Raw genomic sequence first — 54,568 nt, 5'->3', positions numbered from 1 at the left:
ATAGAGCGCCCCGCCGGTGATGCGGTGGACGATCGACATCGTCATGGTGATCGGCGGCCGATAGACGGTCAGGTGCGGCGAAAGCGGCCGTTCACGTCTGGCAAATTCGCGGGTGGCTGGTGACTTGCTCATGGCTCCCCCAGTTCGGCGTCTCTGGAGCCTCAGGTGGGAATGCGGCATTGCCGCTTCCGGTTGCGACTTCGGACAGCCGGTTTCTAATGCTCTTTTTGCACCGCGTCAAAGCCGGAAAACCGTTTCGAAAACGTAATTTAGTCTGATGAAAGCGGCGTTTTCAGCTTCAATCGATTAGGACTGTCGCCTTGAGCCGGCACAATGTCGCTGCACTGCAAAATATGGCTGCCACAAAGGGGCGGATCAGCGCTTGCAGGCCAGCGGTGAGGCACCGCCCTTCATCACCAGCGCGTCACGCCCGTCGATCACGATTGCGTCATGCGCCTCGCCGTAACGGCTGGTCTGATTGGCCGGTGAAGCCGGCAGCTCGGCACTGGTGCCGTCCTGGCCGAGCACGCGCACCGACGTGCCCAGGTTCTCGATGGTCATCACGCTACCGTCGGCGCAGTTGTAAGTAGCAATGCGCGGCTGCGGTGCCGTCGGTTCGCTGGCGGCGGGAGCAAGCGACACGGAAGCGGCGGCCGTATTGCCAAGCTTGGGCGCGCTGGTCTGCGGCGCGCAGGCGGCGGCCGCCAGTAGCGGCGGAATGGCCAGCGCCACCCGAAACCTGCGGTGTAATCTCATGCTGCTTTCCCCCGCGCATCGAGCCCCCGGATTTTCATGCTTTTTGAGTCGCGCCCGATGCCGGCGATCGTGGGAACAAGGCATGGCCGAATGATGGCCGGTGGGCGATCGGGTATTAACCATATTTTCCAGGACCTCGCCCCGGCTGCGGTTGCCCTCTTAACAAAGGTTAATAAAAGGTTAATTTCTGATTCGAGGAGGCTTGCCTCTCAGCAATGGAGCAGCACGCCATGCATTCGAATTCAGCAGGACCGCGCCTTCCCTGGTTCCTATTGGCGGCGCTCGCCGTCGGCGTCGTCGCACCGGCATTCGCCGGGACGCGCCATCATGACCGCGTCTATGCCGATTCCTTCGGCAATCTCGTCATCGACAGCGCCGCCGGCTACAAGCGTATCCTCGTTGGCGAGGGCAAGCTGGCCAAGGAGTTGTCCGACTACACCGGCGCCGGCCAGCCCGACGTGATCTACGAAAACGAATCGGACGATGTCCGCGGCGGCGACTGCTACAGGCCACCGGTTTTCGTCAAGGGCCGCAGCTATATGTATGGTCTCTCCGACGGCGAGATGCCGGAGCTCAGCCCCTGCCGCTGACGGCCACGCCGCCCTTGGTTGACGGCGCCGGCAGGGCAACAGCCGGCCCCACCGAGACACGCACGCAATCGCGGCCGCTGCCCTTCGCCTGATAAAGCGCTTTGTCGGCGCGCCGCAGCAGGTCGGAAAAGCTTTCGCCCGGACCAAGCTCTGCAACGCCGAAGCTGGCGCTGCAGCGGTGATTTGCGGGCAGGCAGTCGATCGGCGTGGAACCGAAGGCGCTGCGCGTGCCCTCGGCAAAGAGCCGGGCGGCGGCTAGATTGGTCCCCGGCAGGAAAATAGCGAATTCCTCGCCGCCGATGCGTCCGGCGACATGATGGTCGGCCGCGGCATCGCGGAGGAAACCGGCAAAGGCCTCGATGACCCGATCGCCCGACGCGTGGCCGTAAGTATCGTTGATGCGCTTGAAATGGTCGAGATCGGCAATGACCAGTGCCGCTGGAACGGCGCGCCGCATGGCGTCGCGCAGTGCGATCTCGGCATGGCGCTCGAAGCCGCCACGGTTGAGCAGCCGCGAAAGCGTGTCGGTTTCCGATTTCGACGTCACCTCGGCGAGCACGTCGCGGACCAGGATAGCCAATGTCACCAGCGCAAGCGCCAGGCCGAACACGGTGCCGACAGACTGCGACACCAACGCATAGCTGGTCTGCGCATAAGATTGCGGGTTGGCGCCCCAGCCCCCAAGCGCATGGGCGATGAAGGGTTTGCTGGCGAATTGCAAGGTGCTGGCCGCCAGGACAGCCATCAGCATATAGTCGAGCCGCTCGCGTCTTTGCCTGGACGACAAGACGATCGCCAGCCCGGTGAATTGCATGGCCGCATAGGGAAGCTGGTAGGCCGCCATTCGCACAAAGGATTGGCGTGGCAGATCCTGGACGAAGTAGACCGCGAGGGTGGCGAAGACCAGGAAGAGCAGCATCGGCGGCCAAGGCGGCGAAACGCGGTATTTATGGGCAAGCCCGCCATTGAAGGCGATGGTAGCAGCAAGGAAAGCGGCAAAGGCGGCGACAACTACGGGGCGCGCATTGTCGAAGGCAGGAATGCTGAACTCGATCGCGAAATAAGCCATGCCGAGCACATAGCCGAACGCCAGCCAGCGCGCCGACACCCGGCCGGCGTCATAGACCGCGATCGTCATGAAGGCCGCCGCCAGCAGCCCGGCAACGAACAGGTTGATCAGCAGGATGAAATTAGCGCTGCCCATGGCGTTTTGGCACTCCCCCCGAACAGCAGATCACCAACGGGCGAAAAAGACGTTAATTCGAAGCCGCCGCTGACGCTCAGCCAGCACTGGTCCGATTGGGAAGGACGACCGTTTCAGGCCGCTGATGGGACAGGCACACGCTGTCGCGGCCATTCCTTTTGGCTTTGTAGAGCGCTTCGTCGGCGCGGCGCATCAGCGGGTCCAGCCCTTCGTGGCTGGTGCGGGCGGCCACGCCGAAGCTCGCGGTCACTCTTGTCTCGGGCGGAAGCCCGTCGATTCGGCCCGCCGAATAGAGCGTGCGAATGGTTTCGGCATACAGTCTTGCCGCGCCAAGGTCGCTGAGCGGCAACAGCACGGCGAACTCTTCGCCGCCGACGCGGCCGGCAACGCCGCGCGCACCTGCAGCCGACAGAAGCTTGGCGGCGAAATCGACGATGACGCGATCGCCGGCCGCGTGGCCATGCTGATCGTTGAGTGCCTTGAAATGATCGAGATCGGCCAGCACCAGCGTAACCGGCAATCGCGCCGTGGCACAGTGCTGCAGCACCAGCGTGGCGCGCTCCTCGAAGCCGCGGCGGTTGAGCAGGCCCGACAGCGGGTCTGTCAGGGTTTCGGTCTTCAGGGCCTTCGTCACATCGAGCGCGGCGGCGCCAAACAGGCAAAGTGCAATAAGCAGCGACAGCAATGCATGCGACAGCAGCGCCGTCGTCCAATAGGAGGAGGTGTAAAGCCCTTCATAGCTGGTGAACGGCCCATGCGCGATGACGACGGCAAGGGTCCGCGCCAGGAAGTTCATGCCGGAAAGCAGCGACAGTACGAACAGGACCATTTCTGTCGGGCCGTTGTTGCGCACTGCGCGCAACTCGGCGGCAACAACCAGGCTGATGCCGCCGAAGCTGAAATTGATGGCAAGGATGCGCCAGGTGAGATCCGGCCGGGCAAAAAGAAACCACGAGAACGCGGCCAGTCCGCCGCAGGCCAGAATGCCGACCGCCGTGTAAGGCACGCGCCGCCCATAGCGCGCAATGACCGCGCCGGCGAGACAGCAAGTGGCAAAGGTGAAGCACAGGATCGAGATGAGCTTGGTGGGCGCCATACCGACAGGCAGCGTGAAATACTGGAGCAGGAAGCCTGCGGCCGAGGCCGAGTAGCCCGCCGCCAGCACGGCCAGATAGGGACGGTGACGCTGATAGAACCACAGCACGAGAAATGCAGTGCCGAGTGTGAGGGCGATGCCTGGATTGAGCAGCGCTATGAGCAGGCCGGTGTCCAAGCGCTGAAATTTCCCCTCGCTTCCCTCAGGAGACGTTAGAGCGGAAGCCCAAACAAGCGGTTAAGCGAAAGCGAATATACGACAGGTGCGTCGACGCAGCCGCTGGGCGGAACCGCGAACGGCGAGCGGCGTTTCACGACGGCAACCAGGAGACGCTCCGATGGCCGACACGATCATGCTGACCGATCACGATGCAATTCGCTCTTGGGCGGCGGCGCGCGCCGGCTTTCCGGCGATCGTCGACGTGTCGCCCGAAGCCGGAACGCAGCCCATGCTGAGGCTGGTCTTCGGCCAGCATGCCTATCAGGACCAGGATGAGCCCGAACGTCCGGTCAATGCCGGCGGCTATGAACTGGTCGAATGGGATGAATGGTTCAAACTCTTCGACGAGCGCCAACTGGCGCTGGTCGTTGCAAAGGACCAACCCGGCCGACGTGAGGGATTTCACGAATTCGTCAGGCGGCCCGGCTGAAGAATGCCCGAACCGCATTGCGGCTCGGGCACTCTCATATCCGACTGGGCGCGCCCTGCGCTATTTCCACTCGCGGATGTCGACGAAATGGCCGGCAATTGCCGCCGCCGCCGCCATTGCCGGCGACACCAGATGGGTGCGGCCCTTGAAGCCCTGGCGCCCTTCGAAATTGCGGTTCGAGGTCGAGGCGCAGCGCTCATGCGGCTTCAGCCGGTCGTCGTTCATGGCAAGGCACATCGAGCAGCCCGGCTCGCGCCAGTCGAAGCCGGCCGCGACAAAGATCTTGTCGAGGCCTTCGGCCTCGGCCTGTTCCTTGACCAGGCCGGAGCCCGGCACGATCATCGCGCTGACCCGCGGATTGACCTTCTTGCCTTCGATCACCTTGGCGGCGGCGCGCAGATCCTCGATGCGGCCATTGGTGCAGGAGCCGATGAAGACGCGGTCAAGTTCGATATCGGTGATCTTGGTGCCCGGTATCAGGCCCATATAGTCGAGTGCACGCTGCTTGGACGTGCGCTTGTTCTCATCAGTGATGTCGTCTGGGTTCGGCACGATGCCTTGAACCGAGACAACGTCTTCGGGCGAGGAGCCCCAGGAGACGATCGGCGGCAGCTTTGCCGCGTCGAGCACGACGACCTTGTCGAAATGCGCGCCTTCGTCGGACTGCAGCGTCTTCCAATAGGCGAGCGCGGCATCCCAGGCTTCGCCCTTGGGGGCGCGCGGCTTGTCCTTGACATAGGCGAAGGTGGTCTCGTCCGGCGCGATCAGGCCGGCGCGCGCGCCGGCTTCGATCGACATGTTGCAGATCGTCATCCGACCTTCCATCGACAGCGCACGGATTGCCTCGCCGGCATATTCGATGACATAGCCGGTGCCCCCGGCTGTGCCGATCTCGCCGATGATGGCGAGGATGATGTCCTTGGCGGTGACGCCTTCCGGCAGTGCGCCGTCGACGCGCACCAGCATGTTCTTGGCCTTGCGCTGGATCAGCGTCTGCGTCGCCAGCACATGCTCGACTTCCGAGGTGCCGATGCCGTGCGCCAGCGCCCCGAACGCGCCATGCGTCGAGGTGTGGCTGTCGCCGCAGACGATGGTCATGCCGGGCAGCGTGAAGCCCTGCTCGGGACCGATGATGTGGACGATGCCCTGGCGGATATCCTTCTCGGAATAATATTCGATACCGAAATCCTTGGCGTTTTTGGCCAGCGCCTCGACCTGGATGCGGCTTTCCTCGTTCTTGATGCCGAACTTTCGCTCGGGCGAAGTCGACACGTTGTGGTCGACGACAGCCAGCGTCTTTTCCGGATGCCGAACCTTGCGGCCGGTAATGCGCAGGCCTTCGAAAGCCTGCGGGCTGGTGACTTCGTGGACGAGGTGGCGGTCGATATAGAGCAGGCAGGTGCCGTCGTCCTGGCGGTCGACGACATGGTCGTCGAAAATCTTGTCGTAGAGGGTGCGCGGTGCGCTCATGTGCGTAAATCCGTCGATTTAAAAAGGGAAAGGGACGCCGGTCGGCCGGCGAAACAGCCTGGCGAGTCCGCCCTAGCGAAGTCGGCTGGTCAGCGCCCCGCAGACGCGCGCGGAAAATCGCGACGGCAGGCGTTTCCTGTCCTGCAGCACGAAACCTTTATAGGCCGGATCGCCAAAAAGCTCTTCCATGGCGCTGCTCATATCAATGTTTTGGCTTTTCAGCAATCGCGTCTGCCTTCGCAGGCGCTTCACAGCACCTCGAACACGAAGGTTTTCACCAGCGCGTCGGGCTCGGCGATCGCGTAGCAGCGGAACCATGGGCTCTCCTCGACCGGCCGCCATTTTTTCGCCTGCTCCAGTTCGCCAAACACGGCCTTGAACCCGCTGCTTTCAAACACCTGGTCACGGACCGTAAAGATGGCGTGGCCGCCCTTCCGGGTGATGCGCACCAGCTCATGCAGGCCCGACGCCGGCGCGTGGCTGATGGTGAACACGCCGGTCGAGAAAAAGGCCCGGAAATAGCCGTCCGGCCAGGGCAATGGCCCGCCGAGTATCGCCTGTTTCAGCTCGCTGTAGGCCTGCCGGCCGCCGGCGATTTTCAGCATGTCCTGCGACAGGTCGAGGCCGGCAACGTCGTGGTAGCCTAGCGCCTTGAGCGACGGCCCCGACAGGCCGGTGCCGCAGCCGGCGTCGAGCAGCGGTCCTTCGCCCGGCGGCACGTAGCGCGCCACCCAGGCGGTGATCAGGAACGGCAGGAGATAGCCGAGCGCCGCGGTTTCGCCGTCATAGGTCGCGGCCCATTGCGCATAGGCCTTGGCGAGCGCCTCAGGCGTGTCGGCCGTGTAGACCGCTTCAAGCGCCGCATTGGCCTTGTCGATGATCATGGGTCCTCCCCGGTCGCGTCCGCTCGATGGTAGCGCCGTTTTCGCCTGCCTTCTATTCCCCATGCTGGTGGCGCAGCCGCTTCTCCAGCGCCCGCATGGCCAGCGACAGGCCGACGGTCAGGATGAGATAGATATAGGCGACGATCGAATAGGTTTCGAAGAAGCGGAACGAGCCGGCGGCGTAGATCTTGCCCATCTGGGTGATGTCGGCGACGCCGAGCACCGAGACCAGCGAGGAATCCTTGACCATGGCGACGAAATCATTGCCGAGCGGCGGCAGGATGGTGCGGATCGCCTGCGGAAAGACGACCAGCCGGAAGCGCTGCGTGCGCGTCAGCCCGAGCGCCTTCGCCGCCTCGATCTGGCCCTTCTCGACCGCCTGGATGCCGGCGCGGAACACCTCCGAGATGAAGGCGGAATAGCCGATGGTCAGCGCCATGACGGCGCGCCATAAAAGCGAGACGTCGCGTACCAGCAGCTCACCGAAGAGGCCGGCGCTTTGCAGCGGCGCCGTCAGCGCGTTCCACGCTGCGACGAAGGCCGGCGCGCCGGCAAAGGCGATCCAGAACAACAGCACCAGCATCGGTACGCCGCGGATGATCTCGACGTAGAAGCGGGCGATCTGGCTGAGCCAGCGTGAGCCCGACAGGCCCATCAGAGCGACGCCGAGCCCGATCGCGCAAGCCAGCGCGAAGGCGACCACGGTGACGAAGATGGTGACGCCGATGCCCTTGGCGACGGTTGCGAAGACCTGGGCATAGAGGTCGCTGGCAACGATGAAGACGGCGGCGGCCAAGGCGATCGCCACGGCCACGGCAAGCCACCACGGGAAGTCGGATTTGGCCGAGGCGAGAGGCGGCGACGGCATCAAGCGGTACCGGTGACAGAGTCACGAAGGCAGCGTTCTGTCACACCCCCCTCTGGCCTGCCGGCCATCTCCCTCTCAAGGGGGGAGATCGGCAGCTTTGACCTCGCCGTCCGTTCTGCAACACTGAAAATTAGCGAAAACCGATGCGAAATCCGATCTCCCCCCTTGCGGGGGAGATGGCCGGTAGGCCAGAGGGGGGTGTACGAGCGCAGAGTCAGCGCGAGTTCCCGCGCACAATCGTCATGAAATGCGCGCAACAAGCGGGCCTACTGCCCCATCTTGTAGTCGAGGAACCACTTCTTGTTGAGCGCGTCGAGCGTGCCGTCGGCCTTGAGCGCGGCGATCGCCGCGTTGACCGGCTTCACCAGGTCGGAGCCCTTGGGGAAGATGAAGCCGAAATCCTCGGTGCCGAGCGGCCCGCCGATCAGCTTCAGCCCGCCATTGGACGCATCGACATAGCCCTTGCCGGCAGTGCCGTCGGTGAGCACGACATCGACGTCGCCGGCCTTCAGCGCCTGCACCGTCGCGCCGAATGTCTCGAACAGCTTTATGCGCGGGTTCTGCTCATTGCCGTCGAGCACGCTGTAGACGGCGGTGTAGAACGGCGTGGTGCCGGCCTGCGCACCGATCAGCCCGTCCTTGAAGGCAGCGAACGTCTTGGCATCGGTGAAGCGTTTCTCGTCGCCGCGCACCAGCATGAACTGTTCCGAGCGCATATAGGGATCGGAGAAATCGACCTTCTGCTTGCGGTCGTCCTTGATGGTGATGCCGGTCATGCCGATGTTGTATTGGTTGTCGGAAACCGCCTGGATCATCGCGTCCCACGAGGTGTTCTGGTACTCGACCTTGAAGTTCAGCCGTTTGGCGATCTCGTTCATCGCGTCATATTCCCAACCGATCTGCTTACCGGTCTTGGCATCGATAAACTGCAGCGGCGGATAGGCGTTTTCGGTCACCACCACCACTTTCCTGCCGCCAAGATCCGGCAGCGCCTGCGCCAGGGCCGCGATGGGCACGAGAAGGCAAGCCAGCAGGCCGGCCAGCAGCAGTTTCGATTTGGTCATGACACGCTCCCCAAGAACTGAACCGCCTCGATCGACCGAGGCATGCAGGAAATCCGGCGCCGACTTTAGCTTTCCGCAGGCGCCTTGCAAGCCGCTCCGATGCGCCGCTCGGCACGAAAATGAGTTCCAATGCTTTCAATGGCGGCATTACGGAACGATCCGTATCGATTGCGGACCGGCAAAATCGAATCCACCTCGCGAAACAAAAAGGCGGCCGAAGCCGCCTTTCCGAAACCATGGGTTTTGACGACGCCTTATTCGGCGGCAGCTGCTTCCGCGGCCTTGGCGGCCTCGTCGGCGGCCTTCTTCTCGGCGGCGTCCTGCGCGGCCTTCTCGGCGGCCAGCGCCTGGGCGGCGGCCACTTTCTCGGCCTCGATACGCGCCTTCTCGGCGTTCAGCGCATCGCGCTCTTCATCGTTGAGCTTGCGGGCGCGCACGCCGGTGTTTTCCGAAATACGGGCCGACTTGCCGCGACGGTCACGCAGATAGTACAGCTTGGCGCGACGCACCTTGCCACGACGCACGATCTCGACGCCCTCGACCATCGGCGAATAGACCGGGAACACCCGCTCCACGCCTTCGCCGTAGGAGATCTTGCGGACGGTGAAATTTTCCTGGAAGCCGGCGCCGGCGCGGGCGATGACGACGCCCTCATAGGCCTGGACGCGGGTGCGGGTGCCTTCGGTCACGCGGACCTGAACGCGCACGGTATCGCCGGGCTGGAATTCGGGAAGCTTGCGCTTGGCTTCGATCTTGGCGGCCTGCTCGGCCTCAAGCTGACGGAGGATGTCCATCTCAATAATCCACTTCTTGTTCTTCCGACAGTCAGAGCGTCCGACACTCGCCTTGCAGTCGCATCGACCGCTCGGCTATGCCCTTCGTTCGAGAACTTCTGTTCGAGAACATCGGGCAGGGGCGACTACACCGTCACTGTTGACGGGTCCGGGAGAATTTTCTTCCGGTTCGGCGCGCACATACAGCTATTTCGGCGCTTTGTCACGCCTTCGCTGGCTCTTTTTTGGCGCTGCTTCTTTTTGGCTGGCGCCGCTGTGGCAATCCCGTGATCGCTTGTGGTCCAGGGGGTTGCGCCCGCGCGTCAAGCTTTCTAAGCCGGAAGATAAGCATTTTTCCTCCAGCGACGACACCCCTCATGCCAATCTTGGACGCGGTCCTGCTCTTTCTCGCCGGCTTTCTATCAGGCGCGGTCAACGCCGTTGCCGGCGGCGGCACGTTCATAACCTTTGGCGCCATGACCCTGGCCGGCCTGCCGCCGATCGTCGCCAACGCGACATCGTCGGTGACGCAATTTCCTGGCTATATCACCTCGACGCTGGCCTATTGGCACGACATCAAGCATTTCTGGCGCGGCGCACTGCTGCTCAGCCTCATTTCGGCTCTCGGTGCGCTGTCTGGCGCGCTCATCCTTCTAGGCCTCGACAACCCGTCGTTCCGCGCCTTGGTGCCGTGGCTGCTGCTGGCGGCAACAGCGTTGTTCGCTGCCGGGCCTTGGCTGAAGCCGGCGCCCAAGCCGGAGCATGAAGCCGCCGTGGGTTCGCTGGTCGGGTCGCTGGCGCAGTTCGCCACCGCCGTCTATGGCGGCTTCTTCGGCGCCGGCATGGGCGTCATGATGCTGGCGACGCTCGGTCTCACCCAGTCCGGCGATTATCATCGGCTGAACGCATTGAAGAACATGCTGGCCGTGGTCATCGCTGCGGTTGCCATCCTGGTCTTCGTCTCTGGCGGCGTCATCGCCTGGCTGCAGGCGATCATCATGATCCCGGGTGGCGCGCTCGGCGGCTATGCCGGCGTCTGGATCGCCAGGCGCGTGCCGCAGAACGCGGTGCGCGGCTTCGTCATTGCCGTCGGCCTGTTCCTGGCCTTCTACTATTTCGATAAGGGCTGAGCGGCTAAAAGATCCGGCCGTCGCTCCTTCGTCAGCCTCTCCGCTTCGGCCCGCCGCCACGCCGCGATCTTGCTGTGATTGCCCGAAATCAACACTTCCGGAATCGGCCGGCCCTCGAATTCCTGCGGCCGCGTATAATGCGGATGTTCGAGCAGGCCGTTTTCAAAGCTCTCTTCCTCGCCCGATACCGCATTGCCCATCACGCCGGGCAGCAGGCGCACCACGGCGTCGAGCAGCACGAGTGCCGCCGGCTCGCCGCCGGACAGGATGAAATCGCCGATCGAGACTTCCTCGAGGCCTCGCGATTCGATAACCCGCTGGTCGACGCCTTCGAAGCGGCCGCAGACGATCACCGCACCCGGCCCGGCGGCGAGCTCACGCACACGCCGCTGTGTCAGCGGCTTGCCGCGAGGGCTCATCAGCAGGCGCGGACGTGGATCGCCTGCCGGCGAGGCATGGTCGATAGCGCTGGCCAGCACGTCTGCCCGCATCACCATGCCGGCGCCGCCGCCGGCCGGCGTGTCGTCCACGGTCCGGTGACGATCGCGGGCAAAGTCGCGGATCTGGATCGTTTCGAGCGACCAAATGCCGGTCTCGAGCGCGCGGCCGGCCAGCGACAGGCCAAGCGCGCCGGGAAACATCTCGGGATAGAGCGTCAGCACCGAAGCCGAAAAACTCATCGATTGCCTCCGGCGTCCCTCGGCCCGCGCGGCCGGCCCTTGGGGTCGAAGCTGTCGCGCTCGGCAGATTCTCCGTCCTCGTCCTCGACCAACCCTGCCGCAGCCGGATCGATGCGGACAAAGCCGCCGGCGATCGACACTTCCGGAACAGCGGCCTGCGTGAACGGGATAAGCACGCCTTTGCGCCCCGCCAGCGTCACGTCGAGAATGTCGCCGCCGCCAAAATTATGCACGGCGACGACCTTGCCGATAATGGCACCGGTGTCGTCCTTGACCTCCAGCCCGACGAGATCGGCGTGGTAGAATTCGTCCTCTTCGCCCTCATCAGGCAACACCGAACGGTCGACGAACAATTCGGTGCCGGCAAGCGCCTCGGCGGCATGGCGATCGTTGACGCCTTTGAAGCGCACCACCACGACGGTGTTGGCAGGCCTGATGTCGACGATCTGGAAGGCGCGGCCATCCCTGGCGTAGAGCGGACCGTAATCGGCCAGCGCCAGCGGGTCGCCGGTAAAGCTCTTGACCCGCAATTCGCCCTTGATGCCGTGCGCGGCACCGATCACGGCCATCTGGACGGGGTTTTGCGGTTTGCTCATCTGCGGAAAATCCTTTGCCTTGCTCTAACCCCAGCCCATCGTCATTTCAATGATGCCGCTCTTCACCGCTTCCTAACCCGCATGCCGGAAGATGGCCGGGAACTGGAAGAGCGCAATGCAGGAATTCCTCATACCGGCAAAGCCCGATCTTCAGGCGGCGCGCGAGGCCTGGCTGAAGATGCTGGCGCGCGAACGCCGGCTGTCGCCCGAAACCGTCGAGGCCTATGAGCGCGACACGCGCCAGTTCCTGCATTTCCTGACCAGCCATTGCGGCGGCTCGCCCGGTATTTCCGACATCGCCGATCTGCGCCCGGCCGATCTGCGCGGCTTTCTCGCTGCCCGCCGTGCCGAGGGCGCCGGCGCCCGCACGCTCGGGCGCGGGCTGGCCGGCATCCGCTCGCTGCTGCGTTTCCTGGAACGGCGCGGCCTCGCCAATGCGGCAGGTGCGGCAGCCTTGCGCGCGCCGCGGCAGCCGAAATCGCTGCCCAAGCCGCTGACCGCAAGCGATGCAAAACACGTCGTCTCGGTGGAAGGCCAACTGGCGGAGGAGCCGTGGATTGCCGCGCGCAACGCCGCCGTGCTGACTCTGCTTTATGGGTCCGGCTTGCGGATCTCCGAGGCGCTCGGCCTGTCGGGCGCCGATCTGTCCTCACCTGGTGATACTGTGCTGCGCGTCACCGGCAAGGGCGGCAAGACGCGGCTGGTGCCGGTGCTGCCGGTAGCGCTGCGGGCGATTGCCGAATACCGCCGCCTCTGCCCCTGGCATCTCGATCCCAAGGGCTTGCTGTTTCGCGGTGCCCGCGGCGGCCCGCTCAACCCGGCGATCGTCCAGCGCGACATGGCCAAGCTGCGCTCGGCGCTCAACCTGCCCGACACGGCGACGCCGCATGCGCTGCGCCATTCTTTCGCCACGCATCTGCTTGGGCGCGGCGGCGACCTGCGCACCATCCAGGAGTTGCTCGGCCACGCCAGCCTGTCGACAACCCAGATATACACCGGCGTCGACACCGCGAGGCTGCTCGAGATTTACGAAGCAGCTCATCCTCGTGCGTGATGGACGCTTGAATAGGTGACGATCTCGTAACAATTTTGATGCGCTGATTAACCGTTTTGCCGCTTTTTGCGCCTACGAGTGCAGCATGAAACGCCTCATCGCCATCGCCGACCGCGCGACCCAAGTGTCGCTGAAGCTGCTCGTCGCGCTCAACGCCCTGTTTTTCCTCTCCTTCCTCATCATCGCGCTGCTCGCCGCGGGCAAGGCGCGCGCCGAGACCCCGGTCTGCGCCGGTACCGATATGCTGAGTGCGCTGCAAAAGAACGACCCGGCTGGCTACCGTAAGATCGAGGCGGACGCGGCAGCAACACCGAACGGCAAAGGCTTGCTGTGGAAGCTCGAAAAATCAGGCGAAAAACCGTCCTTCCTGTTCGGCACCATGCACCTTACCGACCCGCGCGTCACCACGCTGCCACCCGCCGCGCAGAAGGCATTCGATGCAGCTGGCACCGTCGTCATTGAGACCACCGAAGTGCTCGACAAGCAGAAGATGATGGCAGCATTGCTGAAAGAGCCGGATCTGATGATGTTCACCGACAAGACGACGCTTTCATCGCTGCTGTCGCCGGAGGACGCGGCGGTGGTCGACAAGGCGCTCGACGCGCGTGGCATCCCGCCGGCGACCGTCGCCAAGATGAAACCTTGGTTGCTGTCGGCGATGGTGGCGCTACCAGCATGCGAAGTCGCCCGCCAGGCTGGCGGCGCGCCGGTGCTCGACGTCAAGCTTGCCAAGGACGCCGAGGCTGCGGGCAAATCAGTCGAGGGGCTGGAGACAATCGCCGACCAGCTGCGCGCCATGGCTTCGCTGCCGATCGCCTTTCACCTGAAGGGGCTGGTCGATACGCTGAAGCTTGGCGACAAGGTGAACGACGTCAACGAAACCATGATCGTGCTTTACCGCCGTGGCGACACTGGCATGTACGTACCGCTGTTTCGGGCTGTCGTCCCCGAACAGGTCGACGACCAATCGGGTTACGCCGAATTCGAGCAGACCATGATCACCAGCCGCAACAGGGTGATGGTTGATCGTGCAGCGCCGATCCTCGCCCACGGCAATGTCTTCATGGCGGTCGGCGCCATGCACCTTCCCGGAGCGCAAGGCTTGGTCGAGGGTTTCCGCAAGACCGGCTATACTGTGACTGCCGTCAACTGAACAACACGGCGGAGTTGCACACCGAATCATCGCCACGCCTGGGTCAACCCCTGCTCGCGGCGCGACGGCGGACCAGCCGCGCTTCGTGTCAAGAAACTGAAAAAGGTTCGCTTTGGCTCGACCGAACCCATTTTGCGGTGGAAATGCATGCCTGCAGGCGATTCCGGATCAGAATTGCCCTGTTTTCGGCGTTTTCAACGCCTAATGTGAAACTGATTCAACGATTGTACGTTGATGGCTATTACTTGATGTTTTTCATCCACGGAGGACACTTTTATGGCGAACACACCCAATCCGAACGACCCATTCACCTCGCCGGGCACCGCACGGCCAAGCGGCGGCGGCAGCGGCTGGCTGATTGCCCTGGTCGTCGTTATCCTGGCAATTGTCGCCTATTATGTTTTTGGAAGACGTAGCGAGGCACCTGCGCCTGCCGAACCGCCCGCAGCCAGCACACCAGCTCCGGCCCCAGCGCCTGCCGAGCCGATGAAACCAGCCGAACCGGCTCCTGCGCCAGCTCCGGCAACACCCGCTCCGGCTCCCGCTCCGGCAGAGCCTGCACCCGCGCCGGCTCCGGCTCCGGCTCCGGCACCCGCGCCGGCACCGGCTCAGTGATCAGACTGCCGACTTAATATATGAACGGCCCGCTGAAAGGCGGGCCGTTTTGTTTTTGGGAGCAGCCGTCGATGGCTTCATCCCTGGGATGACGAGGCGCGGATGTTTCAGCCAATATCTAAGGTTTGCGATTCACCGCTCAGATATGGATCGGCTTGAAGAACGTCGCCAGTGCCGCCTCCTTTACCGCTTCCGACATTGTCGGATGGGCGTGACAGGTGCGGGCCAGGTCTTCCGACGAGCCGCCAAATTCCATCAGCACGGCCGCCTCGTGGATCATCTCGCCGGCGCCGAAGCCGACGATGTGGACGCCGAGCACACGGTCGCTGGCCTTGTCGGCCAGGATTTTCACAAAGCCGTCGGTGTGCAGCATGGCGCGCGCGCGGCCATTGGCGCTGAACGGGAATTTTCCGGCTTTGTAGTCGACGCCGGCCTTTTTCAATTCTTCTTCGGTCTTGCCGATCGAGGCGATTTCCGGCGTGGTGTAGACGACGCTCGGAATCACGTCATAGTTCACATGCCCGGCCTGGCCGGCGATGGTTTCGGCCACCGCCACGCCCTCGTCCTCAGCCTTGTGTGCAAGCATCGGTCCGGCGATGACATCGCCGATGGCATAGATGCCAGGCACGTTGGTCCTGAGATGGCCGTCGGTCTTGACCCGGCCGCGCTCATCGACGTCGACGCCGGTCTCCTTCAGCCCGAGAGCGTCCGAATAGGCCCGTCGTCCCGTCGCAATCAGCACCGCGTCCGCCTCGATCGTCTCGGCTGCTCCGCCCTTGACCGGCTCGAAGGTGACAATCGCTCCCTTCTTGGCCTTGGCGACGCCGGTCACCTTGGCGCCCAGCCTGAACTCAAATCCCTGCTTCGACAGCAGGCGCTGGAACTGCTTGGAGACCTCGCCATCCATGCCGCCCAGGATGGTGTCGAGGAACTCGACCACGGTGACCTTGGCGCCAAGCCGCGCCCAGACCGAGCCGAGCTCCAGACCGATGACACCGCCGCCGACCACCACCAGATGGCCCGGCACCTTGTCCAGCGACAGCGCGCCGGTCGACGAGATGATCACCTTCTCATCGAAATCGACCTTGACGCCGGGAATGCCGGCGACGTCGGAGCCGGTGGCGATGACGATGTTCTTGGTCTCGATCTCCTCGACCTTGCCGTCATCGGAGGTCACCGACACCTTGCCGGCCGCAACTACCTTGCCGGTGCCACGAAAACTGTCGATCTTATTCTTCTTGAACAGGAAGGCGACGCCATTGACGTTGGCCGTTACCGTCGCATCCTTGTGTGCCATCATCTTCCCAAGGTTGAGCTTGGGCGCGCCGATCTCGACGCCGAGCGCCTCGAAGGAATGGCCGGCCTCGGCAAACATCTCGGACGCATGCAGCAGCGCCTTCGACGGGATGCAGCCGATGTTGAGGCAGGTACCGCCGAAGGTCGGGTCCTTTTCGACCACCGCCGTCTTCAGACCGAGCTGCGCCGCCTTGATGGCGCAGACATAGCCGCCTGGTCCCGATCCGATGATAACGACATCATAGGCCATGATACTGTCCCTTTTGCTTTAGCGGCCGCCGCCGATTTCCAGATTGGCGCCTGTTGTGTAGGACGCCTCGTCCGACAGCAGCCACAGAATTGCGGCTGCGACTTCCTCGGCGGTGCCGACGCGCTGCATGGGCACCACCTTGCGCATTCTCTCGGCGCGATCCGGCTGACCGCCGGAGGCATGAATTTCGGTGTCGATGATGCCCGGGCTGACCGCGTTGACACGAATGCCTTCGCCGGCCACTTCGCGGGCAAGCCCGATGGTGAAGGAATCGAGCGCGCCCTTCGAGGCGGCGTAGTCGACATATTGACCCGGCCCGCCAAGCCTTGCCGCGATCGAAGAAACATTGGCGATGGCGCCACCCTTGCCGCCATGCCTGGTCGACATCCGCTTCACCGCCTCGCGGGCGCAAAGCATCGGCGCGATTACATTGATGCGCATCATGCGCTCCAGCCGTGCAGCGCTAAACTCGTCGACGCGCGCGCTCTGGTCGACCACGCCGGCATTGTTGACGAGCGCGTCGAGCCGACCGAAACGGCCATCGACAGCCTCGAACATAGCCAATACGTCCGTCTCGCTGCCGACATCGGCCTTGACTGTGAAGGCTTCTCCGCCAGCAGCCTCGATGTCGGCGACCACCGTTTCGGCGGCTTTTGCATTCGACGCGTAATTGACCGCAATGCGATAGCCGGCCTTGGCGGCAAGCCTGCATGTAGCGGCGCCAATGCCGCGGCTGCCGCCGGTCACCAGCAGGATCTTTCCGCTCGCGCTCATTCCTGACATCCCTTCAGGGCAAAGACGTCCCAGGGCACCCTGGAAAAGCCGTTGGCGCCATAGGCCGCCGACATCTGCAACGACGCTCCCAAGTCAGGCAGGATCAGCTTCTTCGGCGCATCCTTTCCTTCGCCCGGCAGCAACGCGATATTGCCCTGGTCGTCGGCAGTGTAGATGACGCCCTCCCACACGGTGCAGGCGGCGAGCTCGTCGCCGGTGACGTCGCCGGCCGGGCATTTGTACATCAGCGAGCCGTGCGGCCGCGCCACGCCCTCCGTCCACATGACGATGCCGTCGAGCACGACGCCGTTGTCGAGCACCATCTTGAAGGTATTGGTGACGGTAGCCGACTCCATGGTCGGCCTGAAATCGATCTCGGCGGCGTTCTCAGGATCGCCATAGACGGCCAGTTCGAGCGGGCAGGCGGCGAGGGCCGCGGAGACCGTCTGCACGCCGAGTGCGCAGATTGTGACAAACAAACCGGACCGGAAACGGCACGAACTCATCCGGCGGCGCAGATCCATGCTCCGGCCCACGTCGGCCGCCCCCTAGAGGTCGAGCACCAGCCGCTCAGGATCCTCCAGGCTTTCCTTGACCCGCACCAGGAAGGTCACCGCTTCCTTGCCGTCGACGATGCGGTGGTCGTAGGACAGCGCCAGATACATCATCGGCCGGATGACGATCTGGCCGCCGACCACCACCGGCCGCTCCTGGATCTTGTGCATACCCAGAATGCCGGACTGCGGCGCATTGAGGATCGGCGTCGACATCAGCGACCCGTAAACGCCACCGTTGGAAATCGTGAACGTGCCGCCTTGCATATCGGCGACGGAGAGCTTGCCGTCGCGCGCCGCAAGCCCCAGCCTGCCGATGTCCTTCTCGATTTCGGCGATGGACATCTGGTCGGCATTGCGCACAACCGGCACGACAAGGCCTTTCTCTGTACCGACGGCAACGCCGATATGAGCGTAGTTCTTGAAGATGATGTCGGTGCCGTCGATCTCGGCATTGACCGACGGGATCTCCTTCAGCGCATGGGTGACGGCCTTGGTGAAGAAGCCCATGAAGCCGAGCTTCACGCCGTGCTTCTTCTCGAACACGTCCTTGTATTTGCTCCTCAGCGCCATCACCGCGCTCATGTCGACCTCGTTGAAGGTGGTCAGCATGGCGGCGGTCGATTGCGCTTCTTTAAGGCGGCGCGCAATGGTCTGGCGCAGCTTGGTCATGCGCACCCGCTCCTCGCGCGACGCATCGTCGGCAGCGGACGGCGCGCGCGCGGCAACGGGTGCCGGTACAGGCGCGGCCTTGGGCATTTCTGCCGGCTGCGACGGCGCGCCCCTGGCGATAAGGTCGAGCACGTCGCCTTTCAGCACCTGGCCGCGCTTGCCCGAGCCCGACACCTGGTCGACCGCGAGATTGTGCTCGGCCAGCAGCTTTGCCGCCGACGGCGCCGGCGGCATGGTGCGTGTCTCGATCGCGCCGGCGTCACCGGCAATCTTGGCGGTCTCGGCCGCAGCCTGCTTGACGCTCGAGGCTGCAGTCGGAGCCGAGGCCTGCGACACCGCCTCCTGCTTCGTTGCCGGAGCGGCGGCGGCATTGGCTGCCGCGCCGGCGCCTGCCGAAATCGTGCCGAGCAGCGCGCCGACGCCGACCGTCTCGCCTTCCTTGACGGCGATCTCGGCGAGCGTGCCCGCGGCGGCGGCCGGCACTTCCACCGTCACCTTGTCGGTTTCGAGCTCGACCAGCGGCTCATCGGCGGCGATCGCGTCGCCGACCTTCTTGAACCACTTGCCGATGGTCGCCTCGGTGACGGATTCACCAAGTGTCGGGACGCGGATTTCGGTTGCCATTGTGCCTGTCCGTTTCTTTCGGTTCTGTTCTATTCACCAAGCGCGTCGTCGAGCAAGGCGGCAAGCTGGGCGAGATGCTTCGACATCAATCCGGTCGCCGGCGAGGCGGCGGCCGGCCGGCCGGTATAGCGCCCCCGCTGATGGTTGGCGGCGATATTCGCCAGCACCCATTAGAGATACGGGTCGATGAACGACCAGGCGCCCATGTTCTTGGGCTCCTCCTGGCACCACACCATCTCGGCATTACGGAAGCGCGACAGTTCGGTGATCAGCGCCTTGGCCGGGAACGGATAGAGCTGCTCGACGCGCAACAAATAGATGTCGTTGATGCCGCGCTTCTCGCGCTCTTCGTAGAGGTCGTAATAGACCTTGCCCGAACAGAGCACGACACGGCGGATTTTCGAATCCTTGGTGAGCTTGATGGCCTGGCCTGACAGCAGCTGCGCGTCGTCCCACAACAGCCGGTGAAAGGCGCTTTCGCCCGACATTTCCGGGAGGGTCGACACAGCCCGCTTGTGGCGCAGCAGCGACTTCGGCGTCATCAGGATCAGCGGCTTGCGGAAGTCCCGCTTCAATTGCCGGCGCAAGATGTGGAAGTAATTGGCCGGCGTCGTGACATTGGCGACCTGCATGTTGTCTTCGGCGCAAAGCTGCAGGAAGCGCTCGAGCCGGGCCGACGAATGCTCGGGCCCCTGGCCTTCATAGCCATGCGGCAGCAGGCAGACGAGGCCCGACATTCTGAGCCATTTGCGCTCGCCCGACGAGATGAACTGGTCGAACACCACCTGGGCGCCGTTGGCGAAGTCGCCGAACTGCGCTTCCCACAGCGTCAGCGCCTTCGGCTCGGCCAGCGAGTAGCCATATTCGAAGCCGAGCACGGCCTCTTCCGAAAGCATCGAGTTGATGACCTCGAAGCCGGCCTGCGCCGCCGACAGATTGTTGAGCGGGATATAGCGTGTCTCGTCGCGCTGGTCGTAGAGCACGGAATGCCGCTGCGAGAAGGTGCCGCGCTCAGAATCCTGTCCGGACAGCCGGATCGGATTGCCGTCGAGCAGGATGGCGCCGAAGGCCAGCGCCTCGGCCGTCGACCAGTCGATGCCTTCGCCGGACTCGATCGCCTGGCGGCGATTGTCGAGGAAGCGGATGATCGTCTTGTGCGCCTCGAAATCCTTCGGCACCTCGGTCAGTTTCTTGCCGATCTCCTTCAGCGTCTTGACTGGCACGGCGGTCTTGCCGCGCCGCTGTTCGTCCTGGTTGTCGGCCGAGCGCAAGCCGGACCACGCGCCGTCCAGCCAGTCGGCCTTGTTCGGCTTGTAATGCTGGCCGACCTCGAATTCCTGCTCGAGATGCGCCCGCCAATCGGCCTTCATCTTTTCGAACTCGGCCTGCGTGATGTGGCCTTCGGAAATCAGCCGGTCGGCATAGATCTGCACCGTCGTCTTCTGGTTGCGGATCTTGCGATACATGATCGGCTGGGTGAAGGCGGGCTCGTCGCCCTCATTGTGGCCGAAGCGGCGGTAGCAGAACATGTCCACCACGACAGGCTTGTGGAACTTCATGCGGAATTCGATCGCCACCTTGGTCGCATGGACCACGGCTTCCGGATCGTCGCCGTTGACGTGGAAGATCGGCGCCTCGATCATCTTGGCTACGTCGGACGGATAGGGAGACGAACGCGAAAAGCGCGGGTTGGTGGTGAAGCCGATCTGGTTGTTGATGATGAAATGCAGCGTGCCGGCGACGCGGTGGCCGCGCAGGCCGGACAGGCCAAGGATTTCGGCAATCACGCCCTGGCCGGCAAAGGCGGCGTCGCCGTGCAGCAGCAAGGGCAGCACCTTGGCACGCTCCTCCAACGGCACGATCTCCTCGCGGCTGCGGCCGAACATATAGTCCTGTTTGGCGCGCGCCTTGCCCATCACCACCGGATCGACGATTTCCAGATGCGAAGGATTGGCGGTCAGCGACAGATGCACCTTGTTGCCGTCGAACTCGCGATCCGACGAAGCCCCGAGATGGTACTTCACGTCGCCCGAGCCTTCGACCTCGTCGGGCGCGGCCGAGCCGCCCTTGAACTCGTGGAAAATGGCGCGGTGCGGCTTGGCCATCACCTGTGACAGCACGTTCAGCCGGCCGCGATGCGCCATGCCGAGCACGATCTCCTTCATGCCGAGCTGGCCGCCGCGCTTGATGATCTGCTCCAGCGCCGGGATCAGCGACTCACCGCCATCAAGGCCGAAGCGCTTGGTGCCCTTGTACTTGACGTCGATGAACTGCTCGAAGCCTTCCGCCTCGACAAGCTTCTGCAGGATCGCCTTCTTGCCGGCTGCGGTGAAGGAGATCTCCTTGTCGGTGCCCTCGATGCGTGCCTGGATCCAGGCCTTCTCCTCGGGATCGGAAATATGCATGAATTCGACGCCGAGCGTCGAGCAATAGGTCCGGGTCAGGATATCGAGCATCTGCCGGATGGTGCCGAATTCCAGCCCGAGCACATTGTCGAGGAAGATCGGCCGGTCGTAGTCGGCTTCGGTGAAGCCGTAATTCTCCGGCGACAGCTCGTTATAATCCTCCAGCGGCTTGGCAATGCCAAGCGGATCGAGATTGGCGTGCAGGTGGCCGCGCATGCGGAAGGCGCGGATCATCATGATGGCGCGGACGGAATCGCGCGTCGCCTGATGCACGTCGGCGTCGGAAAGCGCTGCGCCGTTGCCGGCTGCCCTGTCCTTGACCTTCTTTTCGATGTGCTTTTCGACCAGGCCCCAATTGCCGTCCAGGGCCGAGACCAGCTCGCCATTGGCCTGCATCGGCCAGGAGGGCTTGGCCCAAGAGGCGCCCTTGGCGTTCCTGCGCACGTCGCCGGCGTCATCCTTCAGCGCCGCGAAGAAGTCCTGCCATTCGGGATCGACCGAAGCGGGATCGTCCTCGTAGGCGGCATAGAGCGCGTCGATATAATCGGCATTGCCGCCATAGAGGAAAGAGGTAAGCGAAAACTGGTCGTTGGCCTGATCTTGTCTTGCCATTTTTGTCCGCGGAGCCGCGCTCCGTCTCCTTTTCAGAGCGAATAGAGAGTAGCGAATAGCGAGTAGGGATTTTCCCTGGTTCGCGCCGTTACTCTGTTCTTACCTATTCGCTATTCACTACTCGCTACTCACTAACCTTTGATCGCCTCGACCAGCGTCGTGCCGAGCCGGGCCGGCGATGGCGAAACCTTGATGCCGGCCGATTCCATCGCCGCGATCTTGTCTTCCGCACCGCCCTTGCCACCGGAGATGACCGCGCCGGCATGACCCATGGTGCGGCCGGCCGGCGCGGTGCGCCCGGCGATGAAGCCGGCCATCGGCTTGCTGCGGCCGCGCTTTGCCTCGTCCTTGAGGAACTGCGCGGCGTCTTCCTCGGCCGAACCGCCGATCTCACCGATCATGATGATCGACTTGGTCTCGTCGTCGGCGAGGAACATCTCCAGCACGTCTATGAACTCCGTGCCTTTGACCGGGTCGCCGCCGATGCCGACGGCGGTGGTCTGGCCGAGACCGACATTGGTGGTCTGGAACACCGCCTCATAGGTAAGCGTTCCCGAGCGCGAAACAACGCCGACGGAGCCCTTGCGGAAGATGTTGCCGGGCATGATGCCGATCTTGCATTCGTCGGGGGTCAGCACGCCGGGGCAGTTCGGCCCGATCAGCCGCGATGTCGAGCGGTCGAGCCTTGCCTTGACCTTGATCATGTCCATCACCGGTATACCCTCGGTGATGCAGACGATCAGCGGGATCTCGGCCTCGATCGCTTCCAGGATCGCTTCGGCCGCTCCCGCCGGCGGTACGTAGACGACCGAAGCGTTGGCGCCGGTCCTGGCCTTGCCTTCGGCAACGGTGGAAAAGATCGGCAGCGTCTCGCCCTTGGCGCCGGTCCAGGTCTCGCCGCCCTTCTTGGGGTGGATGCCGCCGACCATCTTTGTGCCGTGATAGGCGAGCGCCTGTTCGGTGTGGAACGTGCCGGTCTTGCCGGTCAGGCCCTGCACCAGCACCTTGGTGTTCTTGTCGACGAGAATGGACATGGTGGTCCTTTTTAAAAACCGTTGATCGGGGAAGGCCGCGCGCTCATGGTCACAACCGCTTCAGGTCGGCGACGGTGAGGTCGCTTTTGGCGTTGCCGGTGTTGAGCGTCGTCGCCGGCTCGAACATCAGCACGACAGGTTCCTCGCTCAGCGAGCGCGGCCGGTGCTCGACGGCGCGCGGCACGACGATGAACTCGCCGCTGCCAAGTTCCACCGTGCCGTCGCGGAAATCGATGGCGATGCGGCCCCGCAGCACCAGGAACGCTTCGTCCTCATTGTCGTGGGCGTGCCAGTCGAAGACGTCGCCGAACTTGGCGATCTTGACCTGGCTGTCATTCACGTCGCCGGCAATATGCGGATCGAAGACCTTCTTGATCTTCGCATCCGCCGCCTCGATGAGGTTTATCTTGTGCGGAGGCACAGACTCAGCCCTTCACCGCCGCGACAATCTTCTTGGCTGCGTCATCGAGGTCATCGGCCGAAACCACGTTCAGTCCGCTGTCGTTGATGATCTTCTTGCCGAGCTCGGCATTGGTGCCTTCCAGCCGCACCACCAGCGGCACTTGCAGGCCGACCTCCTTGACTGCGGCGATGACGCCCTCGGCGATAATGTCGCACTTCATGATGCCGCCGAAGATGTTGATCAGGATGCCTTTGACCGCCGGATCCTTGGTGATGATCTTGAACGCCGCCGTCACCTTTTCTTTCGACGCGCCGCCGCCGACATCGAGGAAGTTGGCGGGCTCGGCGCCGTAGAGCTTGATGATGTCCATCGTCGCCATGGCAAGGCCGGCGCCGTTGACCATGCAGCCGATATTGCCGTCGAGCGCGACATAGGCGAGGTCGTATTTCGACGCCTCGATCTCCTTCTCGTCCTCTTCGGTGGTGTCGCGCAATTCGAGCACGTCCGGGTGACGGAACAGCGCATTGTTGTCGAACGACACTTTTGCGTCGAGCACGCGCAGCCGGCCGCTCTTCATGACGATCAGCGGGTTGACCTCGAGCAGGCTCATGTCCTTCTCGACAAACGCCTTGTAGAGGATCGGAAACAGCGTGGAGCCGTCCTTGGCGGCGTCGCCGTCGAGCCTCAGTGCGGCGTTGAGCTTCTTCATATCGTCGGCCGTCACGCCCTTTTCCGGGTCGATGGCGACGGTAATGATCTTTTCCGGCGTGTCGTGGGCGACCGCCTCGATGTCCATGCCGCCCTCGGTCGAGACGACGAAGGCGACGCGCCCGACCGAGCGGTCGACCAGGATCGACAGATAGAGTTCGCGCTCGATGTCGGCGCCGTCCTCGATATAGAGCCGGTTGACCTGCTTGCCGGCCGGGCCGGTCTGCTTGGTGACCAGCGTATGGCCGAGCATCTCCTTGGCGTTGGCGACGACCTCGGCCACCGACTTCGCCAGCCTGACGCCGCCCTTGGCATCGGGCCCGAGCTCCTTGAACTTGCCCTTGCCGCGGCCGCCGGCATGGATCTGGCTCTTGACCACATAGAGTGGGCCGGGCAGCGCCGTGGCGGCAGCTTCCGCCTCGCTCGCCTTGAACACCGGCACGCCCTCGGCCACCGGTGCGCCAAAGCCCTTCAGCAGCGCCTTGCCCTGATATTCATGGATGTTCATGCGCTATGTCTCCAGCTTGCTTGGCGGCTTGGTTACCGGCTTACTTGGCCGCGAGATGTGGAGCGATCTTGACGCAGGCGTCGCACAGGCCCTGCACCGCCGCGACCGAATTGTCGAACATCTTCTGCTCGTTCTTTGTGAGCTCGATCTCGATGATCCGCTCGACGCCGCCGGCGCCGATCACCACGGGAACGCCGACATAGGTGTTCTTGACGCCATATTGGCCGGAGAGGTACGCCGCACAGGGCAGCACCCGCTTCTTGTCCTTGAGATAGGCTTCGGCCATGGCGATGGCCGAGGCGGCCGGCGCATAAAAGGCAGAGCCGGTCTTGAGCAGGCCGACGATCTCGGCGCCACCGTCGCGGGTGCGCTGCACGATCTGGTCGAGCCGCTCCTTCGAGGTCCAGCCCATCTTGATGAGGTCGGGCAACGGGATGCCGGCAACCGTCGAATAGCGGATCATCGGCACCATGGAATCGCCATGGCCGCCGAGCACGAAGGCGGTGACGTCCTCGACGGAAACCTTGAATTCCTCGGCCAGGAAATAACGGAAGCGCGAACTGTCGAGCACGCCGGCCATGCCGACGACATGGCTCTTGGGCAGGCCGGAAAACTTCTGCAGCGCCCAGACCATGGCGTCGAGCGGGTTGGTGATGCAGATGACGAAGGCTTTCGGCGCGTATTTCTTGAGGCCGGCGCCGACCTGCTCCATCACCTTCAGATTGATGCCCAGAAGATCGTCGCGGCTCATGCCGGGCTTGCGCGGCACGCCGGCGGTGACGATGCAGACGTCGGCGCCCTCGATACCGGCATAGTCGTTGACGCCGGTCAGCCTGGAGTCGAACCCATCGACCGGCGACGACTGCGCGATGTCCAGCCCCTTGCCTTGCGGGATGCCTTCGGCGATATCGAACAGCACGACGTCGCCGAGATCCTTGAGGCCGACCATGTGGGCGAGGGTGCCGCCGATCATGCCCGAGCCGATGAGCGCTATCTTGTTGCGTGCCATGTCAGGATGTTTTCCCTTTGACTATGACGGCGCCCAAATCCTTGACGATTTGATGACGGCGTCGGAGGAAGAGGCCGGAATGCTGCGGAACCGCGAAATTCGCCGCACGCAATAGCCCCGGCCGCACAAAAATTCAAACGATTATTTTGCAGTGAATAATTTCAATCGGTTAGAAACAATGGGACTTACGTAAGCGTCAAAATTCTGAAGCCGGCTAGAGGAATTCTACACAATGGCATTGGAAATCAGAAGGCTGTTTCCTGGCGATGACGCCCTTGTGATGCGGGTTGCCGACGAAGTCTTCGACGAGCCGGTCAGGCCGGATCGGCTCTCCGCCTATCTCGCGGAGCCCGGTCATTTCATGGTCGTGGCCCTCGCCGACGGCATCGTCGTTGGCCAATGCGCAGCTGTCATCCACCGCCACCCGGACAAGGTGAGCGAGCTCTACATAGACGAGGTCGGCGTGGCGCCGGCCTTTCAACGCCAGGGCATTGCGACGAGGATGCTCGACGCCATGTTCGCACTCGGCTGCGAGCATGGCTGTGAGGAGGCGTGGGTCGGCACCGAGCCGGACAATGTTGCTGCTCGCGCACTTTACGAGTCGCGAAAAGAGCCGCGTGGGCCGGCGGAGGGGTTCGTCATGTATATTTATCGGTTATAGGCGCCGGCAGCAGCGGCCTCTTCTGTACTACCCCTCACGCCTGGCCTGCCGTGCCTCGGTCGATGATCCCTGCGCCCTCTGCCTCTCCGCCCAGTTCTCCAGCCAGTCGTGGCTCTGCATCTCGATCAGCCGCGATGCGGTGCGCTCGAACTCGAAGACTTCGTTGCCGCGCTTGGCCGTATAGAGCTGCGCCGGCGGTGCCGCGGCGCTCATCACCAGCCGTACATGATGATCGTAGAGCGTATCGACCAGCAGGATGAAGCGCTTGGCTTCGTTGCGCTTGCCTTCGCCGAGCACCGGCACCCGGTCGACGACGATGGTCGAGAAACGACGGGCAATGGCAAGATAGTCGCGGGCCCCGAGCGGCCTCTCGCAGAGATCGGTGAAGGAAAACCGCGCCGCCTCGCCGGCAGTACGCGGCACCACGACGTGTCGGCCCTTAACCGTCAGCATCGTCTCGGCCGTCGGCCTGCCATGCGTCATCACCGCCCACAGCTCGTCGAGCGCATGGTCGGCGGCGGCATCGGCCGGGGTGATATAGACCGGCATGCGGCTGAGCTTGTCTAGGCGGTAATCCTTGTCGGCATCCAGCGCCAGCACGTGCGCGTGGCGCTCCAGGATAGCGACAAACGGCAAAAACAACTGACGGTTCAGGCCGTCGCGGTAGAGATCCTGCGGCGCGACATTGGAGGTGGCGACCAGCACCACGCCATTGGCAAACAACGCCGAAAACAACCTGGACAGGATCATCGCATCGGCGATGTCGGTGACCGAAAATTCGTCGAAGCACAGCACCCAGGCTTCCTCGGCAAGCGCGCGCGCCACCGGCGGGATCGGGTCGTCCTCCTTGACCGTACCCTCTTTACGCGCCTGCCGGTGCTTGTGGATGCGGTCCTGCACGTCGGCCATGAAATCGTTGAAATGCACGCGGCGCTTGCGCCGCACCGGCAACAGCTCGAAGAACATGTCCATCAGCATGGTCTTGCCGCGGCCGACGCCGCCATGGACATAGAGGCCCTTGACCGCCTCGTGCCCCTCGCGCTTGCGGGCGAACAACCACCCCAGCGCGCTTGATTTATGCGCCAGCCGCTTTGCCGATATCTCGTCGATCAGCCGGTCGAGCGCAGCGGCGATCCGCTCCTGCGCCGGATCGCGCCCGATGGCGCCCGTCTCGACCAGATGGTCATAGCGCTGCTTGACGGTCGCATGGGTCTGGAGGCCGTCACGCAGATGCATCGGTCACGTCGTTCCGGAGCAATTCCAAGAAAAGTGTGTAGCGGTTTTCTGTCCGGAATTGCGTAAAAAACAAAAGAGAGCAATTCCAGGAAAAGTATGTAGCGGTTTTCCGTCCGGAATTGCGTACCAATGGGGGCCGTTCTCTTACCTTGTAAGCGAGATCGGCAGGCCGTTGGAAGTCTGGCCGTCGAATTTCTCGCCGCCCGAGGAATAAAGCCGTGCCAGCGTGCCGCCATTCTCGTCATAGAGCGTCAGTTGCTTGCCGGCGACGTTCCAGGATTTGATGCCGTCGATCGGCGCCGGGCAATGCAGCGGTCCGGCGCGGTAGCCCGACCCGAATTTGGTCTGCGGCGTCGCCACCTGACAGCTCTGGCCGGACACGCTTGCTTTCCACACACCAGCGACGCTAGAGGCGGTCAGGTCGGCCGCACCGGCCGGCGCCGTCCCGTCGGGCGGCAGCGAGGCGACCTGCGTGTTCTGCGGCGCAGTCGGAAATTTCGACGGGTCGGCGGCGCCGGGTGTCGCCGGTGGCGGCAACTGGTTTGCAGTCACCTTGCCGGCAGGCGCAGCTTCCAGCGGCGCCGGCTGCTGCTCGTCCATCGATGAGAACCGCGAGGTCGAACAGCCGCTCGCAACGAGCGCGGCCAGCGATACGGCCAGCAGGCCGGTTTTCGAAAATTTCATTCTTCAACCTCCGTCGGATCGAGCTGGGGAAGCCGTCCGCGCAATGTCCCCCTCACCAAGATGGAGAAGGTGGCGAAATTTCAACCCGATATGGTTAAAATACGGTTTGCGCCGCTAATGTTGCAAATTTGTCGCAAAATGCACATTGCCTGAATTGCGTCGCGCCTTGGCCTTTGGCCGGCCTCTCCGGTTGATGCGATACGGCGCGCTGGCGTCAAATCCTTGGCGTTTCCTTGGCGTTCACCTCAATGCTTGTGCGGGCCGGCTCCGGCATTATCTCTTGGCGATCAGCAAACTGCAGGAAGCCGATTTCTTGGCCGCGAGAAAGAGAGCCGCCAACCGCTATTACAGCGGGCCGCCCAGCGATCATTTCGACGGCACCTTGTTCTTCAATCCCGGCGGACGGCCGCCGGGTCGCTTTGCCGATCTGTTGAAGTGGCAACTGAGCCGCGAGCGCTCGAAATGGCCGACGGCGGATCCGAGCCCGTTTCCGCCGGCAAGACCGGTCGAGCGCATCGATGGTTCTGCGCTGCGCCTCACCATGGTCGGTCATTCCTCGCTGCTCGTCCAGACAGCAGGCCTGAACATCCTGACCGATCCGGTCTGGTCGCGGCGTGTCTCGCCGCTCTCCTTCGCCGGGCCGAAACGCGTCAATCCGCCGGGCATCGCCTTTTCGCATTTGCCGCCGATCGACCTCGTGCTGGTCAGCCACAACCATTACGACCATCTCGACCTCGCCACGCTGAAGCGCCTGAAGGCAAAACACGACCCGCTGCTGCTGACGCCGCTTGGCAATGACACAATCATCGGCGCCGCCGTGCCCGGTATGCGGCTTTCCGCGCATGACTGGGGCGACCGGGTCGATATCGGCGATGGCGTCGCCGTCCATGTCGAGCCGGTGCATCACTGGTCGGCCCGCGGTACTCGCGACCGGCGCATGGCGCTATGGGCGGGTTTCGTCGTCGAGACGCCCGACGCAAAGATCTATTTCGCCGGCGACACCGGCTTCCACGGCGGCATCAATTACCGGCTGATGGCGCAAAAGCACGGCGGCTTCCGCCTCGCCATCCTGCCGATCGGCGCCTACGAGCCGCGCTGGTTCATGGCGCCTCATCACCAGGATCCGGAAGAGGCGGTGCAAGGCATGCTTTTGTGCAACGCCGCCTATGCCGCCGGCTGTCACTGGGGCACGTTCCGGCTCACCAACGAGCCGATCGAGGAGCCGCCCAGAAAGCTCGGTGAAGCGCTCGATGCTGCCGGCCTGCCGCGGCAACGTTTTCGCGCCTTGCGGCCGGGCGAAGTCTGGGACGTGCCGGAGGTTTAGCGCGGCGGAACCTGAGGCATCACATAGACGTTTGTAGGTTGTTCAAACCTGTCGGTTGCGAGGTGCCTCTTATGATCAGGTGGATTATCATTCTTTTGATTATCGCGGCCGCGGCGAGCCTGCTCGGCATGCCGGCACTGGCCGGAGCCGCCGCCACCGGCGCGCGCATCCTCATCGGCATCGTGCTGATCATCTTCCTGCTGATCGTGCTTGGCGTCTTCGCGGTGACGTGAAAATCACGCCGCGCTGGTAATTTCTGCCGCTATCCGCCATATAGGCGCCAAACCGGCAAGAGACCTTTCGATCGATGGCAAGCGCGGCCCCTTTCGCCAAGATGAACGGCATCGGCAACGAAATCATCGTTGCCGATATGCGTGGCCGTGCCGATCGCGTGACGTCTGCGGCAGCCGTCGCGCTCAATGCCGACACGTCGACCCGGTTCGACCAGATCATGGCGATCCACGACGCCAGGACGCCGGGCACCGCCTTTTTCATCGATATCTTGAATTCCGACGGGACCAGCGCGCAAGCTTGCGGCAACGGCATGCGCTGTGTCGTCCAGGCGCTCGCCGCCGAGACCGGCCAGAAGACATTTGCCTTTGAAACAGTCGCCGGCATCCTAAACGCCGAGGAACATGCCGACGGAATGATCTCGGTCGACATGGGCAGGCCGCGCTTTGGCTGGCAGGACATCCCGCTGGCCGAGGAATTCCGTGACACCCGCATGATCGAGCTGCAGATCGGCCCGATCGATGCCCCGGTGCTGCATTCGCCGTCGGTCGTCTCGATGGGCAATCCGCACGCTATCTTCTGGGTCGACCGCGACGTCTGGTCCTACGAGCTCGAGCGCTTCGGCCCGCTGCTCGAAAACCACCCGATCTTCCCCGAGCGCGCCAACATCACCATCGCGCAGGTGACTTCGCCGGAGACCATGATCATCCGCACCTGGGAGCGCGGCGCCGGCCTGACCAGGGCCTGCGGCTCGGCCGCTTGCGCCGCCGTGGTCGCCGCGGCCCGCACCCGGCGCACCGGCCGCAGCGTCACGCTGATGACGCCCGGCGGCGGCTCGCTGCATGTTCTGTGGCGCGACGACGACCACGTCATCCTCACCGGTGCCGCCGAATGGGAATTTTCCGGCAGCTTCGATCCGGCGACCGGGGCCTGGGCGCGCGACACCGAAAGCGCCGCCTGATGGCTCCTCTTGGCAACAAGGGCATCGAGGTCGTCACCTTCGGTTGCCGGCTGAACACCTATGAATCCGAGGTGATGCGGCGTGAAGCCGAAAGTGCGGGCCTCGGCGGCCTCGAAGGCGGCGCCATTATCTTCAACACCTGCGCCGTCACCGGCGAGGCTGTACGCCAGGCCAAGCAGTCGATCAGAAAAGCCCGCCGTGAGAACCCGGCCGCCCGCATCATCGTCACCGGCTGCGCCGCGCAGACCGGTCCGCAGGGTTTCGTCGCCATGCACGAGGTCGACCTCGTCCTCGGCAATGAGGAAAAACTGAAGGCGCATTCCTATCGCGCGCTGCCGGATTTCGGCGTCAACGACACCGAAAAGGCGCGCGTCAACGATATTTTTTCGGTACGCGAGACGGCCGCCCACATGGTCGACGCCATCGAGGGCCGGGCACGCGCTTTCGTCCAGGTGCAGAACGGCTGCGACCACCGCTGCACCTTCTGCATCATTCCCTACGGTCGCGGCAATTCGCGCTCGGTGCCGATGGGCGCCGTGGTCGAGCAGGTCAAGCGACTCGTCGGCAATGGTTATGCCGAGATCGTGCTGACCGGCGTCGACATGACCAGTTTCGGCGCCGACCTGCCTGGCGCACCGAAGCTCGGCAAATTGGTCAAGACCATCCTGAGGCAGGCGCCCGACATGAAACGCCTGCGGCTTTCCTCCATCGATTCGATCGAGGCCGACGACGATCTGCTGGACGCCATCGCCACCGAGCCGAGGCTGATGCCGCATCTGCATCTGTCGCTGCAATCGGGTGACGACATGATCCTGAAGCGGATGAAGCGCCGGCACAGCCGCGACCAGTCGATCCGCTTTTGCGAGGATGTGCGCAAACTGCGCCCCGGTATCGTTTTCGGCGCAGACATCATCGCCGGCTTCCCGACCGAGACGGACGCAATGTTCGAAAACTCGCTGGAGATCGTCGAGGAATGCGGCCTGACGCATCTTCATGTCTTCCCGTTTTCGCCGCGCGAAGGCACGCCCGCCGCGCGCATGCCGCAGCTCCGCCGCGACGTCGTCAAGCAACGCGCGGCACGCCTGCGCACCGCCGGCGAGGCCGCCTATCGCCGCCATCTTGCCTCGCTCGCCGGCACACGCCAGTCGATCCTGGTCGAGCGTGACGGCCTTGGCCGCACCGAGGGGTTTACGCTGGCAGTGTTGTCGGCGGGCGCGCCGGGCGACATCGTCGAGGCTGATATCGCCGGCCATGACGGTATCAGACTGATCGCCGCGCCGCTTGCCGCCCGCGGCGTCTGAGAGCGCAAGACATGGCTGGTTTTTTCAAGAAGATATTTTCGTTCGGCAAGAAGGAAGTGGTCGAGGGGCGGCCCGACGAGACCGCACCGCTGCCGCCGATCAAATGGGACGAACTGGAGGCGCTGAAGCCGGCCGCCGAGCAGACCGTTCCGGAGTTTTTGAAACGCGAAGAGCCTCGCTCCGAGACCGAAGCCGTACCGCCGGTCGAGGCGGAAGCGCCCGCGCCGCAGCCGGCGCCTGTTGAAGAGGCCGAGCCCGAGCCTGCGCCGACCCTTCCGCCCGAGCAGGACACCCAGCCAGAACCCGCTCCGGAGCCAGAGGCGCCTGCCGAACAGGCGGCGTCAGACGCCGCTCCCGTCGTTCCCGAGCCAGCCCCGGAGCCAGAGCCGGAGGAAATTCCTGAGCCAGAGCCGACGCAGCCAGAAATCGTCCAGACTGAGCCTCCGCCATCCGAACGTGGCGCTGCCCCTCATCCGCCTGCAGGCACCTTCTCCCCTTATAGTGACGGGGAGAAGGGTGCTGATCGTCACGCCGAGCCTCGTTTTGAAAGCGGCAAAGAAAAAGCTCCGGCGCTGACGCCCCCCTCTCCCCGTCCCTTACGGGGGTCCGAAGGACGGGCGAGACAAGCGGCTCGCCCCGGAACGGGTAGGGGTGAGGGGCAGCGCCAACCTGCGCAAGACGCGGCACCCGCTGCCGAAATCACGCCAGCGCCGCCGCCGGCCGAAATCCCGCCGCCGATCCGCCAGCCAGCGCCCGTCGAGACGAAGCCGCCGCTCGCCGAGATCGCGCCCGAGCCGGAGGCCGTCCCGCAACCATCGCCGGAGCCAAAGCCCGCCTCCGGCAAAGTCACCGTAACCAAGAAGGTCGAGCAGAAAGCCGAGCCGCAGAAGGCGCCCGAACCGGCGCCGAGGCGCTCCTGGTTCCAGCGCATGCGAGACGGGCTTGCGCGCTCCTCCCGGGAGTTGTCGGGCAACATCGCCGGCGTCTTCACCAAGCGGAAACTCGACGAGGACACGCTGCAGGACCTGGAGGACGTGCTGATCCGCGCCGATCTCGGCATGGAGACGGCTTTGCGCGTAACCGATGCACTCTCCGCCAGCCGCTACGGCAAAGACGTCTCCGATACCGAAGTCCGCGCCATCATGGCGGCCGAGGTGGAGAAGGTGCTGTCCCATGTCGCCATGCCGCTGGAACTCGACCTCAGCCATAAGCCGCATGTCATCCTGGTGGTCGGCGTCAACGGCACCGGGAAAACAACGACTATCGGCAAGCTCGCCGCAAAGCTCACCGATGGCGGCCTTTCGGTGATGCTCGCCGCCGGCGATACTTTCCGCGCAGCCGCGATCGAGCAGCTGAAGATCTGGGGCGAGCGCACCAACTCGCCAGTCATTGCCTCGAAGCTCGGCGCCGACGCCGCTGGCCTCGCCTATGACGCATTCGAGCGGGCGAAGGAGGCCGGCTCCGACGTGCTGATCATCGACACCGCCGGGCGGCTGCAGAACAAGACCGAACTGATGGCGGAACTGGAAAAGATCGTCCGCGTGCTGGGCAAGCTCGATCCGGAAGCGCCGCACACGGTGCTGCAGACGGTCGATGCCACCACCGGCCAGAACGCGCTCAACCAGGTCGAGATCTTCCGCAATGTCGCCGGCGTCAACGGCCTGGTGATGACCAAGCTGGACGGCACGGCGCGCGGCGGTATTCTGGTGGCGATCGCGGCGAAGCATAAATTGCCGGTCTATTTCATCGGCGTCGGCGAACAGGTCGACGACCTCGAACCCTTTTCCGCAAGCGAATTCGCCAGGGCGATCGCTGGCGTGGCTTGACGAGCATGATCCCAATAAGGTGCAGGCTTTTTGGATTGAATCATGCGTAAGAAGGACCTTATGAGCCCACCCATTCTCGAACGCGACCCATCCGACCCGCAAAAGCAGAAGAAGGAAGCCGTCAATCCGCTGCTCAAGCTGGTACTGGAGCTTGGCCCGCTGATGGTATTCTTCTTCGCCAATGCGCGCGGCGCATGGCTGGTGCAGAAATTCCCGGCGCTGGGCGAGTTCGGCGGACCGATCTTCGTCGCCACCGGCCTGTTCATGGCCGCGACCGCGGTCGCGCTGATCGCTTCCTGGCTGCTGACCCGTACCTTGCCGATCATGCCGATGGTGTCGGGCGTCGTCGTCTTCATCTTCGGTGCGCTGACGCTCTACCTGCAGGACGATATCTTCATCAAGATGAAGCCGACCATCGTCAACACGCTGTTCGGCGGCGTGCTGCTCGGCGGCCTGTTCTTCGGCAAATCGCTGCTCGGCTATGTCTTCGAATCGGCCTTCAATCTCGACGCCGAGGGTTGGCGCAAGCTCACCTTCCGCTGGGGCCTGTTCTTCCTGTTCCTAGCCCTTGTCAACGAAGCGGTCTGGCGGAATTTTTCCACCGATACATGGGTTACCTTCAAGGTCTGGGGCATCATGCCGATCACGCTTCTGTTCACCTTCAGCCAGATGCCGCTGATCCTGCGCCATTCGCTCGAGGACAAGACCGAGAAAGCGGGAAAGGCCGGCAAGTAGCAACTCCAGGAAAAGGTCTGTGCAGCGGTTTCCCCTGGGAATTGCGTCAGAATAGGAGGGGACGTGGATGGAATTCATCATCACGCGCGACGAGCTGAGGACGATCTACAAGACGCCTCGGCCGACCGACGGCTCGATTCGCAAGGAATTGAAGACATTGGACGGCCACTGCCGTTCCTTCATCGGCAAGAGCCCGTTCGTGCTGATCGGCTCGTCCGACGGCGCCGGCAATGCCGATGTGACGCCCAAGGGCGACAGGCCGGGCTTTGTGGCAGTGCTCGACGAGAAGACCATCGCCATCCCCGACCGGCCGGGCAACAACCGGCTCGACACGCTGGAGAACATCCTTCTCAATCCCTCGGTCGGGCTGCTCTTCCTCATTCCCGGCATGAACGAGACGCTGCGTGTCAACGGCGATGCCCGCATCACCGTCGATGCGGCATTGCGCGAGCGGCTGGCGGTCGACGGCAAGGCACCGCAAAGCGTCGTCGTGGTGACGGTCAAGGCTGCCTACATGCATTGTGCCAAGGCCTTCATGCGCTCCGAACTGTGGAAGCCCGAAACCTGGTACGACCGTGCGACGCTGCCGACGCTCGGCCAGATCCTGCGCGACCAGCTGGCGCTTGCCGAAACGGCGGAGGCCACCGACCGCTGGCTTGACGAGGATTACAAGCAGACCATGTGGTAGCGTGCCCGGCAACGAATCGCCGAGCCGGTCCCTTTGCTGAACATTCTCGCCATTTCCGGCAGCCTGCGCGCCGCCTCGACCAATTCGGCCCTGGTCGCGGCCCTCACGCAAAACGCGCCGCCGGACTGTCACATCTCCGTCTATGACGGGCTTGGTCGGCTGCCGATCTTCAACCCCGACGACGAAGGCGAGCGGACGCCGCCGCAAGCAGCGGCGCTGATCGATGCGGTCACCGCCGCTGACGGCGTCATCGTCTCCTGCCCGGAATACGCACACGGCGTGCCAGGCGGCCTGAAGAACGCGCTCGACTGGCTGGTGTCGCGCGATGCCGCCGTCGGCAAGCCAGCCATGCTGGTGCATGCTTCGCCGCGCTCGCTGTTTGCCCGCGCCGCACTGGTCGAGGTCATGCGGACAATGTCTTTCGCGCTCTATGACGAAGCAGCGCTCGAAATCGCGCTGCTCGGCAAGAGGCGGCCGGAGGTTGAGAAAATCCTGGCGGAACCGGAAAACCGGCTGGCGATGCGCGGCGCCGTTTCGGATTTCGCCGAGTTCATCCGCGCTGGCTGAGCGGCGCTCAACCCTTGCCTCTCCGCGTCTCGACGTCGGTTTCGCCGACGAACCAGTCGCGTGCAGCGACCTCCTCGAAGACCACCCAGACATCGTTGTTGGTCAGGCCGGTGACGGCGGTGATAGCCGCTGTCACCTGGGCGGCGATCGCGGCCTTTTTGCCGGCCGGGTCATCGGCAATCACCTCCTTGACCAGGCGGATGTTCACGAACGGCATGGTTCCCTCCCTTGGATATGCTTGGCATCCGCTCAGTAGGTTTTGGCGCCGTTGACCATAAGCCGGACCATGTAGAGCGAGGTCGTGCCGGCGATGTAGAGGCAGTTCAGCTTGTTGCCGCCGAACACGCAATTGGCAACGACTTCCGGTACCTTGACCTTGCCGATCAGCGTCCCGTCTGGATCGTAGCAGTGGATGCCGTCGGCGGCGCTGGTCCAGATGCGGCCGTCCGCATCCAGCCTGAAACCGTCGAACAGGCCGGCGGTGCAGTCGGCAAAGACCTTTCCGCCTGAGACCGTCTTGCCGCCCTGGCCGACATTGAACACCCGGATGTGCGCCGGGTTTTGCGCACCATGCGTACGGCCGGTATCCGCTACATAGAGCTTGCTCTCGTCGAGCGAGAAGGCGAGCCCGTTGGGCCTGACCATGTCGGTGATCACCGCCTCGGTCTCGCCGGTGCCGGGATCGACCCGATAGACATGGCAGGCGCCGATCTCGCTTTCGGCCTTGTCGCCCTCGTAATCGGTATCGATGCCGTAGCTCGGATCGGTGAACCAGATCGAGCCATCGGACTTGACCACCGCGTCATTGGGCGAGTTCAGCCGCTTGCCGCGCCATTTGTCGGTGATGGTGATGACCGAGCCGTCATGCTCGGTCCGGCTGACACGGCGGCCGGAATGCTCGCAAGTAACCAGCCGGCCTTGCCGGTCGACGGTGTTGCCGTTGGAATTGCCCGACGGCTGACGGAACACGCTGACACTGCCGTCGGTCTCGTCGTAACGCAGCATGCGATTGTTCGGGATGTCGGACCATACCACATAGCGCCCGGCTGCAAACCAGGCCGGTCCTTCCGCCCATCGGCAGCCGGTAAACAGCCTGTCGACCTGTGCATTGCCGTTGAACAGCCGCGAAAAGCGCGGATCGAGAACTTCGTAGAATTCGCTGGCCATGGTTCCTCCCGGTAGCAGTCGCTTGGCGAGGCGCGATCAAGCCAGCCCACGCTCGATATAGCAAGATCGATGATGCGTCAGAAGCCTTATGGAAGCGAATGCTGGTGCGGACGGCAGGTCACATCCGGTTAACCGGCTATGCGCCCAGCGCAATGGTGCATTGCAACATCTTATTTTTGCAACGCACCATAACTATGTCATGCTTCGTATCGATCAAGGGAGGAACAACTGGCCGCAAATGCGGCGCAAAAGGAGACTCGCTATGATCATCGACAGCCTCATGAGCCGCGCTCGCGCCAGCATCGCCAAGCGCCGGCATTACAACCGCCTCGTCGCCGAAATCGACAGCTTCACCAGCCGCGACCTCGCCGACATGCGCGCCGATCGCTCAGAAATGCTCTACCAGGTCCACAAGCAGATCTACGGCTGAGTCTTCCGTCGACCTTTGATGAAACGGCGGGCAATCAGCCCGGCACGGCCAGCGCCTTCTCGATCTCCGGCAGCAGCAGCGTCTGCGCCGAGTCCGGCGTCAGCGGCCCGACATGCTTGTAGGCGATCTTGCCATCCTTGCCGATGACGAAGGTCTCCGGCACACCGTAGACACCCCAGTCGATCGCCGTGCGCCCGGCCTGGTCGACGCCGATCGCCTGGAACGGATTGCCGAGATCGCCAAGGAACCGACGGGCGTTTTCCGGCTGGTCCTTGTAGTTCAACGCTGCCATGACGAAGCGTCTGTCCTGCGACAGCGCCAGCAGCACCGGGTGCTCTTCGCGGCACGGCGCGCACCACGACGCGAAGACGTTGACCAGCGTCACCTTGCCGGCGAACTGTTTTGAATCGAGGCCCGGCAAATTGGTGCCCTCGAGCGCCGGCAGGTTGGTCTGCGGCGCCGGCAGGCCGATCAGCGCCGACGGCACTTCCGACACGTCGCGCCCGGACAAGAGCTGCGCCAGGAACAATCCCGCCAGCCCGAGAAAGACCAGCAGCGGCAGCAGCACGATCAGGCGGCGGCGCGCCGGTGTTTCCGTTTCCGTGCTCATGGCTTGACTGCCCTATCGGAGCGCCGGCGCACGCCGGATGCTTCCAGCTCGGCGAGTTCTCGCTTGCGGCCGCGCTGGTCCAGCAGGATCCAGCCGATCAGCCCGCCCAGCACCACGGCCGTGATCGCATAGGCGGCGGTGACATAAAGCGCGTGTACGCTCATGCTTCTCGCTCCGCGGCGCTTTCCAAACGGTCCGTCTCGCCTTGTTCCGACATGTCCTCTCTTAACGCCGCGCCATCGGCTCCGCAATTGTTCGCCGCGCCGCAGGGATGAGCTGAAGCCAACACATCAATCCGTTCCGTGCCGCAGCGCCAGCGCCGCCGCCACCGGCCCGAGCACGGCAAGGAACAGGGTCAGCGCGGCAAGAATGAGGAAGGGCTGCAGGAACGGATCGGGGTCCGCTACCGCGCCATAGCTTGCCGATACGCCGAAGATCAGCACGGGAATGGTCAGCGGCAGCACCAGCACCGAGATCAGCAGCCCGCCCCGCGGCAACGCTACCGCCACCGCAGCACCGGCGGCACCGATGAAGGTAATCGCCGGCGTGCCGACCAGCAGCGTCAGCGCCGTGGCGCCGATGCCGGCCGGCTCCATGTTCATGAACAGGCCGAGCAGGGGCGCGGCGACGACCAGCGGCAGCACGCTTCCCGCCCAATGCGCCAGGCATTTCGTCAGCACGGTCAAGGCCAGCATTTGCCGGTCGTTGCCAAGCACCAGAAGATCGAGAGAGCCGTCTTCCCGATCAGCCTGGAACAGCCGGTCGAGGCCGAGCAGGCAGGCAAGCAAGGCGGCAATCCACAGGATCGCCGGGCCGATGCGGGCCAGCAGCCTCAGGTCGGGACCGACGCCGAACGGGATGGTCGTGATGACGGCGAGAAAGAAAATCACTCCAGTCAGCGCTCCGCCGCCGGCGCGGATGCTCAGGCGGATGTCGCGCAGGAAGAGGGACCACATTATGGTTTGGTCCTGATGCAGGCGTGAAGGCCAAGCAAAGGATGGAGTTCCGTCGCAGGACAGAGGGGGGCGCCGTAGAGCACCAACATCAAACGGCCTCGCCCATCACCAGCCCTTGTGCCCGCTCGATCCCCAGCGGCAAATGCGTCGCCGCGACCACGATCCCCCCACTCTCGAGGTGCTTCTCCATCAATTCGCCGACTCTCTCCTCCGAAACCTTGTCCAGTCCTGCGGTCGGCTCATCAAGCAGCCACAATGGCCGATGGCTGACCAGCAGTTTTGCAATCGCCGCGCGCCGGCGCTGGCCGGTCGAGAGATAGCCGAACGGCAGATGGCCGATGCGGCCCAGGCCGACGGTTTCCAGCGCCTCTTCGACACCCGCAGAGCCCGCGCCCGAAAAATCGCGCCAAAAGCACAGATTCTCCTTGACGCTCAGCGCCGTCTTCATCGCGTTGAGGTGGCCGAGATAGTGACAGGCCGAGGCGACCGACGGGAAGTCTTCGCCACCACCTTCGAACCGCACACGGCCTGCCGCCACCGGCAACAGACCGGCGACGATCCTGAGCAGCGTCGATTTGCCGGCGCCGTTCGCCCCGGTGACGACCAGCGCCTGGCCATCCCCCAGCGCGAATTCGATGCCGGAAAATACCGTCTCGCCGCCGCGTTCGCCGCCCAGATTTTCGGCGATCAGCCGCATCCGTTCCCCTTCGCCGAAAAGTTCAAGTGCGGCTTCGGTGCGCCGCAGCAAAAATGGCGATTCCGTGTCTAGAACTATTCCAGAAAATTCTCTATATCCGCATCATCCGTGCCAGCGGTCGGCACGGGAACCGAATTTGCGCCGAACCAGCGCGCGTGCCGCCTTGAACGGCCCGGACGCTTGGGAACGGACAGCGGAAATGGCCGTACCCGCACCTTTGCGCGTGATTTGCATGCCCACTGGCGTCCGTTCCCTCCCGGCAACCGACAGTTAGGGATCGCACGTGTCCAAATCACTCGACAGCTTCAATTGCCGCCGCACGCTGACCGCCAGCGGCACCGAGTACATCTACTATGACCTTGTCGAGGCCGAAAAGAACGGCCTCACAGGCATTGCCCAATTGCCCTATTCGATGAAGGTGCTGCTGGAGAACCTGTTGCGCAACGAGGACGGCCGTTCCGTTACCAAGGAGAGCATCCAGGCGGTCGCCGGCTGGCTGACCGACCGGGGCACTGCCGGCGTCGAGATCGCCTATCGCCCGGCCCGCGTTCTGATGCAGGATTTCACCGGCGTTCCGGCTGTGGTCGACCTTGCCGCCATGCGCGACGCCATGGCCTCGCTCGGCGGCGACCCGCAAAAGATCAATCCGCTGGTGCCGGTCGATCTGGTCATCGACCATTCGGTCATCGTCGATGAATTCGGTACGCCGCTGGCTTTCGCCCGCAATGTCGAGCTTGAATATGAGCGCAACGAGGAACGCTACAAATTCCTGAAATGGGGCCAGCAGGCGTTCCGCAATTTCCGCGTGGTGCCGCCCGGCACCGGCATCTGCCATCAGGTCAATCTCGAGTACCTCGGCCAGGTGGTGTGGACCAACAGCGAAGACGGCGAGACCACCGCCTATCCCGACACCTGCGTCGGCACCGATTCGCACACCACCATGATCAACGGTCTTGGCGTGCTCGGCTGGGGCGTCGGCGGCATCGAGGCGGAGGCCGCGATGCTCGGCCAGCCGGTTTCCATGCTGCTGCCGGAAGTCATCGGCTTTCGCCTCACGGGCAGGCTGAGGGAAGGCGTCACCGCCACCGACCTGGTGCTCACAGTCACCCAGATGCTGCGCAAGAAGGGCGTCGTCGGCAAGTTCGTCGAATTCTTCGGTCCGGGCCTGTCCAACATGACGCTGGCCGATCGCGCCACCATTGGCAACATGGCGCCGGAATATGGTGCAACCTGCGGCTTCTTCCCGGTCGACAGCGAAACCCTCCGCTATCTCACCATGTCCGGTCGCGACGAAGGCCGCATCGCCCTGGTCGAGGCTTATTCGAAGGCGCAAGGCTTGTGGCGCGATGCCGGCTCGGCCGATCCGGTCTTCACCGACCTGCTGGAGCTCGATCTCGGCAGCGTCGTCCCGTCGATGGCCGGCCCCAAGCGGCCGGAAGGCCGGGTCGCACTTGAAGACATTCCGGCTGGCTTCGCCAAGGCGATGGAGACCGAATACAAGAAGGCCGCCGAAATCGACAAGCGCTATGCCGTCGAGGGGACGGACTACGATCTTGGCCATGGCGATGTCGTCATCGCCGCCATCACCTCCTGCACCAACACCTCGAACCCGAGCGTGCTGATCGGCGCCGGGCTGTTGGCGCGCAACGCCAACCGGCTCGGCCTCAAGCAGAAGCCGTGGGTCAAGACCTCATTGGCGCCGGGCAGCCAGGTCGTGGCCGAATATCTCGAGAAATCCGGCCTGCAGAAGGAGCTCGACCAGATCGGCTTCAACCTGGTCGGCTTCGGCTGCACCACCTGCATCGGCAATTCCGGCCCGCTGCCGGCGCCGATCTCTAAGACTATCAATGATAAGGGCTTGATCGCTGCGGCAGTCTTGTCCGGCAACCGCAATTTCGAAGGCCGCGTCTCGCCCGACGTGCAGGCGAACTATCTCGCCTCGCCGCCACTGGTCGTCGCCCACGCGCTGGCTGGGACCGTGACCAAGGATCTGACCACCGAGCCGCTCGGCGAGGATCGCAACGGCAATCCGGTCTATCTCAAGGATATCTGGCCGAGTTCGGTCGAGATCCAGGAATTCATCGAGAAGAACGTCACACGCGAATTGTTCGCCCGCAAATATGCCGACGTCTTCAAGGGCGACGAGTACTGGCAGAACGTCAAGGCGCCGGAAGGCCAGACCTATGCCTGGGACGACAATTCCACCTATGTGCAGAACCCGCCCTATTTCGCCGGCATGACGTCAGGCTTCGGCAAGATCGGCGATATCAAGGGCGCGCGTGTGCTCGGTCTGTTCGGCGACAAGATCACCACCGACCACATTTCGCCGGCCGGTTCGATCAAGGCGGCCTCCCCGGCCGGCAAGTACCTCACCGACCACGGCGTCGGCGTCGCCGATTTCAACCAGTACGGCACGCGCCGCGGCAATCATGAGGTAATGATGCGCGGCACCTTCGCCAACATCCGCATCCGCAACCACATGCTGGGCGAGAACGGCCGCGAGGGCGGCTACACCATCCATTACCCGTCGAAAGAAGAGGAATCGATCTACGACGCCGCCATGCGCTACAAGAAGGAAGGCGTGCCGCTGGTCATCTTCGCCGGCGTCGAATATGGCAACGGCTCGTCGCGCGACTGGGCGGCCAAGGGCACCAATTTGCTGGGCGTTCGCGCCGTCATCGCCCAGTCCTTCGAGCGCATCCACCGCTCCAATCTTGTCGGTATGGGCGTCATCCCCTTCGTCTTCGAGGAAGGCACCTCATGGGCCTCGCTCAACCTCAAGGGCGACGAACTGGTTGAGATCGACGGACTGGGCAACATCAAGCCGCGGCAGAAGATGACCGCCAGAATCACCTACGGCGACGGCAGCGTCAAAGAGGTTCCGATCATCTGCCGCATCGATACGCTAGACGAGCTCGACTACTTCAAGAATGGCGGCATCCTGCAATACGTGCTGCGCGATCTGGCAGCATAGAGAGAGGAGTAGGGCAGTAAGGGAGTAGGGAACGCTTCCCCTATTCCCCTATTCCCGGCTTTCCAAACCGCGCTGTCGCCGCCAGCAGCACACCGAGCATCAGCCCGTTGAGGATGTGCCACAGGAAGTGCGTGCCGAGCGGGAAGCTGCCGCAGACCAGCGGATCGATCATCCGGCAGACGACCGATACGACGAAGATCGCCGAGCCCGCCAGATTGTACCAGCCGGCACGGTTGCCGCTCGCCGCCACCAAGCCGCCGAAGAAGGCGAGCGCCAGGAAGGGCGGCAGATAGCCGGTCGTGCCGTTCGACGCCTCGCGCAGCCAGTCCGGCACGGCAAAGGTCACCAGCCCGGCGACGGCATAGAAGGCGACGAAGATGGCGATCGCCTTGCCCCATTTCATGCCGAGAAAACGCCGCAGGTTGAACAGCGTGTAGGCCAGCGTGAACCCGGCGATTGGCAGCACGTCGGCCCAGACCGTGCCACGGTTGGCAAAGGTGTGGAACAGCGACGAGCCGACGCCAATCGCCACCACCCACCAGGCCAGCACTTCGGCGAAGATGCCGGTGCCGCGCCTGCGCACCTGCCAGACACCCCACAGCCCGGCGGCAAAAAAAGCCAGATTGCTCAGCGCATTGAGCGGTTCGGCCCAGAGTTCCGGCCCGGTCCGCTCGCAGTACAGGTCGACCGGCGCCAGGAGAGATTGCCACATGCTGATTGCCGCCCGAATCGCTTCCATCGTGTAGTGCAAGTCCACCTATTGCGCCCTTGCCAGCGGTTGCAACGGCAAAATTTCACCGCAACGTGACTTCCCGTTGACTGACGCTTCTGCCACATATTTCGACAACCAGAACAAAGCCGGCGTCACCGGCGGGATCGGAACGGCCATGCCATCTCGAAGACCATTGCGGCTTGCGGCCCTTGCGCTGGCCCTCTCGGCGTTTGCCGGCGGGGCCCTTGCCGAGCCAACCGACAAGCCATTAGGCGTCGTCGAGCTCTTCACCAGCCAGGGATGCAACTCCTGTCCGCCGGCCGACGAATTCTTCGCCGAGCTCGCCGCCAAGGAGGACATCGTCGCGCTCGCCTATCATGTCGATTATTGGGATTACCTCGGCTGGCAGGACACGCTGAGCCGCAAGGAAAATACCGAGCGGCAATATGAGTATATGCGCGCCTTCGGCAGCCGTTCCGTCTACACCCCGCAAGCCGTCATAAACGGCCGCAGCCATGTCAACGGCGCCAGCCGCAAGGAAGTCGACGGCGCGCTGGCCCGCATGGAGAGGGTCGGCGAAGGCATGCGCGTCGGCATCAAAGTCAGCCGGACCAGCGATCGCGTCATGATCGATGCCGGCGACGCCGTGACCGGCCCCGCCGACGCGCATGTCGTCATCGTCTATTTCAACCCGCCACAGACGATAAAGATCGGCAAGGGCGAAAACAGCGGCCGCAGCATGACCTACTGGAACGCCGTCACCAGCATCCAGACCGCCGGCATGTGGCACGGCAAGGCGCAGCGCTACGAACTGCCGATGAGCGAGATCGCCAAGAAGGGCGGCTGCGCCGTGCTGCTGCAGTCAGTTGGCAAGGACGGCATGCCCGGTCCGATCCTGGGTGCAGCCTTTATCCGCAAGCCTTAAATAGAGCGCTCCCCTTCTTCCCTGTGGGAGAAGAGGATAACCGCGCTCAAGCCTCCGACGACAGCCTGTCTGGAGGGATCGCACCGCCACGGCTCCGGCCAATAAAAAACCGGCGTCAGCTTGCTTCTGACGCCGGTCATTTAGGTTTTGGGATCGTCGCACCCGATCTTTCCAAGGAAAAACCGAGGTTGGTTCGATCCGACGCAGACCCGTGGGCGGGGGGCTTGGGGTTTACGAGCCGGTGCCGGACCGAACCGTCTCAGGCAACACCGGTAAATTCGTCGGACATTGGGGCATGAGCACGGATAAAAAAAGGCAGGATTGTGGCGAAGCATCACCAATTCCAACAGGCGTTTCGCAAACGTGACTGGACGCTGCAGAAACCGCACGACGCTGCCCTTGCTCGGCCGGGCCTTGCAATTCGGCAACGAAAGCGCCAACTTTGGTCGGCGTACGATTCATTGCGAGGATCCAGGCATGACTGATCGCAGCAGCGGGATGGAGGATGGGGACGCATCCGCAATACTGATCCCGCTGCATGAGGCAAGACGCGAACGCCTCGACCAGCCGGTGCAGTTCGACCGGCGCGAACTGGACCAGATCCTCAGACTCTACGGCCGTATGGTTGCCGCCAATGAGTGGCGCGACTATGCCATCGACCATCTCGCCGACCGCGCCGTTTTTTCTGTCTTCCGCCGCACCAGCGAAGTGCCGCTTTTCCAGATCGTCAAGGATCCGAAGCTGGCGCGCCGGCAAGGCGCGTTCGCCGTCATCGCCGCCGGCGGGCGCATCCTCAAGCGCGGCCAGGAGCTCGGCCGGGTGCTTGGCGTGTTCGACCGAACGCTGAAGCTGGTCGAAGCGTAACCTCTTATTTTTGTTCGCGGAACTTCCGCTCGGGCAGTGACTGCGGATCGGGCGGGATCGACGCCCCGCCATTGATCGGCAACTGCATGAACACCGTGTCGAGCCAGCGTCCGTGCTTATACCCTGAGCCTTCCAGGCGGCCGGAATGACGAAAGCCGAGCTTCTCGTGCAACCGTACCGAGGCGCTATCGGGCCGGCCGTCGCCGATCACCGCGATAATCTGGCGAAAACCTGCCGCCTTGGCCGCTTCGATCAGCCCTTGCATCAAGAGCAGCCCGACGCCTTGCCCTTTGGCCTCGGGCGCGACATAGACGGAATCCTCAACGACGAAGCGGTAGGCCGGGCGCGGCCGGAACGCCCCGGCATAGGCATAGCCGAGCACGCTGCCGGCCTTTTCCGCAACCAGATAAGGAAAGCCGCCCGCCATCAGGTTGTCGAAGCGCGCGCCCATCTCGGTGCGGCTTGGTGGCTCGAGTTCATAGCTGGCAGTGCCATTCGTCACCGCGTCGGCATAGATTTCCGTGATCCGGTCGAGATCGGCCGACGTCGCGGCCCGCAAGGTGATGCTGCTCATAATTTAGGCACGTCGTTCATCTGCCCCATATCACAGCAAAAGCCGGCACAAAAGAAAAGGGCGGCCATTGGGCCGCCCTTTCCACACTCCTGGTCCAGGAAAACCGTATTTAGCGACGGTCGCCCATGAACTGCAGCAGGAACATGAACAGGTTGACGAAATCGAGATAGAGCCTCAATGCGCCCATGATCGCCTTGCGGCCGGCGACATCAGTCTCGTCACCCTCGAAATACATCTCCTTGATGTTCTGCGTGTCGTAGGCGGTGAGGCCTGCGAAGATCAGCACGCCGATCGCCGAAACGGCAAAGGAAAGCGCCGACGACTGCAGGAAGATGTTGATCACCATCGCGATGATCAGGCCGACCAGGCCCATGACCAGGAACGACCCGAACGCCGAGAGATCGCGCTTGGTCGTGTAGCCGTAGAGGGACAGCCCGCCAAAGGCGGCGGCGGTGGCGAAGAAGGTCTGCGAGATACTGGCGGTGGTGTAGACCAGGAAGATCGACGACAGCGACAGGCCGACGAGGCCGGCATAGACCCAGAACGTCGTCTGTGCGGCCGAAACGCTCATCGACTGGACGCGGAACGACAGGAACATCACCGCTGCCAGCGGGGCAAAGATCACCAGCCATTTCAGCGGCGAGCCGAAGATCGCGTAGCCGAACGAGGTCAGCATCTCGCCGCTTGGCAACGTCGCGACCGCCGAGGCGGGATCGCTGGTCGTGGCCAGCATGATTGTGCCGACCGCGGCAAGGCCGGTGATGAGGAGGCCAAGCCCCATCAGATTGTAGACCTTGATCATGTAGGCCCGCAGGCCCTGGTCGATGGCAGCATCGACGCCGGCGCCGGGCACGGCGCGCGTCTGATAATTGCGAACGGGATCAGCCATGGAAATCCTCATATTGCTTCTGCCCCGTCCGGTGTCAGGTCCATTTGAACCCAGGCGCCGCTGGCGGGGCTCCAGCATGCCTGCGCCGAAATATGATGGTTCTTGGTGTAAAGGACAAGACCGTAACCAAACGTAATGCTCCGTGAAGTGCCAGAGATCCGGTTTTATTGGCCTTCCCGCCCGAAACATTAACGAGATTTAATCAAAACCGGCTCTGGCTCAAAGATTCCGCAGCACCGGCGCCGCCTTGTGGCCCAGCACCCGCCACGTGCCGGCAAGGCCGATGCCGACGGTGACCACCAGTGAAAAGCCGATGGTCGCCACCGCCACCTCGGGCATGAAGTGCGATGGCAGCGTCATGATGCGCGCGACGACGAACCATGCCGCTACACCGCCCGCCGCCAGTGCGAAGATCGCGGTGGCAAGGCCGATCAGCATGTATTCCAGCGAAAAAGCGGCGATCAGCGTTTTCCTGGTCGCACCCAGGGTCTTCAGCACCACCGCGTCGTGGATGCGAGCCCGGTTGCCGGCGGCGAGCGCGCCGGCCAGCACCAGCACCGAGGCGATCAACGCCACGCCCGCTGCCGCCCTGATTGCTGTGCCGAGCTGCGCCACCAGCCGGTTGACGATTTCGAGCGCGTCCTTGACCCTGACCGTCGTGACCGCGGGAAAGGCACGCGTGACGGCGTTGAGAAGGTGCGCGTCGTCGGCTGCCGACGCATTCGTCTCGGTCAGCGTAGCCAACCAGCCGTGCGGCGCCCCGGCGAATGTGTTGGGCGAGAACACCATGACGAAATTGATGCCCATGGTTTCCCATTCGACCTGGCGGAAATTGGCGATCTTGGCCGTGATGTTGCGGCCGAGCACGTTGACGGTGATGGTGTCGCCGAGCTTCAGCCCAATCTCGTTGCCTTCCTCGGCGGAAAACGAGACCAGCGGCTCGCCGGCATAGTTCTCCGGCCACCAGCTGCCCTCGGTCAGCGTCGCATTCTCCGGCAGCTTTGCGTCATAGGTCAGGCCGCGATCGCCGCGCAGCACCCAGGCGCCCTCGGCCGGAACCTTGACCTTGTCGACAGCGACGCCGTTGAGCGCCATCACCCGGCCGCGCAGCATCGGCACCTTGATCAGCCTGCCCTGCGGCGCCTCTTTGCCGACCAGCGCAGAGAAAGCATCGACGTCGCCGCTCTGGATATCGACGAAGAAGAAGTTCGGCGCCCGTTCCGGCAGGCTGCCCGAGATCTGCCGCCTGAGATTGCCGTCGATCAGCGCCAGCGTCACCAGCAGCGTCAGCCCGAGGCCAAGCGACAGAACCACCGATGGCGTCAAGGCGCCTGGCCGATGGATGTTGCCGATGGCGAGCCTGAGCGCGGTCGAACGCACGCGCGGGCTTTTCTTTGCCGCCCACTGCACCAGCGAGCCGACGACACGCAGGACCAGGAACGACACCACCGTGGCCCCAATGAAGATCGAGGCAATACGGCGGTCGTCGGAAAACAGGATCACCAGTACCGCCAAGAGCAGGGCGATGCCCAATGCCGCGGCGATGTAGAGCGGGTGGGGAAAACCGCGGCCCTCGAAACCCATTTCGCGAAACAGCGCCGTTGCCGGCACGTCGCGGGCGCGGCCGAGCGGAAGCAAGGCGAAAGCCAGCGTCACCAGCAGCCCGAACAGCGCTGCCATGCCGAGGGCGCCGGGATAGAACCCACCTTCCGCCGGCACAGGAATAACCGATTGGAGTGCGGCGCTGGCCGCGAACGGCATCAATGCGCCGAGCACCAGGCCCAGCGTGATGCCGAGGGCGGCGATCATCAGGATCTGCACCAGATAGACGGCAAAGACGAACCCGCCCGAAGCCCCTAGGCTCTTGAAGGTGGCGATGACGCCGCGCTTGCCGTCGAGATAGGCACGCACGGCATTGGCCACGCCGACGCCGCCGACCACCAGCGCCGTCAGCCCAACCAGCGTCAGGAATTGCGAGAACCGCTCGATGTTCGAGGACAACGCCGGCGCCGCGTTGCTGCGCGTGCGGATCGACCAGCCGGCCTGCGGGAACTCTTTTGCCACCTGCTCCTGGATCGCCTTGATCTGTGCGTCGCCGGTGCCGCCGGGCAGCCGGACCTTATAGGCGTTCTCGACCAGGCTGCCCGGCTGGATCAGGCCGGAAGCGGCAAGCCCGTCGGTCGACACCATCAGCCGCGGCGCAAAGCCGAAGCCATCCGACACCGCATCCGGCTCGTTGACCAGCCTTGCACGCAGCTCGAATGTCGCGCTGCCGAGCTTCAGCCGGTCGCCGATGCCAAGATGTAGCCGCTCGAACAAGAGAGCCGGGGCGGCGGCGCCGAAGACGCCGGATTTTTCGCCGAACAGATCCTCTCGCGACAGCACCGGCTCGGTCTCAAGCGCGCCATAGAGCGGATAGGCGCCGTCGACCGCCTTGGCCTCGACCAGCGCCTGGTCGGAGCCGTCCTCGAGCCTGGCCATCGAGCGCATGTTGGCACTGTGCGAAACCGCGCCAAGCCGGTCGACGAAGCTGCGTTCGGCTCTGGTAAGATCGCGCTGGTTGAGCTGGAAGCGGAGATCGCCGCCGAGCAGCGTCTGGCCCTGGTCGGCAACACCGGCGGAAATCGCTTGCGCCACCGAATTGACGCCGCCGATTGCCGCGACGCCGAGCGCGATGCAGGCAAGGAAGATCAGGAAGCCGGACAGCCCGCCACGCATTTCGCGCAGCGAAAACCGAAAGGCGAGCCTCAGTGTTTGCGACAGCGGCATCAGGCGGTCACCTTGCCGGCCCTGGTGGCCGGCTCAGGCGCGTCCTCGATCAGCCCCGACCGCATCGACACCTGGCGCGAGCAGCGCGCCGCGAGTACCGGGTCATGTGTGACCAGCACCAGCGTCATGCCGCGTTCCGCGGCCTTGGCAAACAGCAGGTCGGCGACGTGCCGCCCCGTCGCCTGGTCGAGATTGCCGGTCGGCTCGTCGGCGATCAGGATGCGCGGCGACGGCGCCAGCGCCCGGGCGATCGCCACGCGCTGTTGCTCGCCGCCAGACAATTCGCCGGGGTAATGGGTGACGCGATCGCTGAGGCCGACCGCCGCCAGCTCGCGCGCCGCCACGCCGAACGGATCGGCATGGCCGGCAAGCTCCAGCGGGACGGCAACGTTTTCCAGCGCCGTCATGTTGGGGATGAGATGGAAAGACTGGAATACGATGCCGATGTTTCGCCCCCGAAACGATGCGATCTGGTCTTCGCTTTTGCCGTTGAGCAGCTCGCCGGCAATTCGAACCGTGCCCGAATCGACCCTTTCAAGCCCAGCCAAAACCATCAGCAATGTCGACTTTCCCGAACCTGAGGGTCCAACGATGCCTGTCGCTTCGCCGCCCGCCACATTGAGGCTGACGCCCTTCAGCACATGGACCGAGGAGCCACCTTCACCGAGCGTCAGCGATACGTCTTTCAGCGAAATGACGGCTTCTTCCAAAATCAAATCGTCCTATATGGAGGATGAAGGCTAGAGCATCCGATGCTCGACAAAAGATGAAAACCTGCCTTCGCCAACAGATGTTCCTGGTTCATATGGGGCCTGCCGCATGGCTTTCAAACACACCTTTGCCGCAGCCTTCGCCGTTTTCCTCGCCGTTTGCGGCGCCATTTCGTCGGCGCGCGCCGAACCCTTCACCATTGTCGGTTTAGGCGACAGCTTGATGGCGGGTTATGGGCTCGGGCCAGGTCAGGGCTTCACCGAAAAGCTGCAGGCGGCGCTTCGCGCCAAGGGCTACGATGTCACGGTCGCCAATGCTGGCGTCTCCGGCGATACGACGAGCGGCGGCCTGTCACGGCTCGACTGGTCGGTGCCGGACGGAACGCAACTCGTCATCCTGGAGCTCGGCGCCAACGACATGCTGCGCGGCGTTTCGCCCGCCATAGCGGAAAAAAACCTGGACGCCATGCTGGCAAAACTGAAGCAGCGCAAGATCGCCGTTTTGCTTGCCGGAATGCGCGCGGCGCCCAATCTCGGCGCCGACTACCAGAAGGCGTTCGACGCAATCTTTCCGCGACTGGCTGAAAAATACGGCGTGCCGCTCTATCCTTTCTTTCTCGAGGGCATCGCTGGTCAATCCGTCCTGCAGCTCGAGGACGGCCTTCATCCGAACGCCGGAGGCGTCGACCGCATCGTCGAGGGTATCCTGCCCGGTGTGGAGAAGGCCATTGCAACGGTGCGGGGTAATTCCTGAAGGCGAGGGTTCGCCGCCGCACCACATTCCGTAGGGGAAGATTTTAGGCAGCCCTGCGACCAACAAACCGCTTGCCCCGTTCGAATATCGATGATTCGCTAGGGGCAAGAGTTCGATTCGAGGACAGGAGGCTTCCCATGCCGCGTCTTTTTACCGCCCTCGAAATACCGCGTGATGCCGCTCTTTCGCTGTCCCTGCTCAGGGGCGGCCTGCCCGGAGCCCGCTGGATCGACGTCGAGAACTATCATCTGACGCTGCGCTTCATCGGCGATGTCGAGGGCCATGTCGCCGACGAAATCGCCAACGCGCTCGACCGTGTTCACCGCGCCTCCTTCCCGCTGACGCTGTCCGGCGTCGGCGCCTTCGGCCAGAAGAAGCCGCATGCGGTGTGGGCCGGGGTCGCCGCTTCGCCCGATCTTTCCGCATTGCAGGCCGAGATCGAGCGCATCTGCCAGCGGCTCGGCATCCCGGCCGACCCGCGCAAGTTCATGCCGCATGTGACGCTGGCCCGCCTGCGCAATTCGAGCCCGCTCGATGTCGCCCAGTACCTGTCGGCACGCGGCAATTTTTCGACGCTGCCGTTCCGGGTCGGCCGCTTCGTGCTGATGTCGTCGCGCGATTCGGTCGGCGGCGGGCCTTACGTCGTCGAGGAGGCCTGGCCGCTTTCAGGTGCCGACAACCGCATCGCCAGCCGTTTGGTCGGCGTCGCCGACGCTTCGCGGATCATGCGGTAGGCGGATATGGCCAGGGAGAAACTAGCAAAAGAGGCGATCCGCGCCGAACTTGCCGGCCTCGAAGGCTGGTCGCTGGCCAAGGATGGCGGCTCGATCACCCGCACCTTCACCTTCAAGAATTTCTCCGAAGCCTTTGCCTTCATGACCCGCGTCGCCCTGGCGGCGGAGAAGATGGACCACCATCCCGACTGGTCGAACGTCTACAAGACGGTGAACGTGACCCTCAACACGCACGACGCCGGCGGCCTGACGGCGCTGGATTTCGATCTGGCCAGGAAGATGAACCGCTATTTCGGCGGCTGAGCCTAGCTGCACCTTGCAGCGAGGTTCGGCTTTCACCACATTTTGCCTCGTGGTCATGCGTGAAGTCACGCGACGGCCGCACGGAGAGATTGATGGCGCAAAAATCCGGTTTTGATTTCTTCGGCCTCGGCAGCAAGCCGGGCAACGAGAGTGAGGTGCGCGACAAGTTCTGGCGTACGGCGAAGAAAGCCGCCCGGCATATCCCGTTTATGGAAGAGGTGGTCGCCGCCTATTACTGCGCCATGGACAAGAAGACGCCGCTTCGCGCCAAGGGCACATTGCTGGCTGCGCTCGGCTATTTCGTGCTGCCGACGGACGTCATCCCCGATTTCATCGTTGGGCTTGGCTTCACCGACGACATCGCCGTACTGACCGCCGCGATCACAACCGTCAGCGCCCACATCACGCCCGCGCACCGGCTCGCCGCCAAACAGGCCATCGCCGACAAGAGCTGAGCCGGCACGGCGCAAAAAATCGCGCGAGACTTTCCGGCCATCAAACCCACCGCCGCACCCGCGCCTTGTAGGCGCGATAGGCATCTCCGAACTTGCGCTCGAGATAGCGCTCTTCCGGCGCGATGACGCCGGTATTGATCACCCACAGCAGGGGGATGACGAGCGCGATAGCCCAAAGACTTCCGGCGGCGACGCCGAAGCCCAGATAAATGAGGGTCGCTCCCAGATACAACGGGTTTCTGGTCCGCCGATAGATACCGTCGACGACCAGCGCCGTCGTTGGCAAGGTCGGTGGTATGTTGGTTCCAGCGGCCTGAAAGCGGCCCGCCGCCATAAAGAGGAACACGAAGCCGCACACCGCGAGCACGGCGCCGGCCAGATAGCGGGCGAGCGCCTGCCCGGCCATGACCGGGAGCGGCGCGAGCACCTCGAGCACGGTTGCCGCCGCCAGGAAGCCGAGGAAAATCAAAGGCGGTAGCGCAATGACCCCGGGCACGTCGGACGCGCCCGATCCGCCCGCCGCCTCTCCGCCATCCGACCGGGGCACCGCGCCGCTAGCCGCCGCGCGGACGCCGACACGAATGCCAAACACGATCGCCAGGACGACTGTGCCGCCCGCGAGGATCAGGACTGTCTCGGAAATGGCCATGGCCAAATCTCCCGTAAGCCGCCAAGGAGGGCACCCTGGCCGAGTGCCGTGGCGACGAACGCAGACATGGTACCGCCTGCAGGGAAATTCGTCACGTACCTCAAGAAAAGCGGGAATCGCCCCGAAACCTAGCTGCTTGAAAAGTCAAACTCTTGCCGTTTTCGTGGCCTCCAAGTCGCGGCAGGGACAGTGCGCCAGCCGCTTTTTCGAGCGGCAGTGCGAAGACGGCGGCGGTTTCCTGGCGTGAACATCCTTTTCTTAGGGAAATTCACCGTTTGGTAACCCAGATTAAATCAAAATGAAGCGACGGGCAGGACGCCGAGCCGGCCTGCCGCCGCACCAGTGGAATACGGGAAAAGCGATGCGCGGATTGATTGCTATAGTTTCCAGCCTGGCCCTGGTGGCCCTGACGGCGCCCGCGCTGGCGCAGTCGGCCACCAAGATCGGCCAGCATAATGCCTGGGGCACCTACAGCTATCAGGCGTCGGGCGGCGGCAAGGTCTGCTATGTCCTGACCGTGCCAACCGACAAGCAGCCGCCGACGCTCGATCACGGCGACATGTTCTTCTTCGTCAGCCAGCGGCCGGGGCAGCAAGTGTCCTACGAGCCGCAATTCATTGCCGGCTATACCTTCCAGGAGGGTTCCAAGGCCACCGTCACCATCGACAAGAAGTCTTTCTCGATGTTCACGCGCGGCAAGTCGGCCTGGGTCGAGAACGCCGCCGAGGAGCCGGTGCTGATCGCCGCGATGAAGACCGGCACCGACATGAAGGTGTCGGCCAAGTCCGGCCGCGGCAACACCACCACTTACGTCTTCTCGCTGAAGGGCATCTCGGCGGCGCTGGCCTCGATCGCCAAGTGCAAGTAGGCGGTTAGGCGCGGTCTTCCCTTCCCTCCTTGTGGGAGAAGGTGGATCGGCGCGCAGCGCCGAGACGGAAGAGGGGTGTTGGACGGAACGCGGTCGGCGCCAAGCTGGAACACCCCCGACCGAGCTACGCTCGGGCCACCTTCTCGCAGGGGAGAAGGAAAGACCACCTGCATGACTCCGCCGCTAACCTGTGCTATGCGCCGCGCTTCATTTCGGGCCCGATGCTGTATTCGGCCGCAAATCGCTTATATTGGCGCAACAATGACCCTTTCATTCGATCTTACCACTGAGGGCGCGCGTGACGCGTTGCGTACCCGCACGACGCCTGAAAAGCCGTCGCTGATCGGCCTGACGCGCGCCGAACTCGGGGCCGCCCTCGTCGCCGCCGGCATCGTGCCGGAGCGCCAGGCGAAAATGCGCGCCCAACAGCTCTGGCATTGGATCTATGTGCGCGGCGTTTCCGACTTTGCCGGCATGTTCAACATCTCCAAGGATCTGCGCGCCGCGCTCGACAGGCATTTCACCGTTGCCAGGCCCGAGATCGTCGAGGAGCAGATTTCCTCCGACGGCACGCGCAAATGGCTGTTCCGCTTTCCGCCGCGCGGCGCCGGCCGGCCGGTCGAGATCGAGACCGTCTACATTCCCGAAGAAGGCCGCGGCACGCTCTGCATCTCTTCGCAGGTCGGCTGCACCCTGACCTGCTCCTTCTGCCACACCGGCACGCAGAAGCTGGTGCGCAACCTGACCGCCGAGGAAATCCTCGCCCAGCTTTTGACCGCCCGCGACCGGCTCGGCGATTTCCCCGACCGCGACACACCCGACGGCGCCATCGTGCCGGCCGAGGGCCGGAAAGTGTCCAACGTCGTCATGATGGGCATGGGCG

57 protein-coding genes and 1 pseudogene (2 of these 58 only partly in view) are annotated in these 54,568 nt (G+C 63.7%); 24 read left to right on the top strand and 34 right to left on the bottom strand.

Features of this window, described 5'->3' with window-relative positions; all coding sequences use genetic code 11:
* Positions 1 to 132, bottom strand: the 5' end (the start) of a protein-coding gene (gene sdhC, locus NKJ13_RS22845; protein ID WP_352738333.1) for a succinate dehydrogenase, cytochrome b556 subunit. It extends 288 nt beyond the left edge of the window; only the first 132 of its 420 coding nucleotides appear in the window; it begins with the start codon at positions 130 to 132; its stop codon lies off the left edge, out of view.
* A 243-nt stretch (positions 133 to 375) separates the two neighbouring features.
* Positions 376 to 756 carry a hypothetical protein gene (locus tag NKJ13_RS22840; RefSeq protein WP_254817827.1) on the bottom strand — a complete coding sequence of 127 codons (381 nt, stop codon included), beginning with the start codon at positions 754 to 756 and terminating at the stop codon, positions 376 to 378.
* A gap of 230 nt (positions 757 to 986) precedes the next feature.
* Here NKJ13_RS22840 and NKJ13_RS22835 point away from each other — a divergent pair, with 230 nt between their 5' ends.
* Positions 987 to 1,346: a hypothetical protein gene (locus NKJ13_RS22835; RefSeq protein ID WP_352649381.1), complete on the top strand. Its 360-nt coding sequence runs from the start codon at positions 987 to 989 to the stop codon at positions 1,344 to 1,346.
* On the opposite strand, the gene NKJ13_RS22830 is transcribed toward NKJ13_RS22835, so the two are convergent.
* Both NKJ13_RS22830 and NKJ13_RS22825 read right to left on the bottom strand, forming a co-directional pair.
* Positions 1,330 to 2,550, bottom strand: coding sequence for a GGDEF domain-containing protein (locus NKJ13_RS22830; RefSeq protein ID WP_352738336.1), 1,221 nt, complete (start codon positions 2,548 to 2,550; stop codon positions 1,330 to 1,332). The two genes, NKJ13_RS22835 and NKJ13_RS22830, sit on opposite strands and share 17 nt — an antisense overlap.
* Before the next feature lie 76 nt (positions 2,551 to 2,626).
* A complete protein-coding gene (locus NKJ13_RS22825; protein ID WP_352508956.1) occupies positions 2,627 to 3,823 on the bottom strand; it encodes a GGDEF domain-containing protein in 1,197 nt (398 codons plus the stop codon).
* Positions 3,824 to 3,983: 160 nt separating this feature from the next.
* Here NKJ13_RS22825 and NKJ13_RS22820 point away from each other — a divergent pair, with 160 nt between their 5' ends.
* A complete protein-coding gene (locus NKJ13_RS22820) occupies positions 3,984 to 4,295 on the top strand; it encodes a hypothetical protein (RefSeq protein ID WP_352508957.1) in 312 nt (103 codons plus the stop codon).
* A gap of 60 nt (positions 4,296 to 4,355) precedes the next feature.
* Here the strand turns inward: NKJ13_RS22820 and leuC are convergent, their stop codons facing one another.
* The 5 genes from leuC to rplS all read right to left on the bottom strand — a co-directional run bounded on the left by leuC (position 4,356) and on the right by rplS (position 9,375).
* Positions 4,356 to 5,765, bottom strand: a complete 1,410-nt coding sequence (gene leuC / locus NKJ13_RS22815; protein ID WP_352508958.1) for a 3-isopropylmalate dehydratase large subunit — start codon at positions 5,763 to 5,765, stop codon at positions 4,356 to 4,358.
* 248 nt (positions 5,766 to 6,013) lie between these two features.
* A complete protein-coding gene (locus tag NKJ13_RS22810) occupies positions 6,014 to 6,649 on the bottom strand; it encodes a class I SAM-dependent DNA methyltransferase (RefSeq protein ID WP_352508959.1) in 636 nt (211 codons plus the stop codon).
* A 52-nt stretch (positions 6,650 to 6,701) separates the two neighbouring features.
* A complete protein-coding gene (locus NKJ13_RS22805; RefSeq protein WP_254817833.1) occupies positions 6,702 to 7,517 on the bottom strand; it encodes an amino acid ABC transporter permease in 816 nt (271 codons plus the stop codon).
* A 266-nt stretch (positions 7,518 to 7,783) separates the two neighbouring features.
* Positions 7,784 to 8,581 carry a transporter substrate-binding domain-containing protein gene (locus tag NKJ13_RS22800; protein ID WP_254817834.1) on the bottom strand — a complete coding sequence of 266 codons (798 nt, stop codon included), beginning with the start codon at positions 8,579 to 8,581 and terminating at the stop codon, positions 7,784 to 7,786.
* A 254-nt stretch (positions 8,582 to 8,835) separates the two neighbouring features.
* The gene (gene rplS, locus NKJ13_RS22795; RefSeq protein ID WP_254817835.1) at positions 8,836 to 9,375 is read right to left on the bottom strand and encodes a 50S ribosomal protein L19; all 540 of its coding nucleotides are present in this window, start codon (positions 9,373 to 9,375) and stop codon (positions 8,836 to 8,838) included.
* Between the two features lie 356 nt (positions 9,376 to 9,731).
* Here rplS and NKJ13_RS22790 point away from each other — a divergent pair, with 356 nt between their 5' ends.
* Positions 9,732 to 10,484, top strand: a complete 753-nt coding sequence (locus NKJ13_RS22790; RefSeq protein ID WP_023679781.1) for a sulfite exporter TauE/SafE family protein — start codon at positions 9,732 to 9,734, stop codon at positions 10,482 to 10,484.
* Here the strand turns inward: NKJ13_RS22790 and trmD are convergent.
* Positions 10,466 to 11,164 (bottom strand): tRNA (guanosine(37)-N1)-methyltransferase TrmD, encoded by a 699-nt coding sequence (trmD, locus tag NKJ13_RS22785; RefSeq protein ID WP_352701251.1) that lies wholly within the window; start codon positions 11,162 to 11,164, stop codon positions 10,466 to 10,468. The genes NKJ13_RS22790 and trmD overlap by 19 nt on opposite strands.
* The gene (rimM, locus tag NKJ13_RS22780) at positions 11,161 to 11,760 is read right to left on the bottom strand and encodes a ribosome maturation factor RimM (RefSeq protein WP_352701250.1); all 600 of its coding nucleotides are present in this window, start codon (positions 11,758 to 11,760) and stop codon (positions 11,161 to 11,163) included. Before rimM ends, trmD begins: the two co-directional genes overlap by 4 nt.
* A 115-nt stretch (positions 11,761 to 11,875) precedes the next feature.
* Here rimM and NKJ13_RS22775 point away from each other — a divergent pair, with 115 nt between their 5' ends.
* Both NKJ13_RS22775 and NKJ13_RS22770 read left to right on the top strand, forming a co-directional pair.
* Positions 11,876 to 12,814 (top strand): tyrosine recombinase XerC, encoded by a 939-nt coding sequence (locus NKJ13_RS22775; protein ID WP_352508964.1) that lies wholly within the window; start codon positions 11,876 to 11,878, stop codon positions 12,812 to 12,814.
* Between the two features lie 85 nt (positions 12,815 to 12,899).
* A complete protein-coding gene (locus NKJ13_RS22770) occupies positions 12,900 to 13,967 on the top strand; it encodes a TraB/GumN family protein (protein ID WP_352738339.1) in 1,068 nt (355 codons plus the stop codon).
* Between the two features lie 754 nt (positions 13,968 to 14,721).
* On the opposite strand, the gene lpdA is transcribed toward NKJ13_RS22770, so the two are convergent.
* From lpdA to mdh, 9 genes and pseudogenes are all read right to left on the bottom strand, one after another.
* Positions 14,722 to 16,128, bottom strand: coding sequence for a dihydrolipoyl dehydrogenase (gene lpdA / locus NKJ13_RS22765; RefSeq protein ID WP_352738340.1), 1,407 nt, complete (start codon positions 16,126 to 16,128; stop codon positions 14,722 to 14,724).
* An 18-nt stretch (positions 16,129 to 16,146) separates the two neighbouring features.
* Positions 16,147 to 16,902, bottom strand: a complete 756-nt coding sequence (locus tag NKJ13_RS22760) for an SDR family oxidoreductase (RefSeq protein WP_352701245.1) — start codon at positions 16,900 to 16,902, stop codon at positions 16,147 to 16,149.
* Positions 16,899 to 17,408: a hypothetical protein gene (locus tag NKJ13_RS22755; RefSeq protein ID WP_352508968.1), complete on the bottom strand. Its 510-nt coding sequence runs from the start codon at positions 17,406 to 17,408 to the stop codon at positions 16,899 to 16,901. The genes NKJ13_RS22760 and NKJ13_RS22755 overlap by 4 nt, the downstream gene beginning before the upstream one ends.
* A gap of 42 nt (positions 17,409 to 17,450) precedes the next feature.
* Positions 17,451 to 18,752, bottom strand: coding sequence for a 2-oxoglutarate dehydrogenase complex dihydrolipoyllysine-residue succinyltransferase (odhB, locus tag NKJ13_RS22750; RefSeq protein WP_352738341.1), 1,302 nt, complete (start codon positions 18,750 to 18,752; stop codon positions 17,451 to 17,453).
* Positions 18,753 to 18,781: 29 nt separating this feature from the next.
* Positions 18,782 to 21,769, bottom strand: a pseudogene (locus NKJ13_RS22745) (2-oxoglutarate dehydrogenase E1 component).
* A 131-nt stretch (positions 21,770 to 21,900) separates the two neighbouring features.
* Positions 21,901 to 22,803, bottom strand: coding sequence for a succinate--CoA ligase subunit alpha (sucD, locus tag NKJ13_RS22740; protein ID WP_352479658.1), 903 nt, complete (start codon positions 22,801 to 22,803; stop codon positions 21,901 to 21,903).
* Positions 22,804 to 22,852: 49 nt separating this feature from the next.
* Complete coding sequence (locus NKJ13_RS22735) at positions 22,853 to 23,224, bottom strand: cupin domain-containing protein (protein ID WP_352738344.1); 372 nt, start codon at positions 23,222 to 23,224, stop codon at positions 22,853 to 22,855.
* A 4-nt stretch (positions 23,225 to 23,228) separates the two neighbouring features.
* On the bottom strand, positions 23,229 to 24,422 hold the full coding sequence (sucC, locus tag NKJ13_RS22730; RefSeq protein ID WP_352738345.1) for an ADP-forming succinate--CoA ligase subunit beta: 1,194 nt from the start codon (positions 24,420 to 24,422) through the stop codon (positions 23,229 to 23,231).
* Positions 24,423 to 24,462: 40 nt separating this feature from the next.
* A complete protein-coding gene (gene mdh / locus NKJ13_RS22725; RefSeq protein WP_352507328.1) occupies positions 24,463 to 25,431 on the bottom strand; it encodes a malate dehydrogenase in 969 nt (322 codons plus the stop codon).
* A 232-nt stretch (positions 25,432 to 25,663) separates the two neighbouring features.
* Between mdh and NKJ13_RS22720 the strand changes: the two genes are divergently transcribed.
* Complete coding sequence (locus NKJ13_RS22720) at positions 25,664 to 26,092, top strand: GNAT family N-acetyltransferase (RefSeq protein ID WP_352738347.1); 429 nt, start codon at positions 25,664 to 25,666, stop codon at positions 26,090 to 26,092.
* A 27-nt stretch (positions 26,093 to 26,119) separates the two neighbouring features.
* On the opposite strand, the gene zapE is transcribed toward NKJ13_RS22720, so the two are convergent.
* Together zapE and NKJ13_RS22710 are read right to left on the bottom strand one after the other, a co-directional pair.
* Positions 26,120 to 27,328 carry a cell division protein ZapE gene (zapE, locus tag NKJ13_RS22715; protein WP_352738349.1) on the bottom strand — a complete coding sequence of 403 codons (1,209 nt, stop codon included), beginning with the start codon at positions 27,326 to 27,328 and terminating at the stop codon, positions 26,120 to 26,122.
* A 144-nt stretch (positions 27,329 to 27,472) separates the two neighbouring features.
* Positions 27,473 to 28,012, bottom strand: coding sequence for a protease inhibitor Inh/omp19 family protein (locus NKJ13_RS22710; protein ID WP_352479663.1), 540 nt, complete (start codon positions 28,010 to 28,012; stop codon positions 27,473 to 27,475).
* A 313-nt stretch (positions 28,013 to 28,325) separates the two neighbouring features.
* On the opposite strand from NKJ13_RS22710, the gene NKJ13_RS22705 reads away from it, so the two are divergent.
* The 8 genes from NKJ13_RS22705 to NKJ13_RS22670 all read left to right on the top strand — a co-directional run bounded on the left by NKJ13_RS22705 (position 28,326) and on the right by NKJ13_RS22670 (position 35,645).
* A complete protein-coding gene (locus tag NKJ13_RS22705) occupies positions 28,326 to 29,336 on the top strand; it encodes an MBL fold metallo-hydrolase (RefSeq protein ID WP_352691078.1) in 1,011 nt (336 codons plus the stop codon).
* Positions 29,337 to 29,407: 71 nt separating this feature from the next.
* Positions 29,408 to 29,569: a DUF1328 family protein gene (locus NKJ13_RS22700; protein ID WP_031195454.1), complete on the top strand. Its 162-nt coding sequence runs from the start codon at positions 29,408 to 29,410 to the stop codon at positions 29,567 to 29,569.
* A 74-nt stretch (positions 29,570 to 29,643) separates the two neighbouring features.
* A complete protein-coding gene (gene dapF / locus NKJ13_RS22695) occupies positions 29,644 to 30,528 on the top strand; it encodes a diaminopimelate epimerase (RefSeq protein ID WP_352649361.1) in 885 nt (294 codons plus the stop codon).
* Positions 30,528 to 31,829, top strand: coding sequence for a tRNA (N(6)-L-threonylcarbamoyladenosine(37)-C(2))-methylthiotransferase MtaB (mtaB, locus tag NKJ13_RS22690; RefSeq protein WP_352738351.1), 1,302 nt, complete (start codon positions 30,528 to 30,530; stop codon positions 31,827 to 31,829). Before dapF ends, mtaB begins: the two co-directional genes overlap by 1 nt.
* Before the next feature lie 11 nt (positions 31,830 to 31,840).
* Positions 31,841 to 33,655, top strand: a complete 1,815-nt coding sequence (gene ftsY / locus NKJ13_RS22685) for a signal recognition particle-docking protein FtsY (protein ID WP_352738353.1) — start codon at positions 31,841 to 31,843, stop codon at positions 33,653 to 33,655.
* Positions 33,656 to 33,715: 60 nt separating this feature from the next.
* Positions 33,716 to 34,390 carry a septation protein A gene (locus tag NKJ13_RS22680; protein WP_352507391.1) on the top strand — a complete coding sequence of 225 codons (675 nt, stop codon included), beginning with the start codon at positions 33,716 to 33,718 and terminating at the stop codon, positions 34,388 to 34,390.
* A gap of 67 nt (positions 34,391 to 34,457) precedes the next feature.
* A complete protein-coding gene (locus tag NKJ13_RS22675) occupies positions 34,458 to 35,078 on the top strand; it encodes a pyridoxamine 5'-phosphate oxidase family protein (protein ID WP_352479669.1) in 621 nt (206 codons plus the stop codon).
* Between the two features lie 33 nt (positions 35,079 to 35,111).
* On the top strand, positions 35,112 to 35,645 hold the full coding sequence (locus NKJ13_RS22670) for an NADPH-dependent FMN reductase (protein WP_352507335.1): 534 nt from the start codon (positions 35,112 to 35,114) through the stop codon (positions 35,643 to 35,645).
* A 7-nt stretch (positions 35,646 to 35,652) separates the two neighbouring features.
* On the opposite strand, the gene NKJ13_RS22665 is transcribed toward NKJ13_RS22670, so the two are convergent.
* A complete protein-coding gene (locus tag NKJ13_RS22665) occupies positions 35,653 to 35,862 on the bottom strand; it encodes a tautomerase family protein (RefSeq protein WP_352691081.1) in 210 nt (69 codons plus the stop codon).
* A gap of 32 nt (positions 35,863 to 35,894) precedes the next feature.
* Positions 35,895 to 36,812, bottom strand: coding sequence for an SMP-30/gluconolactonase/LRE family protein (locus NKJ13_RS22660; RefSeq protein WP_352507337.1), 918 nt, complete (start codon positions 36,810 to 36,812; stop codon positions 35,895 to 35,897).
* Positions 36,813 to 37,074: 262 nt separating this feature from the next.
* Between NKJ13_RS22660 and NKJ13_RS22655 the strand changes: the two genes are divergently transcribed.
* Complete coding sequence (locus NKJ13_RS22655) at positions 37,075 to 37,242, top strand: hypothetical protein (RefSeq protein ID WP_254817861.1); 168 nt, start codon at positions 37,075 to 37,077, stop codon at positions 37,240 to 37,242.
* A gap of 34 nt (positions 37,243 to 37,276) precedes the next feature.
* On the opposite strand, the gene NKJ13_RS22650 is transcribed toward NKJ13_RS22655, so the two are convergent.
* From NKJ13_RS22650 to ccmA, 4 genes are all read right to left on the bottom strand, one after another.
* Positions 37,277 to 37,852, bottom strand: coding sequence for a DsbE family thiol:disulfide interchange protein (locus NKJ13_RS22650; RefSeq protein ID WP_254817862.1), 576 nt, complete (start codon positions 37,850 to 37,852; stop codon positions 37,277 to 37,279).
* A complete protein-coding gene (gene ccmD, locus NKJ13_RS22645; protein ID WP_352479673.1) occupies positions 37,849 to 38,016 on the bottom strand; it encodes a heme exporter protein CcmD in 168 nt (55 codons plus the stop codon). Before ccmD ends, NKJ13_RS22650 begins: the two co-directional genes overlap by 4 nt.
* A 126-nt stretch (positions 38,017 to 38,142) precedes the next feature.
* Complete coding sequence (gene ccmB, locus NKJ13_RS22640) at positions 38,143 to 38,808, bottom strand: heme exporter protein CcmB (RefSeq protein WP_352507338.1); 666 nt, start codon at positions 38,806 to 38,808, stop codon at positions 38,143 to 38,145.
* 88 nt (positions 38,809 to 38,896) lie between these two features.
* A complete protein-coding gene (gene ccmA / locus NKJ13_RS22635) occupies positions 38,897 to 39,505 on the bottom strand; it encodes a heme ABC exporter ATP-binding protein CcmA (RefSeq protein ID WP_352507392.1) in 609 nt (202 codons plus the stop codon).
* A 283-nt stretch (positions 39,506 to 39,788) separates the two neighbouring features.
* On the opposite strand from ccmA, the gene acnA reads away from it, so the two are divergent.
* The gene (gene acnA / locus NKJ13_RS22630) at positions 39,789 to 42,479 is read left to right on the top strand and encodes an aconitate hydratase AcnA (protein WP_352507339.1); all 2,691 of its coding nucleotides are present in this window, start codon (positions 39,789 to 39,791) and stop codon (positions 42,477 to 42,479) included.
* Positions 42,480 to 42,519: 40 nt separating this feature from the next.
* Here the strand turns inward: acnA and NKJ13_RS22625 are convergent, their stop codons facing one another.
* Positions 42,520 to 43,191, bottom strand: coding sequence for a ceramidase domain-containing protein (locus NKJ13_RS22625; RefSeq protein ID WP_352778364.1), 672 nt, complete (start codon positions 43,189 to 43,191; stop codon positions 42,520 to 42,522).
* A gap of 175 nt (positions 43,192 to 43,366) precedes the next feature.
* Here NKJ13_RS22625 and NKJ13_RS22620 point away from each other — a divergent pair, with 175 nt between their 5' ends.
* Both NKJ13_RS22620 and NKJ13_RS22615 read left to right on the top strand, forming a co-directional pair.
* Positions 43,367 to 44,116: a DUF1223 domain-containing protein gene (locus NKJ13_RS22620; RefSeq protein WP_352507393.1), complete on the top strand. Its 750-nt coding sequence runs from the start codon at positions 43,367 to 43,369 to the stop codon at positions 44,114 to 44,116.
* 477 nt (positions 44,117 to 44,593) lie between these two features.
* A complete protein-coding gene (locus NKJ13_RS22615; protein WP_254817869.1) occupies positions 44,594 to 44,980 on the top strand; it encodes a DUF2794 domain-containing protein in 387 nt (128 codons plus the stop codon).
* Positions 44,981 to 44,984: 4 nt separating this feature from the next.
* On the opposite strand, the gene NKJ13_RS22610 is transcribed toward NKJ13_RS22615, so the two are convergent.
* From NKJ13_RS22610 to NKJ13_RS22595, 4 genes are all read right to left on the bottom strand, one after another.
* Positions 44,985 to 45,554 (bottom strand): GNAT family N-acetyltransferase, encoded by a 570-nt coding sequence (locus NKJ13_RS22610; protein WP_352691082.1) that lies wholly within the window; start codon positions 45,552 to 45,554, stop codon positions 44,985 to 44,987.
* A gap of 109 nt (positions 45,555 to 45,663) precedes the next feature.
* Positions 45,664 to 46,443 carry a Bax inhibitor-1/YccA family protein gene (locus tag NKJ13_RS22605; RefSeq protein ID WP_352507341.1) on the bottom strand — a complete coding sequence of 260 codons (780 nt, stop codon included), beginning with the start codon at positions 46,441 to 46,443 and terminating at the stop codon, positions 45,664 to 45,666.
* A 219-nt stretch (positions 46,444 to 46,662) separates the two neighbouring features.
* Positions 46,663 to 49,212: an ABC transporter permease gene (locus NKJ13_RS22600; RefSeq protein WP_352738356.1), complete on the bottom strand. Its 2,550-nt coding sequence runs from the start codon at positions 49,210 to 49,212 to the stop codon at positions 46,663 to 46,665.
* Positions 49,212 to 49,922 (bottom strand): ABC transporter ATP-binding protein, encoded by a 711-nt coding sequence (locus tag NKJ13_RS22595; protein WP_352479681.1) that lies wholly within the window; start codon positions 49,920 to 49,922, stop codon positions 49,212 to 49,214. The genes NKJ13_RS22600 and NKJ13_RS22595 overlap by 1 nt, the downstream gene beginning before the upstream one ends.
* Positions 49,923 to 50,031: 109 nt before the next feature.
* Between NKJ13_RS22595 and NKJ13_RS22590 the strand changes: the two genes are divergently transcribed.
* The 4 genes from NKJ13_RS22590 to NKJ13_RS22575 all read left to right on the top strand — a co-directional run bounded on the left by NKJ13_RS22590 (position 50,032) and on the right by NKJ13_RS22575 (position 52,168).
* Positions 50,032 to 50,676, top strand: coding sequence for an arylesterase (locus NKJ13_RS22590; RefSeq protein ID WP_352650229.1), 645 nt, complete (start codon positions 50,032 to 50,034; stop codon positions 50,674 to 50,676).
* A 137-nt stretch (positions 50,677 to 50,813) separates the two neighbouring features.
* Positions 50,814 to 51,410: an RNA 2',3'-cyclic phosphodiesterase gene (gene thpR, locus NKJ13_RS22585; RefSeq protein WP_352738358.1), complete on the top strand. Its 597-nt coding sequence runs from the start codon at positions 50,814 to 50,816 to the stop codon at positions 51,408 to 51,410.
* Positions 51,411 to 51,416: 6 nt separating this feature from the next.
* Positions 51,417 to 51,713 carry a 4a-hydroxytetrahydrobiopterin dehydratase gene (locus tag NKJ13_RS22580; protein WP_254817876.1) on the top strand — a complete coding sequence of 99 codons (297 nt, stop codon included), beginning with the start codon at positions 51,417 to 51,419 and terminating at the stop codon, positions 51,711 to 51,713.
* A 92-nt stretch (positions 51,714 to 51,805) separates the two neighbouring features.
* Complete coding sequence (locus NKJ13_RS22575) at positions 51,806 to 52,168, top strand: YkvA family protein (RefSeq protein WP_352701228.1); 363 nt, start codon at positions 51,806 to 51,808, stop codon at positions 52,166 to 52,168.
* Positions 52,169 to 52,208: 40 nt separating this feature from the next.
* Here NKJ13_RS22575 and NKJ13_RS22570 read toward each other — a convergent pair whose 3' ends face one another.
* Positions 52,209 to 52,817 (bottom strand): methyltransferase family protein, encoded by a 609-nt coding sequence (locus tag NKJ13_RS22570; protein ID WP_352738361.1) that lies wholly within the window; start codon positions 52,815 to 52,817, stop codon positions 52,209 to 52,211.
* A gap of 361 nt (positions 52,818 to 53,178) precedes the next feature.
* On the opposite strand from NKJ13_RS22570, the gene NKJ13_RS22565 reads away from it, so the two are divergent.
* Both NKJ13_RS22565 and rlmN read left to right on the top strand, forming a co-directional pair.
* Entirely contained in the window at positions 53,179 to 53,685 is a 507-nt protein-coding gene (locus NKJ13_RS22565; protein WP_023721899.1) for an invasion associated locus B family protein, read from the top strand.
* Positions 53,686 to 53,946: 261 nt separating this feature from the next.
* Positions 53,947 to 54,568: the 5' portion of a dual-specificity RNA methyltransferase RlmN gene (rlmN, locus tag NKJ13_RS22560; RefSeq protein WP_352738363.1), read on the top strand. It continues 611 nt past the right edge of the window; only the first 622 of its 1,233 coding nucleotides appear in the window; it begins with the start codon at positions 53,947 to 53,949; the stop codon falls past the right edge of the window.

This window comes from Mesorhizobium sp. M0174 (assembly GCF_040322275.1).
Classification (GTDB): Bacteria; Pseudomonadota; Alphaproteobacteria; order Rhizobiales; family Rhizobiaceae; genus Mesorhizobium.
The sequence above is the reverse complement of the archived record's forward strand: the minus strand, read 5'-3'. Positions and strand labels throughout refer to the sequence as shown.

Coding starts and splice junctions, on each gene's coding strand:
- NKJ13_RS22840 (WP_254817827.1), bottom strand. CDS start 756: ATGAGATTACACCGCAGGTTTCGGGTGGCGCTGGCCATTCCGCCGCTA.
- NKJ13_RS22835 (WP_352649381.1), top strand. CDS start 987: ATGCATTCGAATTCAGCAGGACCGCGCCTTCCCTGGTTCCTATTGGCG.
- NKJ13_RS22830 (WP_352738336.1), bottom strand. CDS start 2,550: ATGGGCAGCGCTAATTTCATCCTGCTGATCAACCTGTTCGTTGCCGGG.
- NKJ13_RS22820 (WP_352508957.1), top strand. CDS start 3,984: ATGGCCGACACGATCATGCTGACCGATCACGATGCAATTCGCTCTTGG.
- leuC (WP_352508958.1), bottom strand. CDS start 5,765: ATGAGCGCACCGCGCACCCTCTACGACAAGATTTTCGACGACCATGTC.
- NKJ13_RS22810 (WP_352508959.1), bottom strand. CDS start 6,649: ATGATCATCGACAAGGCCAATGCGGCGCTTGAAGCGGTCTACACGGCC.
- NKJ13_RS22805 (WP_254817833.1), bottom strand. CDS start 7,517: ATGCCGTCGCCGCCTCTCGCCTCGGCCAAATCCGACTTCCCGTGGTGG.
- NKJ13_RS22800 (WP_254817834.1), bottom strand. CDS start 8,581: ATGACCAAATCGAAACTGCTGCTGGCCGGCCTGCTGGCTTGCCTTCTC.
- rplS (WP_254817835.1), bottom strand. CDS start 9,375: ATGGACATCCTCCGTCAGCTTGAGGCCGAGCAGGCCGCCAAGATCGAA.
- NKJ13_RS22790 (WP_023679781.1), top strand. CDS start 9,732: ATGCCAATCTTGGACGCGGTCCTGCTCTTTCTCGCCGGCTTTCTATCA.
- trmD (WP_352701251.1), bottom strand. CDS start 11,164: ATGAGTTTTTCGGCTTCGGTGCTGACGCTCTATCCCGAGATGTTTCCC.
- rimM (WP_352701250.1), bottom strand. CDS start 11,760: ATGAGCAAACCGCAAAACCCCGTCCAGATGGCCGTGATCGGTGCCGCG.
- NKJ13_RS22775 (WP_352508964.1), top strand. CDS start 11,876: ATGCAGGAATTCCTCATACCGGCAAAGCCCGATCTTCAGGCGGCGCGC.
- NKJ13_RS22770 (WP_352738339.1), top strand. CDS start 12,900: ATGAAACGCCTCATCGCCATCGCCGACCGCGCGACCCAAGTGTCGCTG.
- lpdA (WP_352738340.1), bottom strand. CDS start 16,128: ATGGCCTATGATGTCGTTATCATCGGATCGGGACCAGGCGGCTATGTC.
- NKJ13_RS22760 (WP_352701245.1), bottom strand. CDS start 16,902: ATGAGCGCGAGCGGAAAGATCCTGCTGGTGACCGGCGGCAGCCGCGGC.
- NKJ13_RS22755 (WP_352508968.1), bottom strand. CDS start 17,408: ATGAGTTCGTGCCGTTTCCGGTCCGGTTTGTTTGTCACAATCTGCGCA.
- odhB (WP_352738341.1), bottom strand. CDS start 18,752: ATGGCAACCGAAATCCGCGTCCCGACACTTGGTGAATCCGTCACCGAG.
- sucD (WP_352479658.1), bottom strand. CDS start 22,803: ATGTCCATTCTCGTCGACAAGAACACCAAGGTGCTGGTGCAGGGCCTG.
- sucC (WP_352738345.1), bottom strand. CDS start 24,422: ATGAACATCCATGAATATCAGGGCAAGGCGCTGCTGAAGGGCTTTGGC.
- mdh (WP_352507328.1), bottom strand. CDS start 25,431: ATGGCACGCAACAAGATAGCGCTCATCGGCTCGGGCATGATCGGCGGC.
- NKJ13_RS22720 (WP_352738347.1), top strand. CDS start 25,664: ATGGCATTGGAAATCAGAAGGCTGTTTCCTGGCGATGACGCCCTTGTG.
- zapE (WP_352738349.1), bottom strand. CDS start 27,328: ATGCATCTGCGTGACGGCCTCCAGACCCATGCGACCGTCAAGCAGCGC.
- NKJ13_RS22710 (WP_352479663.1), bottom strand. CDS start 28,012: ATGAAATTTTCGAAAACCGGCCTGCTGGCCGTATCGCTGGCCGCGCTC.
- NKJ13_RS22700 (WP_031195454.1), top strand. CDS start 29,408: ATGATCAGGTGGATTATCATTCTTTTGATTATCGCGGCCGCGGCGAGC.
- dapF (WP_352649361.1), top strand. CDS start 29,644: ATGGCAAGCGCGGCCCCTTTCGCCAAGATGAACGGCATCGGCAACGAA.
- mtaB (WP_352738351.1), top strand. CDS start 30,528: ATGGCTCCTCTTGGCAACAAGGGCATCGAGGTCGTCACCTTCGGTTGC.
- ftsY (WP_352738353.1), top strand. CDS start 31,841: ATGGCTGGTTTTTTCAAGAAGATATTTTCGTTCGGCAAGAAGGAAGTG.
- NKJ13_RS22680 (WP_352507391.1), top strand. CDS start 33,716: ATGAGCCCACCCATTCTCGAACGCGACCCATCCGACCCGCAAAAGCAG.
- NKJ13_RS22675 (WP_352479669.1), top strand. CDS start 34,458: ATGGAATTCATCATCACGCGCGACGAGCTGAGGACGATCTACAAGACG.
- NKJ13_RS22665 (WP_352691081.1), bottom strand. CDS start 35,862: ATGCCGTTCGTGAACATCCGCCTGGTCAAGGAGGTGATTGCCGATGAC.
- NKJ13_RS22660 (WP_352507337.1), bottom strand. CDS start 36,812: ATGGCCAGCGAATTCTACGAAGTTCTCGATCCGCGCTTTTCGCGGCTG.
- NKJ13_RS22655 (WP_254817861.1), top strand. CDS start 37,075: ATGATCATCGACAGCCTCATGAGCCGCGCTCGCGCCAGCATCGCCAAG.
- NKJ13_RS22650 (WP_254817862.1), bottom strand. CDS start 37,852: ATGAGCACGGAAACGGAAACACCGGCGCGCCGCCGCCTGATCGTGCTG.
- ccmD (WP_352479673.1), bottom strand. CDS start 38,016: ATGAGCGTACACGCGCTTTATGTCACCGCCGCCTATGCGATCACGGCC.
- ccmB (WP_352507338.1), bottom strand. CDS start 38,808: ATGTGGTCCCTCTTCCTGCGCGACATCCGCCTGAGCATCCGCGCCGGC.
- ccmA (WP_352507392.1), bottom strand. CDS start 39,505: ATGCGGCTGATCGCCGAAAATCTGGGCGGCGAACGCGGCGGCGAGACG.
- NKJ13_RS22625 (WP_352778364.1), bottom strand. CDS start 43,191: ATGTGGCAATCTCTCCTGGCGCCGGTCGACCTGTACTGCGAGCGGACC.
- NKJ13_RS22620 (WP_352507393.1), top strand. CDS start 43,367: ATGCCATCTCGAAGACCATTGCGGCTTGCGGCCCTTGCGCTGGCCCTC.
- NKJ13_RS22615 (WP_254817869.1), top strand. CDS start 44,594: ATGACTGATCGCAGCAGCGGGATGGAGGATGGGGACGCATCCGCAATA.
- NKJ13_RS22610 (WP_352691082.1), bottom strand. CDS start 45,554: ATGAGCAGCATCACCTTGCGGGCCGCGACGTCGGCCGATCTCGACCGG.
- NKJ13_RS22605 (WP_352507341.1), bottom strand. CDS start 46,443: ATGGCTGATCCCGTTCGCAATTATCAGACGCGCGCCGTGCCCGGCGCC.
- NKJ13_RS22600 (WP_352738356.1), bottom strand. CDS start 49,212: ATGCCGCTGTCGCAAACACTGAGGCTCGCCTTTCGGTTTTCGCTGCGC.
- NKJ13_RS22590 (WP_352650229.1), top strand. CDS start 50,032: ATGGCTTTCAAACACACCTTTGCCGCAGCCTTCGCCGTTTTCCTCGCC.
- thpR (WP_352738358.1), top strand. CDS start 50,814: ATGCCGCGTCTTTTTACCGCCCTCGAAATACCGCGTGATGCCGCTCTT.
- NKJ13_RS22580 (WP_254817876.1), top strand. CDS start 51,417: ATGGCCAGGGAGAAACTAGCAAAAGAGGCGATCCGCGCCGAACTTGCC.
- NKJ13_RS22575 (WP_352701228.1), top strand. CDS start 51,806: ATGGCGCAAAAATCCGGTTTTGATTTCTTCGGCCTCGGCAGCAAGCCG.
- NKJ13_RS22570 (WP_352738361.1), bottom strand. CDS start 52,817: ATGGCCATTTCCGAGACAGTCCTGATCCTCGCGGGCGGCACAGTCGTC.
- NKJ13_RS22565 (WP_023721899.1), top strand. CDS start 53,179: ATGCGCGGATTGATTGCTATAGTTTCCAGCCTGGCCCTGGTGGCCCTG.